The 57,671-nt window shown below is 67.4% G+C and carries 42 protein-coding genes (1 of these 42 running past the window's edge); 20 read left to right on the forward strand and 22 right to left on the reverse strand.

Translation table 11 applies throughout. The features are described 5' to 3' along the window. Positions 1 to 251 precede the first annotated feature (251 nt). Positions 252 to 3,710 carry a hypothetical protein gene (locus SM418_RS30980; RefSeq protein WP_371944841.1) on the forward strand — a complete coding sequence of 1,153 codons (3,459 nt, stop codon included), beginning with the start codon at positions 252 to 254 and terminating at the stop codon, positions 3,708 to 3,710. A gap of 306 nt (positions 3,711 to 4,016) precedes the next feature. On the opposite strand, the gene SM418_RS30985 is transcribed toward SM418_RS30980, so the two are convergent. Both SM418_RS30985 and SM418_RS30990 read right to left on the reverse strand, forming a co-directional pair. Continuing rightward, positions 4,017 to 4,799, reverse strand: a complete 783-nt coding sequence (locus SM418_RS30985; protein ID WP_371944842.1) for an oxidoreductase — start codon at positions 4,797 to 4,799, stop codon at positions 4,017 to 4,019. An 80-nt stretch (positions 4,800 to 4,879) separates the two neighbouring features. Further along, complete coding sequence (locus SM418_RS30990; protein WP_371944843.1) at positions 4,880 to 5,458, reverse strand: TetR/AcrR family transcriptional regulator; 579 nt, start codon at positions 5,456 to 5,458, stop codon at positions 4,880 to 4,882. A gap of 890 nt (positions 5,459 to 6,348) precedes the next feature. Here SM418_RS30990 and SM418_RS30995 point away from each other — a divergent pair. The 4 genes from SM418_RS30995 to SM418_RS31010 all read left to right on the forward strand — a co-directional run bounded on the left by SM418_RS30995 (position 6,349) and on the right by SM418_RS31010 (position 9,014). Continuing rightward, a complete protein-coding gene (locus SM418_RS30995; RefSeq protein WP_371944844.1) occupies positions 6,349 to 6,837 on the forward strand; it encodes an ATP-binding protein in 489 nt (162 codons plus the stop codon). Between the two features lie 269 nt (positions 6,838 to 7,106). Next, positions 7,107 to 7,442 (forward strand): hypothetical protein, encoded by a 336-nt coding sequence (locus SM418_RS31000; RefSeq protein WP_371944845.1) that lies wholly within the window; start codon positions 7,107 to 7,109, stop codon positions 7,440 to 7,442. Between the two features lie 82 nt (positions 7,443 to 7,524). After that, complete coding sequence (locus SM418_RS31005; RefSeq protein ID WP_371944846.1) at positions 7,525 to 8,520, forward strand: hypothetical protein; 996 nt, start codon at positions 7,525 to 7,527, stop codon at positions 8,518 to 8,520. Positions 8,521 to 8,624: 104 nt separating this feature from the next. Next, entirely contained in the window at positions 8,625 to 9,014 is a 390-nt protein-coding gene (locus tag SM418_RS31010) for a ParB N-terminal domain-containing protein (RefSeq protein WP_371944847.1), read from the forward strand. 210 nt (positions 9,015 to 9,224) lie between these two features. Here SM418_RS31010 and SM418_RS31015 read toward each other — a convergent pair whose 3' ends face one another. The 5 genes from SM418_RS31015 to SM418_RS31035 all read right to left on the reverse strand — a co-directional run bounded on the left by SM418_RS31015 (position 9,225) and on the right by SM418_RS31035 (position 13,320). After that, positions 9,225 to 10,253 (reverse strand): hypothetical protein, encoded by a 1,029-nt coding sequence (locus SM418_RS31015; RefSeq protein WP_371944848.1) that lies wholly within the window; start codon positions 10,251 to 10,253, stop codon positions 9,225 to 9,227. Between the two features lie 412 nt (positions 10,254 to 10,665). Further along, positions 10,666 to 11,664 (reverse strand): hydroxymethylbilane synthase, encoded by a 999-nt coding sequence (hemC, locus tag SM418_RS31020; RefSeq protein WP_371944850.1) that lies wholly within the window; start codon positions 11,662 to 11,664, stop codon positions 10,666 to 10,668. Positions 11,665 to 11,900: 236 nt separating this feature from the next. After that, the gene (locus SM418_RS31025; RefSeq protein WP_371944852.1) at positions 11,901 to 12,380 is read right to left on the reverse strand and encodes a hypothetical protein; all 480 of its coding nucleotides are present in this window, start codon (positions 12,378 to 12,380) and stop codon (positions 11,901 to 11,903) included. Further along, positions 12,380 to 13,018: a hypothetical protein gene (locus SM418_RS31030; RefSeq protein WP_371944853.1), complete on the reverse strand. Its 639-nt coding sequence runs from the start codon at positions 13,016 to 13,018 to the stop codon at positions 12,380 to 12,382. Before SM418_RS31030 ends, SM418_RS31025 begins: the two co-directional genes overlap by 1 nt. Further along, positions 13,015 to 13,320 carry a hypothetical protein gene (locus SM418_RS31035; protein ID WP_371944854.1) on the reverse strand — a complete coding sequence of 102 codons (306 nt, stop codon included), beginning with the start codon at positions 13,318 to 13,320 and terminating at the stop codon, positions 13,015 to 13,017. Before SM418_RS31035 ends, SM418_RS31030 begins: the two co-directional genes overlap by 4 nt. Positions 13,321 to 13,710: 390 nt before the next feature. Between SM418_RS31035 and SM418_RS31040 the strand changes: the two genes are divergently transcribed. Beyond that, positions 13,711 to 14,595 carry a helix-turn-helix domain-containing protein gene (locus tag SM418_RS31040; RefSeq protein WP_371944855.1) on the forward strand — a complete coding sequence of 295 codons (885 nt, stop codon included), beginning with the start codon at positions 13,711 to 13,713 and terminating at the stop codon, positions 14,593 to 14,595. Beyond that, the gene (locus SM418_RS31045; RefSeq protein WP_371944856.1) at positions 14,592 to 14,792 is read left to right on the forward strand and encodes a DUF397 domain-containing protein; all 201 of its coding nucleotides are present in this window, start codon (positions 14,592 to 14,594) and stop codon (positions 14,790 to 14,792) included. The genes SM418_RS31040 and SM418_RS31045 overlap by 4 nt, the downstream gene beginning before the upstream one ends. On the opposite strand, the gene SM418_RS31050 is transcribed toward SM418_RS31045, so the two are convergent. The 9 genes from SM418_RS31050 to SM418_RS31090 all read right to left on the reverse strand — a co-directional run bounded on the left by SM418_RS31050 (position 14,758) and on the right by SM418_RS31090 (position 25,531). After that, positions 14,758 to 15,813, reverse strand: a complete 1,056-nt coding sequence (locus SM418_RS31050; protein WP_371944857.1) for a C40 family peptidase — start codon at positions 15,811 to 15,813, stop codon at positions 14,758 to 14,760. The two genes, SM418_RS31045 and SM418_RS31050, sit on opposite strands and share 35 nt — an antisense overlap. After that, positions 15,804 to 16,724: a replication-relaxation family protein gene (locus SM418_RS31055; RefSeq protein WP_371944859.1), complete on the reverse strand. Its 921-nt coding sequence runs from the start codon at positions 16,722 to 16,724 to the stop codon at positions 15,804 to 15,806. The genes SM418_RS31050 and SM418_RS31055 overlap by 10 nt, the downstream gene beginning before the upstream one ends. Continuing rightward, a complete protein-coding gene (locus tag SM418_RS31060) occupies positions 16,721 to 19,180 on the reverse strand; it encodes a type IV secretory system conjugative DNA transfer family protein (protein ID WP_371944860.1) in 2,460 nt (819 codons plus the stop codon). Before SM418_RS31060 ends, SM418_RS31055 begins: the two co-directional genes overlap by 4 nt. Continuing rightward, positions 19,177 to 20,982, reverse strand: coding sequence for a VirB4 family type IV secretion system protein (locus SM418_RS31065; RefSeq protein ID WP_371944861.1), 1,806 nt, complete (start codon positions 20,980 to 20,982; stop codon positions 19,177 to 19,179). The genes SM418_RS31060 and SM418_RS31065 overlap by 4 nt, the downstream gene beginning before the upstream one ends. Continuing rightward, positions 20,979 to 21,401, reverse strand: a complete 423-nt coding sequence (locus SM418_RS31070; protein ID WP_371944862.1) for a hypothetical protein — start codon at positions 21,399 to 21,401, stop codon at positions 20,979 to 20,981. The genes SM418_RS31065 and SM418_RS31070 overlap by 4 nt, the downstream gene beginning before the upstream one ends. Further along, positions 21,398 to 22,363, reverse strand: a complete 966-nt coding sequence (locus tag SM418_RS31075) for a PrgI family protein (RefSeq protein WP_371944863.1) — start codon at positions 22,361 to 22,363, stop codon at positions 21,398 to 21,400. Before SM418_RS31075 ends, SM418_RS31070 begins: the two co-directional genes overlap by 4 nt. Beyond that, on the reverse strand, positions 22,360 to 23,991 hold the full coding sequence (locus SM418_RS31080) for a TrbL/VirB6 family protein (RefSeq protein ID WP_504230351.1): 1,632 nt from the start codon (positions 23,989 to 23,991) through the stop codon (positions 22,360 to 22,362). Before SM418_RS31080 ends, SM418_RS31075 begins: the two co-directional genes overlap by 4 nt. 77 nt (positions 23,992 to 24,068) lie before the next feature. Next, positions 24,069 to 24,599: a pilin gene (locus SM418_RS31085; protein WP_371966130.1), complete on the reverse strand. Its 531-nt coding sequence runs from the start codon at positions 24,597 to 24,599 to the stop codon at positions 24,069 to 24,071. A gap of 98 nt (positions 24,600 to 24,697) precedes the next feature. Beyond that, a complete protein-coding gene (locus SM418_RS31090; protein ID WP_371944867.1) occupies positions 24,698 to 25,531 on the reverse strand; it encodes an RNA polymerase sigma factor in 834 nt (277 codons plus the stop codon). A 746-nt stretch (positions 25,532 to 26,277) separates the two neighbouring features. Here SM418_RS31090 and SM418_RS31095 point away from each other — a divergent pair. Next, positions 26,278 to 26,604, forward strand: a complete 327-nt coding sequence (locus tag SM418_RS31095; RefSeq protein WP_371944869.1) for a histone-like nucleoid-structuring protein Lsr2 — start codon at positions 26,278 to 26,280, stop codon at positions 26,602 to 26,604. 188 nt (positions 26,605 to 26,792) lie between these two features. On the opposite strand, the gene SM418_RS31100 is transcribed toward SM418_RS31095, so the two are convergent. The 3 genes from SM418_RS31100 to SM418_RS31110 all read right to left on the reverse strand — a co-directional run bounded on the left by SM418_RS31100 (position 26,793) and on the right by SM418_RS31110 (position 28,535). Then, positions 26,793 to 27,038, reverse strand: coding sequence for a transposase (locus tag SM418_RS31100; protein ID WP_371944871.1), 246 nt, complete (start codon positions 27,036 to 27,038; stop codon positions 26,793 to 26,795). Between the two features lie 17 nt (positions 27,039 to 27,055). After that, positions 27,056 to 27,487 (reverse strand): transposase, encoded by a 432-nt coding sequence (locus SM418_RS31105; RefSeq protein WP_371944873.1) that lies wholly within the window; start codon positions 27,485 to 27,487, stop codon positions 27,056 to 27,058. 574 nt (positions 27,488 to 28,061) lie between these two features. Beyond that, positions 28,062 to 28,535, reverse strand: a complete 474-nt coding sequence (locus SM418_RS31110) for a hypothetical protein (protein WP_371944875.1) — start codon at positions 28,533 to 28,535, stop codon at positions 28,062 to 28,064. 107 nt (positions 28,536 to 28,642) lie between these two features. Between SM418_RS31110 and SM418_RS31115 the strand changes: the two genes are divergently transcribed. The 6 genes from SM418_RS31115 to SM418_RS31140 all read left to right on the forward strand — a co-directional run bounded on the left by SM418_RS31115 (position 28,643) and on the right by SM418_RS31140 (position 34,179). Continuing rightward, positions 28,643 to 29,263, forward strand: a complete 621-nt coding sequence (locus tag SM418_RS31115; protein ID WP_371944877.1) for a GNAT family N-acetyltransferase — start codon at positions 28,643 to 28,645, stop codon at positions 29,261 to 29,263. Positions 29,264 to 29,399: 136 nt separating this feature from the next. After that, positions 29,400 to 30,308 (forward strand): hypothetical protein, encoded by a 909-nt coding sequence (locus SM418_RS31120; protein WP_371944879.1) that lies wholly within the window; start codon positions 29,400 to 29,402, stop codon positions 30,306 to 30,308. After that, the gene (locus SM418_RS31125) at positions 30,305 to 31,192 is read left to right on the forward strand and encodes a TRM11 family SAM-dependent methyltransferase (RefSeq protein WP_371944881.1); all 888 of its coding nucleotides are present in this window, start codon (positions 30,305 to 30,307) and stop codon (positions 31,190 to 31,192) included. Before SM418_RS31120 ends, SM418_RS31125 begins: the two co-directional genes overlap by 4 nt. Positions 31,193 to 31,358: 166 nt before the next feature. Continuing rightward, the gene (locus SM418_RS31130; RefSeq protein WP_371944883.1) at positions 31,359 to 31,520 is read left to right on the forward strand and encodes a hypothetical protein; all 162 of its coding nucleotides are present in this window, start codon (positions 31,359 to 31,361) and stop codon (positions 31,518 to 31,520) included. Next, complete coding sequence (locus SM418_RS31135) at positions 31,517 to 33,214, forward strand: recombinase family protein (protein WP_371944884.1); 1,698 nt, start codon at positions 31,517 to 31,519, stop codon at positions 33,212 to 33,214. The genes SM418_RS31130 and SM418_RS31135 overlap by 4 nt, the downstream gene beginning before the upstream one ends. A 509-nt stretch (positions 33,215 to 33,723) precedes the next feature. Then, the gene (locus SM418_RS31140; RefSeq protein ID WP_371944886.1) at positions 33,724 to 34,179 is read left to right on the forward strand and encodes a transposase family protein; all 456 of its coding nucleotides are present in this window, start codon (positions 33,724 to 33,726) and stop codon (positions 34,177 to 34,179) included. A 25-nt stretch (positions 34,180 to 34,204) separates the two neighbouring features. On the opposite strand, the gene SM418_RS31145 is transcribed toward SM418_RS31140, so the two are convergent. Then, positions 34,205 to 37,201 carry a hypothetical protein gene (locus tag SM418_RS31145; RefSeq protein ID WP_371944888.1) on the reverse strand — a complete coding sequence of 999 codons (2,997 nt, stop codon included), beginning with the start codon at positions 37,199 to 37,201 and terminating at the stop codon, positions 34,205 to 34,207. Between the two features lie 416 nt (positions 37,202 to 37,617). Between SM418_RS31145 and SM418_RS31150 the strand changes: the two genes are divergently transcribed. The 6 genes from SM418_RS31150 (at position 37,618) to SM418_RS31175 (ending at position 54,286) form a co-directional block, all read left to right on the forward strand. Next, entirely contained in the window at positions 37,618 to 37,800 is a 183-nt protein-coding gene (locus SM418_RS31150; RefSeq protein WP_371944889.1) for a hypothetical protein, read from the forward strand. Between the two features lie 169 nt (positions 37,801 to 37,969). After that, positions 37,970 to 43,120: a DEAD/DEAH box helicase gene (locus SM418_RS31155; protein ID WP_371944890.1), complete on the forward strand. Its 5,151-nt coding sequence runs from the start codon at positions 37,970 to 37,972 to the stop codon at positions 43,118 to 43,120. Beyond that, entirely contained in the window at positions 43,120 to 46,044 is a 2,925-nt protein-coding gene (locus SM418_RS31160; RefSeq protein WP_371944891.1) for a DUF8741 domain-containing protein, read from the forward strand. Before SM418_RS31155 ends, SM418_RS31160 begins: the two co-directional genes overlap by 1 nt. Then, complete coding sequence (locus tag SM418_RS31165; RefSeq protein WP_371944893.1) at positions 46,041 to 50,177, forward strand: Eco57I restriction-modification methylase domain-containing protein; 4,137 nt, start codon at positions 46,041 to 46,043, stop codon at positions 50,175 to 50,177. The genes SM418_RS31160 and SM418_RS31165 overlap by 4 nt, the downstream gene beginning before the upstream one ends. A gap of 864 nt (positions 50,178 to 51,041) precedes the next feature. Next, complete coding sequence (locus SM418_RS31170) at positions 51,042 to 53,084, forward strand: McrB family protein (protein WP_371944894.1); 2,043 nt, start codon at positions 51,042 to 51,044, stop codon at positions 53,082 to 53,084. Beyond that, positions 53,081 to 54,286 (forward strand): McrC family protein, encoded by a 1,206-nt coding sequence (locus SM418_RS31175; protein WP_371944895.1) that lies wholly within the window; start codon positions 53,081 to 53,083, stop codon positions 54,284 to 54,286. The genes SM418_RS31170 and SM418_RS31175 overlap by 4 nt, the downstream gene beginning before the upstream one ends. A 313-nt stretch (positions 54,287 to 54,599) precedes the next feature. Here the strand turns inward: SM418_RS31175 and SM418_RS31180 are convergent, their stop codons facing one another. Together SM418_RS31180 and SM418_RS31185 are read right to left on the reverse strand one after the other, a co-directional pair. After that, entirely contained in the window at positions 54,600 to 57,332 is a 2,733-nt protein-coding gene (locus SM418_RS31180; RefSeq protein WP_371944896.1) for a BTAD domain-containing putative transcriptional regulator, read from the reverse strand. Between the two features lie 53 nt (positions 57,333 to 57,385). Continuing rightward, positions 57,386 to 57,671: the 3' portion of a pilus assembly protein TadG-related protein gene (locus tag SM418_RS31185; protein ID WP_371944897.1), read on the reverse strand. The gene runs 110 nt beyond the window's last position; only the last 286 of its 396 coding nucleotides appear in the window; the start codon falls outside the window, past its right edge — the gene reads right to left on this strand; it ends in the stop codon at positions 57,386 to 57,388.

The following is a 57,671-nucleotide window of genomic DNA, read 5'->3' on the forward strand; positions in this document are numbered from 1 at the left end:
CTCGACCACGGCCACCGGACCGCGCTTCTCGTCGGGCTCGGCCACCACGGCCTCCGTCTTCACTTCAGTCATCATCAGGTGTCACTCCTTGATCAGGAGTTACACCGAAAACCGTACAGTCCCCACCGACCAGACCCGGTCACCACCGAGACGCTCTACAGGTGTCCGAGGGAACTTCTGTGTGAGCGTCCGGTCGGGCCTGGGCAGGAAGGGACGTTGTCTCGGCGGAGGGGATGTGGTCGGCTATCGGCGTGGACGTCGACCAGTTCTTCAGCTACGGGCCGCGCGCTCCATTCGAAGTCCAACATGTCTTCACCGACCGGGAAGGGCCGATCCGAGCCTTTCGGGACCGGTTCGCGCAACTGGCCGAACGGTCGTGGACCGTCGAGGAACTCCTCGATTTCCAGCGGCCGGCGTCCAACCTCATCGCCGTGTCCGGCGAGGGCGGGATCGGTAAGTCCACGCTGGCCCGGCACGTCGCGGAACTGGCGGTGACCGGGAAGCTGGACGGCCTTCCGCCGCGCGGCGCGCATGCGGTACTGGACTTCGCCGACCCTGCCAGTTCCAGTTTCGAGGCCGTTCTGCTGCGGGTGCGTGCCGCCCTGGCGCCGCTGGCCAGGTCGTGGCCCGCGTTCGATGTGGCGCTGGCCGTCTACTGGCAGCGCAAGCACCCGGGGGAGTCACTGACGGCGTTCCTGCGGAAGGAGACCACGGCGGAGTCCCTCGGCGTCGCCGACCAGGTCGGGGCCGCCGTCGATCAGCTCCTGGGCGGTTTCGGTGCGCTATCGGTGGCCTACCGGGCGCTGAACCTGCTCGGCAGGACCGCGACGCAGAAGGCCCGACTGAAACGGCTGCGCGCGGACTTGCCCGCTCTCGATCCGATCCTCGGGGAGCAGGACCCGGACCGGATGCTGGGCTACATGCCGGTACTACTGGCCGCCGACCTGGAACGAGCACGGCGCAAACAGCCGTCCCTGGCGCTGTGCGTGCTGGACACGCTGGAGAACGTCCAGCGTCCACCCACCGAACGCGGCGGCCTGGAGGACCTGGTCTCGCGGTTGGTGTACCTGATGCCGAACGTGGTGTTCATCGCGGCCGGACGGCTCGCGCTGCGCTGGCACGACCCGGGCAAGGCCGTCGCGTTGACCTACGGCGGCGAGCGGCGCTGGCCGGGGCTCGCCGACGAGGACCAGCTCGGGCTCGGCGGGTTCGACCAGGCATCGGCCGAGGCGTATCTGACGGCACGGCTCACCGTGGACGGGACCCCGGCAATCGGGCCCGCAATCCGGGAGCGGATCATCGCGGGGTCGGGCGGGTCCCCGCTGTACCTGGATCTGTCGGCGGAGTTGTTCGGGCAGTACCTCGCGCGGGACGAACTGCCGCCCCTGGAGGTGTTCGGGCTGGGCTTTCCCGAGTTGGTGCTGCGGACGATGCGGGATTTGTCCGCGACCGACCGCGACCTGTTGCGGACCGCGTCGTTGCTGGAGGCGTTCGACGAGGACGTCCTGCACGCGGTGCTGCCGCATCTGCGGCTGCGGCAGATCGAAAGGTTCGTGCAGCGCCCGTTCGTCCGCCGCGACGAGACGGTGTGGCCGCCGTACCGGCTGCACGAGAACCTGCGCCGCAGCGTCATCGACTGCGACGCCGACACCGACGACGGCTGGACACAGACCGAACGCACCCGCAACGCCGAACGCGCCATCGAGCATCTAACGCATGCCGCGCTGGCGGTATGGGACGACGACGTCGACCATCCGCTGCCCTTGGGTGTGCGGAGCAGGCGATGCGTGGCCGCGTTCCTGCTGGTCCTCAATGCCGCGGACGAGCATCGGCTGGCACCGGAGTCTCTCGGTGATGTCGCCTACAGCCTCACGGTTCTCGGGCACTGGCAAGTCCTGTCGTCCCTGCCGCGGCTGGGCTCGCCGGAGCTGGACCGGTTGACCGCCGTGGCGCGGCTGACCGCACGCGGCGATATGAACGCCGAGGACCGTTACCGCGAACTGCGCGAGCTGATCGGTGAACCCGACGGGCCGTTCGCGGACTACTACCGGCACGAGCTGGCGAGCCGCGCGCACATCGTCGGCCAGGTCGAGGAGGCCGCCGACCATCTGTCCGGGATCGAGGCCACGTCATTGATCGGGGCGAGCGCGCGGTTCGGCCTTGCCGACAATGCCCTACGCCGCAGCGACTACCGGTCTGTGTCGCGGCTGATGGACGGCGCGTCCCAGGCCGGGCCGGACGAGGTGCGGGCCGCTGACCTTCTCGGCCACGCCCACCTGCAGAGCGCCCGGTTCGCCGAGGCTGCTCGCTTCTTCGAATCGACGTTGCAGGCGGCACGGGAGGCCAACGCGCCCCTGTGGGAAGCTCGCGCGCTGCGGCATCTGCTGCTGGCGCTGATGTGGTTCGACCCCGACCGCACGCTGTCGCTTCTTGGCCGCGCCCGTGAACTCAACAGCTCGGCCGGCGAAGCGATCGGGCTCGCCCAGTGCGACATGGCCGAGGCGATGGCGCGGGCGCTGCGAGGCGAGCGCCACACCGCCGCCGATCTGCTGGACGCGGCGGCGCGAAGGTTCGGTGAACTCGGGGCCTCCCGTGAACTGCTGCCCGTCGAGGCGTTGCAGGTCCTGCTGGACGCCTCGGGCGGACGCACCCAGCAGGCCGCACGGACCGCACGGAGGCTGGGTGAGGACTGCCTTCCGGTCTGGGGGCCGGTCACCCGGTCATGGGCCGGTCTGGACGCCGACTTCGCGGCCATCGAGTGGTTGGACGATCCCGAGTCGGCGCAACGCCGCTGGTCGGAGGCTTTGTCCCGGCTACAAGTACCGATCTGCGGGCCCCTGGACGTCGGCGACCGCCGCGCGCTGATCCCGACCGGCCGCGTGCCCGAGACCCTCGTGGAGGCCGCGATCCGCGGCGCACTGGCCAGCCCGGCATTCGATGGCCCACGCGACCTCGCCGCCGCGCTGGCGACGCTGGGTTCCGACGGCGTCGTGCCGGGCGCGCGGACGGTGGTGAAGGTGCGCCGACGGCTGCACGAACGACTGGAGACCGTCCGCGCATTTGAGGAACTACGCGCCACGGCAGGCGTCCTGGCGCCTCGTCTGCTGGACGCGGGCAGGGTCGGGGAGGCGTGGTGGGCCGTTCTGGAACGCCTCCCGGGCGTGCCTGCGGACCGTCCGACACCCGCACGCCAGCGAGACCTGGGACGCCAGCTCCGGCTCTGGCATTTCCGGCCGCCAGGCGAGAGCCTGCGGCTGGACGATCCCGGCGCGCTGGGCGTCCTGCTGGGCTGGGCGCGGACCTCCAGACCAGACGCCTACCCGACCCTCGCCGAACACTTCGACGCAGCATGCCGAGGGTTCCCCATCACCGCGATCCATGGCGACGTCGCCGTTTGCCATAACGCGCTGTTCGACGGCGACGTCCTGACCGGGTTGCTCGACCCGGGCGCGACCGAGGCCGGGCCGCCGATGCTCGACCTCGCCTGGTCACTGGCCGTCGACATGCCGCGCGGCGCGCAACCCGGGCCCCTCCTGGACGGCTACGGTCAGGACGCCGTCGACCAGGACGCACTGGCTGCGCTGCTGCCGCTGATGATGCTGCGTCGCCTCATCGACGCCCCGTCCCTCGGGCTCGCCGAAACCGACGGCGCATGGATCACCAGATGGCTACGTGATCAGCGACCTGACCTGCTCACCCTGGTTCAATGAGCCCGGCCCGGCAGGCGCACGCGGACGGGATGGAGTTGTCCAGCACCGTTCGCGGGCACGGCGAGCCGCTCACAGCCGCCAACCTACGGGCCGCAGCGGCGCCCAACCCGAGATCCTCAAGGCGTCCGCGGTTGTCGTCAACGCTTGTAGTTCGACAGTGACTGGTCAGCAGCCTGTGGATATGGGCTACCGACGAAACTCTTTGATCAGCGGGAACGTGAGCCCCCCGCTACCCTGGACTCCACGCTAAGTAAGATCATCTTCCACTCTTCGTCGTGGGAGCGGTATAGGGCGCCGGCATGCGTCTCACACCGCCTTGATGCCGCCACCCTCAACGAGGTAGTCGGCGCCGGTCATGCTCGCCGCGCGGTCTGAGGCAAGGAACGCGACGACGGCCGCGACCTCGTCGGGTTCGACCATGCGGCCGGTCGTCATGCCCATCGCTGCGGGTACCCCGGCCACGAAGTCGCGGTGCTCGACGCCGTTCGCCTCGGCGAGGCGGGCACCGAAGCCGTTGTCGTCCTCCCACATGCCGGTACGTGTCGGGCCGGGGGAGACGGTGTTCACGCGTACGCCTTGGGGGCCGAACTCCTCGGACAGCGCCTTGCCGAACGCGTTGAGGCCCGCCTTCGCGGCGGCGTACTCGATCGGGCCCGTGCCCGGCAGGCGCGCACTCATCGACGAGATGTTCACCACCGAGCCGCGGCGTTCCACAATGCTCGGCAGCAGTCGGCGGGAGACCCGGACCGTCCCGAACAGGTTGACTTCGAAGCTCTGTGCCCACAGGGCGTCGTCGGTCGCGAGGAATCCATCCAGGGCGAATGCGTCTCCGCCGCCTAGATTGTTGACCAGGATGTCCACGCCGCCGAGTTCGGCGAGTGCCTGCGCCGCCAACTGCTCGGCGCCTTCCGGTGTACTCAGGTCGGCCGCGACCGGGTGAGCCCCGGTCCCCTTCAGTTCGGCCGTGATCGTTCGGGCCGCGCCGACCACTCGGACCCCCTCGGCGATGAGCTGCCGCGTAATCGCAAGGCCGACACCTCGGCTGGCTCCGGTGACGACCGCTGTTTTCCCGACGAGATCGAGTTCCATGTCAGACTCCTCCTTGCAGATTTTTGAACTGAAAGTACAAAATTTGCCCACGAAAAATCCATCACCCCCGACAGGGCTGATTACAGTGCCTCCATCGCCGCGTCCACGACCCGCCTCAACTGCGTGGCGTCCTCGGCGGTCTTCGCCATTACTCGCATGCCGATGACCGTTGCGAGCAACCAGGCAGCCACCGCCTCCCCGTCGCGTCCGCCGTCGATCTCGCCGGCCCGCTGGCCTTCCTCCACGGTCGCCCGGAATGCGCTCTCCGTACGCGCGAACATGTTGCGCACGATGTCGGCCGTCCCGGCATCCGAGGAAGCCAACTCGGCAGCGGTGTTGACCGCCATGCAGCCGCGCCGATCCCGGTCGCTCAAGTCGAGATCGACCAGGGCGACCAGGGCGCCCCGCAGCCGGTCCTTCGCCGAACCGGGATGGTCGAGGAGCTCCGCCAGCCAAGCGGCCTGTGAGTCGCGGTAGCGTGCCAGCGCCCGTTCGAACAATGCGTGCTTACTGCCGAAGGTGTTGTACAGACTGCCCTTGCCGATGCCGATCTCGTCCACGAGGTCCTGAGGTGTCGTCGCCGCGTACCCCTTCCGCCAGAACACGTCCATCGCGCGCTCTACCGCCACGTCCGGATCGAACTGCTTCGGCCTCCCCATGGCGTTACGGTAGCAGGATTTTTGACCTATGGGTCAAGTAGTCGCCTCTCTGGGGTGCCTGGCCTGCGGGGCCGGCTTCCCTGCGGCGCGGTGTTCAGCAGCGGATTCTGGCCGCCACCGGCAGGTGGTCGCTGCTGATCGACCGGGGTCTGACGTCGCCGAGTCCGGAGGCGATCGAGTCGGCTGCCTTGGCCGAGGCCCGAGCGCGGATTGCTGGGCTGGGAACGAGGTGAAGATCCTGCGCAAGGCCACCGCGGCGGTCGAGCAGGTGGTGCCGCCAAAAGCCCGGTTCGCCCTCGTGGCCGAGTTGGCGGTTGAGGGCATCCCGGTCAAGCAGGCTTGTCTTGCGCTCGGAGTGTCCCGGTGGGGCTTCTACGACGCCCGCACGCGCCCGCCCTCCGCCGCTCTACCCGCCAGGCGTAACCACGAGCACAACACACCCACACACAGCAAAAGCCGGGCCGGGCGGCCACTGGAGTCCACCGGGTTCGATGAAGCCCTTCAAGCCAGTCATGATCTTGGCTGGCAGGGAGGAGAATCACCGCGATGGCAGCACCACGCAAGTACCCCCAAGAACTCCGGGACCGGGCCGTGCGGCTCGCGCTGAAGTCCGATCGGCCGATCGCGCGGATCGCCGCGGATCTGTTCCATCAACACACCAGCGCCGACCGGCGCCAGGTAAACCGGACTTCATCGAACCCGGTGGACTCCACTTCAGGATTATCTGGAAGTTTGCGCATGTTGTGCATCAAGTGCACTGCTTCGATGAAGGAGTATTCCCGGCTTGACTAATCGATGCGAGCTGTTCCTTGATGGTGACCGGTTCGCCACGTGAATTCGCCGCTAATAAGAATGCGGCGGCGGGGTGGCCGATCGGGAGGATTCAAGGAATGCCGAGATTCAACCTGGAACCCACGGCCTCGGTGATGGGCGCGTCGATGTCCTGGCGGCGCGTCTTCCCAGGGCGGGCGGATCAAATTCCACTGGCGCGGCAGTTCGCCATGTTCCTGTTCGCCGAGACCACGATCGCCTCGGACGTGGGCTTCGTGGTGACCGAACTCGCCTCGAACGCGGTACGCCACACTCGATCGGGCCAGCACGGCGGGCAGTTCGCCGTCGAGCTGGTCCACGGCGGCCTGGCCTACGTCGGCGTCAGTGACCTCGGTGGCGGCGGCTTCCCGACCGTGAGGCACGACCCGCTCAACGGACCGGTCGAGAGCGAGGGCGGGAGAGGGCTGCGGGCCGTCTCACAGCTCGCCGCGATGCTCGGCGTCCACGGAAACCCGAGTGAGGGGCACACCGTCTGGGCGGACCTGATCTGCGTCGACAAGCCGCACGACGACCCGCCGCAGGTCACGCCGGTCAACCCGGCCGCATAGGCGGGACCAGCCTGTCCAAACCAGGCTGGTCCCGCCCTCCAGGCTAGGGCCAAGCCCAGGTCCCGTCTGCACCTTGGTCAGGTGCGGGCGGGACCTTTGCTCGTCCGCGAGACCGAAGTAGCTGGGCAACCGGGGGTGCGATCGGGGGAGTGATCGGGGGGTTGTCTATGGGCACCCCGCCCTGTCATCGGTGTCGCCGCAGGTCAACGCGCGCCCCGGGTGGGGCGGCGGTGCGCCCGGATATCCCCCAAGGGGAACATGCATAGGGGGTGCTCGCTCACAAGAAAAAATTCTTCGTCGACTTCCTGTGGGCAAATACCTCCCGCCTTTCCCTGCCAGCCACTAAAGCCTTCATGGACACCAGCGGCACTGCCGCCGCATGGAAGGAGAACGAGAAACGCCCGCCTCACGGCACGAGTCGACTCCTCCCGACATGCCGAGCCAGAACGCGCGAGTCCGACGCAATGACGTTCGAGGATTGGTGCCGAGCTTCGGCCAAGGCCGCCAGGGCCGGTCCGATCATTAAATTATTGTTTACTGAGGTAAGCCTCTCCAGCCGTTCCGGCGACAAAATTCGTCGGCGCTCCGTGTTGCATTCGCCGTGACGTCGAGAAATGGTCGTCATGGCGGACGACGCCGGGCGGGAAAGCCCCGCCGAATCGTCCGCAATTCAGGAGGCAGAAAACAATGGCGAACACCAACACCACCGCGACCGCTGACACGGCCACCACCGCCCCGGCGAACGGCACGGCGGACGGACGCCCGACCGGGGCGGCCGGGGCCGTGTGGGACGCGCTGAACGCCGCGCCGGACGGCGCGACGGTGACCGCGCTGACCGAGGCGTCCGGCACCAGCCGCGCGACCGTGACCAAAGCCCTGACAGCGTTCGCCGACGCCGGGCGCGCGGTCCGGGCGGCCGGTGAGGGCACCGGTCGGGGCCGTACCCCTGACGTGTGGTCCCCGGTCGCCCCCACGGCCACCACCGGGACCGGTGACGCCGCCCCGTCCGCCCCGGCGGACGACACGGCCACCGACACCACGACCGCACCGGACGCCACCACCGGGACGGGCGTCATCTCACCGGACACCCTCGCTACCGCGATGCAAGTCCTGTCGGACGAGGCCGACCGGCGCGCGGCGGCGGCCGACGCGCTGCGCAAGGCACAAGACGAGGAGGCCGAACGGCGCGCACGGGTCGACGCCGAACTGCGCAAGGCCGAGCAGCGCGAAACCGCCCGCGTGATCCTGACCGACCTTCTGAGCACGGTCACCACCACCCTCGCCGCGATCGCGGCCGACGACGACGAGCGGATCGCGAACGGCATGGAAGACATCGCGCGCTACGCCGGTAGCGTCCGCCGCACCACGCGCGCCACCACCGGCACCCGCACGGGCACCGGGACGCGGACGCCACGCGCGACCGGCGACCGTGGCGCACCGTCGCCGCTGCGGCCCCTGGTCGCCGGGCACCTGAACGCGTTCCCCGACCTGGAATTCACGCCCGGTGAGATCGCCAAAGTCCTGGACCGGTCATCCGGGGCCGTCGCCAACGCCCTCGACACCCTCGTCGGACGGGGCGAGGCCGTCCTGACCTGTGAGCGGCCCCGCCGCTTCCGCGCGGCCAGCCCGGCCACCACCAGCACGGACACCGGAAGCGACGCGGACAGCACGAACGCCGCGTGACCCATAGGCGGGGCGGACGGGTAGCAGCCCGTCCGCCCCGTCATGACGCGGGGTCTCACGACCCCACCCACGCAATGAGGTTGTCATGACGAAGGAGACGCTACATGTCCGGTGACACGACCGGCACGACCTCGAACGACACGGAACACGACCCCTGCGACCAGGTGTTCGTCCTGCTCGGGTGGGCATGGGACGTCACGCTCGCCGCACGGGCGGCCACGCGCTACCCGGTCACGCTCGCGAACGTGTCGGAGATCGGCGCGCTCGGCGCACTCATCCGCATCGACCACGACTACGCGGAAACGGTGGACCTGTCCCGCCCGCTGCTGGCCGTGCCGCTCCCCGAGGTGCGGACACCGATCGTGATCGACGGATGGCACCGGATCCACAAGGCCCGGCAGACCGGCGTCACCGAGTTGCCGGTCATCTTCCTGGACGGCGACGACGAGCGCGCGTGCCGACTCATGGGCGGCGGCATCAAACGCCGCTGGTAGACCGGCAGGACATCAGCACGACGCGCGACAGGGCCCGGGTAGGCGGAACGCCACCCGGGCCCCGTGCGCGCGGTGGCGGGTGCGGCCCCGTGCGCGCGGTGGCGGGTGCGGCCCCGTGCGCGCGGTGGCGGGTGCGGCCCCGTGCGCGCGGTGGCGGGTGCGGCCCCGTGCGCGCGGTGGCGGGTGCGGCCCCGTGCGCGCGGTGGCGGGTTACGTGCCTGCTGGGAGCAGGAGCCCCGGTGCCGAAGGTGGTAGGCCAAGAGCGGTAACGTCGACGCCGGTCGCAGCGCGCAAGTTGACTTCGCAGCCCTCAAACCGTGCTTCTTCGAACGTGATTTCGCTGCCACAAATCTGCGCGTCCCCAAAGTATGCTTTTCCTGCGGAAAAGCGGACACGGTCAAACCATACTTCGGTTCCGGAGAATTGTGCTTTTGGAAACCAAACCTCTGCGCCGCAGAAGTGAGTCAAGCCAAATGATAGCTCGCCTCCCGAAAAGTCTGCTCCAACGAACCAGATGACGCCACCCTCGAAGATGGCGCCTTGAAACGAAAGTTCTCCACCGAGTAGTTCAATGTTGGCGAATACAACTTCGCCGCCTGAGAGCTTGGCATTGTGGAGCCATACGTTGCCGCGGATGATGCGAGCGCTGTTGAAAGTCATGACGCCACCTGAGATTTCGATGTCGAAGAACGGGACGTCGCAGTCGATCACAGCGCCCGTGAAGTCGAAATTATGCCCTGTCCAAGATGAACCCGCTCCGCCTCGCAGATGCGTGCCGATGATTGCCCAGATCGTTCGGCGTACCTCGCCCATCGAACGCAAGCGGATCGAGCGTTCGACTGTGGCATCGGCCGGAGGTTCCTCCTCATAGGGCATCCGCAAGTAAGCACAGAGAACATCAATACAGGTTTGGCGACCGGCAGGCCAGTCGTCGGCCAGCCCGGCAAGGGCATGGACCCCCGCCAGCCGGACCGCCGGGCTCTCGTCTCCTAGTTGACCGCATGCGGCGGCAAAACGCTCGTTGAATAGGCGGGTTGTTTCGCGGTCCTCTTTGGCGTGCTCCAGGCGAGCCGCTGCCTCAGTTACACGCTGCCGCCGATAGGCAACGACCAACGCGATTACTCCACCCACCCCAGCAATTGCAGCGAACGCAAGCTTAATCACATCAAAAAACTGTACGAGAGGCACCGTTTGGGAAGTTTGAAGCCCCGGCGTTCCCAGGATCAGCAGAATCGACACTACAAGGCCGGCTGCCCCTACTACGGCCATCACCAAGGCCCCGGCCAATGCTGCGCCAATAGGCACCAAACGCGGTCCGCCTACTTCCCCGGGGGGCGCTTGGCCATCGGACGCCGGTGGCCGAGAGGAACTGGGTTGCATCGTGGACTCCCGGGGCACGATTCGAGCGTGTCACCCTCTTGGACTCCGCAGGGGACGTTCTGGTTTCCCCCGACTGGGACGGTCGACTTCTGAGTGCGAACATCTCCCGGTCAGCTTTCAGGAGTCCTGCCCTGTTCGGTGAAGAGGGTTTGGCCTCGCCGTTAGGCTTGCAGGGTGAGCCGGACCCGTTCGGCGATGGTTGGGTGAAGCCACTCGTTGAGGGTGCGCTGGTCGCACCATTGGAACCCGACGATCTCGTAGCCACAGGGGTTCAGTGCAGGCGGGTGCCGGCGATGATGCTTCGGGCGTTCTTGCGGGTCAGGCTCGCGGCGACGAAGGCGCCCAGTTCGTAGGCGTGTTCGGGGGTGTCCCACTCGTGGGCGTAGGCGAAGGTCGCGCCGTCGCGGCTGAACACCATGCCGATGAGGCTGAGCTGGCCGTCGTCGGTGGTGTGGCAGTGCCCTGCTATGGGGCTGTTGCAGTGCCCTTGGAGCGCGTGCAGCATGGTCCGCTCGGCGAGGATGTGGGTGCGGGTCTGGGCGTCGTCGATGACCTGGAGGAGTTCGACTATGCCTTCGTCGGCCTTGCGGCATTGGACGCCGACGACTCCGGCACCGATGGCGGGGCACATCTCGTCCAGGCTGAGAAGCTGCGAGATGCGGTGCTGCATACCGACCTTGGCCAGGCCGCCGCCCGCCAGGACCAGCGCGTCCACCTCCCGCTCCTCATCGAGGCGGGTCAGCCGCGGGACGACGTTGCCGCGGAACCGCTGCACGTTGAGGTCGGGCCGCGTCCGCAGGAGCTGGGCCTTGCGGCGGACGGCGGAGGTCCCGATACGCGCTCCGGGCGGGAGGTCGCCGATGGTGGCGTGCTTGGAGCCGTCGGGGAAGACGACGGCGTCGCGGACGTCGTCTCGCTGGAGGTAGGCGGCGAAGACGAATTCCTTGGGCAGGGGGACGTCGCCGGGGACGTCTTTCATGCAGTGCACGGCGGCGTCGATCTGGCCCATCATCAGCGCTTTGTCGATCTCCTTCATGAACAGGCCCTTGCCGCCCAGCTCCGACAGGTCGCCCTTGTGCCGGTCCGCCGAGGTCTCGATGGGGACGTACTCGATGTCCAGGCCGGGCATGACGGCTGCGAGGGTGTCGATGACGCGCCGGGCGTAGGCGCGGGCGAGGTGGCTGGCGCGTCCACCGAGCCGCAGCGCTCGCTCGGGCAGCGCGTTCTCGAAGTACGCGGCGGCGGGCGCCAGAGGGCTGCTCGAACCCATGGGAACGATGGTCATGTCGGTGTCTTCCGGGATGTCGGGACGGTGGACGGCGCCTCACCGAGCGTAGCGGCGAGGGTGAGAGCTGCATGGCTGACCAGATGGAGGACCGGACAGGAACGGATGAGGGTGGCGGCTTTCGTCTGGGGCCTGGATGGGTCCTGGAACCGCGCGAGCGCCGGCGGTTCCAGGACCCGCGCCCCGGAGCGTGCCCCTCCCCGCGCTTCGGGGCGTGATCTCTACGGCGGTCCGGAGCGTTGCGGGATCGGGTCCGCACCCAAGGTGCGCATCTGGGCCTGCAACCGGTCGTGCCTGTCGATCTCGGCCCGTTCGGGCTCCACCCGGGAGTCCGGTCCGCGCTCTGCTGCCTGGGTTGCCTTTCTGACGAGCGTGATGTGCTCGTCCACGGTCTGTTCAAGTTCGAGACGGACCTGCCTTTGGCACTCGTCGATCGTCCGGCGGAGTAGCCCGTGCATGGTCATCGCCTCGTCCCACATCTTGGCGACGACGCCGAGGGCCGCTCCGATGGCCTCGTCGGCGGGGCGGCGCTTCATGCTCGCCAGATCCGCGGTTGCGCGGTCCTGCACGTAGACCGTCATCAGGCCGACGCGCAGGTAGGGGATGCCGTGCTCGAACAGCCGGTCGGCGAACAGGGTGGAGATCAGCGCACCCATGGCCTCGGGCCTGGCGGTGTACCCCATCGGCCCGCTTGCGGTCATCAGGGTGCTCCCAGCGTGCGCAGCGCCGCCTTCACCTGGACCACGGCCTCGGTGGGGTTGTCGGCCTCGCACAGCCAGACGCCGCCGCCCCAGGTGAACCACCAGCGGTCACCGTCACTGGCGCGGCGCCGGCACTCGATCGCCAGCCCGCGCGAGGCCGCATCCCGGGTGACGCGCATCCGCTGCTCGCTGAGCATCTCGGGAGAGAGTTTCTGCCCGCGCAGCAGGTTCGCCAGCGCGGCCAGGAACGCCGCGCTTTCCGAATTTTGCGAGCCGGGGGCGTTCCTCATCGGGGTGCCGGTGCCTGTGGGACTGTCCGGCGGGCCTTCGTCATGCTCGCTGTCGGTGCGGGACGTCAGGTAGTGGCGCAGGGCCCGCAGTGTCGGCGGACCGTTGGTGCCCAGCTTGGCGACGATCTCCAGTTCCGGTTTGAGGTACCGCCGCGGCGACCGCTCGCAGTCCTGGGCGACCGAGATGAGGCCCTCTTCCTCCCAGCGCATGAGTACACCGGACCTGAGACCGGTGATGGCGAACGCCTCGCGCACGGAGATCCACGGGCCGTCGGCGATGGTCATGCCGTTGGTCTCGGCGACCTTGCCGACGTGCTTGCGGGGGTAGTCCGATACCACCAAGGTCATGCCGCTGCCGCCTCTTCCATCTTGATTCTGATCAGGTGGGCCGTCACCTTCGTGTCGCTCGCCGGCCGGATGGGCTCGCCCGCGCGGGTGTCGTAGAACCACCACGCCCCGTCTGGGCAGTAGCGGCACCCCACCGTGACGACCCGCCCTGGCGTGCCCAGGGGGATCACGTTGAGGACCAGGTACCCCTGCACCTCGGTGAAGGCCGTGACGATGCCCTCCATAGGGGCGAACGCGTTCGAGAGGCGGGCCAGGAACGTGATGCGCTCGTGCTGGGGAATCAGGGTGGCGGGGCCGCGCACCTGACTCGGCTCCGGACGCGGGGGGATTCGACGCGCTCCGGGAGGCCGCACGTGTGCTCCCACGGGGTCAGGTTCCGAGGGTGCGGTCGTAGCCGTCCGTGCGTCGGTATCCGTCGATGATCTTCATGATCGGGCCTTTTCAGTGTGGGGTGTTGGTTCCTGCGGGGTGGCGGAGCGCGGAACGGGCGCCCTGACCGGCTCGCCGAGATCACGGATTGTTGTGAACTACCTCCGTGCTGACTCCGAGTAGAGCACCATGAAAACCGGCACTGCAAGGCTTCATGGTGATTCTCCGAGCCGAATTTCCGCAGGTCGGAGAGCCATTGCGAATCGTGCGGGGGGATGCTTTCATTTCGAGTGAAAGACCGCCCCGGGATGGAGGTGAAGCGGATGACGGAAGCCGCAACGGGGTCGACCGTCCCCCGGAGGCAACTCGGCCGGTACCTGCGCGAACTTCGGACAAACGCGCGTCTAACCGTGCAAGCCGCCGCGAAAGCGCTCGAATGGTCCGAGGCGAAGATGTGGCGGATCGAGACCGGACAAACGTCCCTACGATCTCACGACGTCGAGACCATGTGCCGCGTCTACGGCGCACCCGATCATCTGAAAGTGGCCCTCATGGGCCTCGCCAAGGAAACCAAGGGAAAGGGGTGGTGGCACGCCTACGGCGACGTCATCCCGGACGGCTTCGACCTATTCATCGGACTGGAGGAAGCAGCACGCAGCCTTGAAGAGTACTCGCCTGAACTGGTCCCAGGTCTGTTCCAGACCCCCAACTATGCCCGCACGGTGATCCGGAACAACACGCGCCTAAAGGACGAGGACATCGACCGTCGGGTGCAACTGCGAGTCCAACGCCAGACGCTGGTGACCCGCCCGACATCACCTCCCACGCTCAGGGTTACTCTGAACGAAGCCGTCATCCGCCGAGTCATCGGCGGACCGACGGTCATGGCAGCCCAGCTCGACCGACTCGCAGAAATCAACGAACTCCCAAACGTCTCCATCCGCGTCGTTCCTTACGAGGCGGGCGCGCATCGAGGGCTCGACACCGGACCATTCAAGATCATGCGATTCCCGACCACGGGAGACGGGCGCGATCATGAACCGCCCACGGTGTATGTGCAAGGCTTCACCGGGGCGCTTTACCTGGACAAACCCCGCGAGATCGACCGCTACGCCGAGGCGTTCGTGATCATCTGGGACAACGCCCTCCCCCCAGAGGACAGTTCGGCGCTGTTCCGCCAGACAGCAAGGGAGATGAACAGACCATGAGTGCCGACTTCACTGCGGCCAAGTGGCGCAAGAGCAGCCGCAGCAACTCCGAGCAGGACTGTGTGGAGGTCGCGCAGGCGTCGGCCGCGATCGGTATTCGAGACAGCAAGAGCCCTCAGAGCGGCCACCTCGCGATCGACCGATCCGCGTTCGAGGACCTGCTCACGCGCGTGAAGGCTGGCTGCTTGGGCTTCTGAGCACCCCCTGGACGCCCCGGCGAGCATGTGCCCGCCGGGGCTCCGTGTGTTCCGGTCTCACTCTGAGTAGTGGACGGGTGGTGCCCATCCAGTCGGGGCGGTGATAGGTCTCGATGCCGATGGCTGGGCGGCAAGTGGAGCAGCGGGCGGCGATCATTTGGCCGTGGCCGATGACCAGCCCGACGTGGCCGGGGTTGGTGGTGGAGGTGCCGGGGCCGGAATTGAAGAAGACGAGGTCGCCGGGTTGGGCTTGGTTGTTGGGTACGCGGACGCCGAAGGGCCATTGGGTGAAGGTGGTTCGTGGGATGGTGAGGCCGGCGGCTGCGTAGGCGGCTTGGACGAGGCTTGAGCAGTCCCAGGCGTTGGGGCCGGTGGCGCCGAAGACGTAGGGCTTGCCGCGTTGAGCCATCGCGAAGGCGATGATCTTTGCGATGGTTTCGTTGGGTGCGGTGATGGCGGCGGCTTCGGTGCACTCGACCGGTGGCGTGGCCTCGGTCGGGGTGCTTCCGGTGGTGGGCGTCGCCTTGTAGTTGCGGGCGCGGTTGAGGACGTCGTCGACGTAGGTGTTGCTGTGGTTGTAGGCGAAGAGAGCGGCGCGCATCTTGGGTGGTGCGCCGTTGTGGCGGAGGTAGTTGGCGGCGGCGGGGATGGCGTCGGCCGGGTCGTAGCGGTCTTTCTTGCCGTCGTGGTTGCCGTCGACGCCGAAGCTGGCCCAGGTGCCGGATAGGAACTGCATCGGGCCCCCGGCTCCGGCATGGTTCTCGCCGGACTGGACGCCTGGGGCTTTGGAGCGTCCGTGGTCGGACTCGATGGACCCGACGGCGGCGAGGATCTCCCAAGGGATGCCGTACTCGGCTGCTGCTTTGCGGTAGAGGCCGAGGTAGGTGGCGGGGATTCCGGCGACTGGTGGCCCACCCGCCTGCTGTCCGCATGCGTCGGATGTGGACGTCGAGCCGGCGACGGCACCGATGAGAACGACCGCCAGGACCACGAGGGCGACCAGGAGCGCGATTACCGGCAACCGGCGTCCTCCGTCCTGCTGTGGGTGCCGGTCGGTGGCGGGAATGCGTTGGGCAGGTCTGTCAACCGGCGGCGGGGGCCGTCCTGCCCTGCCGGTAGCCATACGGGTCCGGCGGGGCCGCTGGTGGCGGGGTCGGCGGGTGTGTGGACGGCCGTGGCGACCGGGACCGGTGGTGTCCCCAGCAGGGCCCGGAGATGGGCTTCGCGGCGGGCGTTGGGCAGCCAGAACAGGACTGGGGTGGCGATGCCGGTGGCCTCGGTGAGGGCCTCGTAGCCGTTGAGTTTGACGGCGACTTTGGCGAGGGTGACGCTCCCGGTGTCGTGTTCGAGGAAGAAGTCGACCGTTGCCGGCCCTGGGATTCCCGCGGTGGTTTCAGACCATCGGCCGTAGGCGTCTGGGCGGGCGAGGTCTCCCCATAGTTGGGTGCAGCGGCGCTCGGGCCACCATTTGTCGAGGTGGGCGCCGTGTGTGTGGCGGGCGTGGGCGTGGAGTTGGGCGAAGAACTCGTTGACGCCGACCTGGTGGGCCAGGTGTCGGGAATGGCTGATCTGGAGTGCGGTGGTGCGGCGGTAGCCGAGTCCGGACAGGGTGGTGTCTCGGTGGGCGGCCAGGCATTGGGCGCCCAGGGGACCGAGGACCCAGTGATAGGGCGCCGCTCCGACGGGAACCCAGGGCTGGAAGCGTTCGAGGGCCTTGAGGCGGAACAGTTGCAACAGCCGGTCGCGGGCCTTGCCGGGCGTGGTGAAGAAGATGGCGGCGAGCTGGTGCGTGGTGAGGACGCGGTGTTCCCAGACCAGCTCCAGGATCGCCTGGTCGCGGTCGGTGAGACGTCCGCGGAGTTCGAGGAACAGTTCGGGTGTTGCTCGTCGTGGCGTGCTGGCCGTCCGGCGCTGGCGGATCGTCGTCTTCAACGTGACCGGTTCTCCTCGGCGGACGCCTGCTCGATGCGCGGGTCCCCTGACAGGGGCTTGTTTGTGCTGCTGGAGGGCTTGGTCGTTGTCACGCGTGGCGCGAAGCGTTGGCGGGAGGCGGCGCGGATGTGGTCGGCGCGGCCGGGGATCGGTTCGCGGAGTAGGCGGGTGCGGAAGGTGAATGCCTGGGTTGGCTGGCCGCCGGTGACTAGGCGTCCGGTGGCTTGGTAGGCGCCCAGGTGGGCGAGGTCGTGGGCGGACAGGACGGGGCCGGCGTGCCCGGCGAGGTCGGTGGCGTCTTCGGGTGAGGCGGCGAAGTAGATCTTGTTGCGGGCGTCGGCGGAGACCGCGTCGCGCAGGTCCTTGGGCAGTTGGGACAGGTGCTGGTGGGCCAGGACGAGCGAGAGGCGGTAGCCGCGGGCCTCGGCCAGGATGTCGGACACCGAGCCGGGCAGGTTGAGGAAGTTGTGGCACTCGTCGATGTAGGCGGCCGAGTCTGGCCGCTCGTCCTCGGGTAGCGCGGCGCGGCGGGTGACGCCTTGCCAGGTGTGCGCGAGCAGCAGTGAGCCCATGAGGCGGGCGGCGTCTTCGCCGAGGATGCCTTTGGGGAGGCGGGCCAGGACGAGGCCGCCGTGGTCGAGGTGCTGGGCCAGGTCGACGGTCGAACGGGTCGCCGAGAGGGCTTGGTGGACGAACGGGCGGAGCAGGACGGCGCGGAGTTTGTTCATCACGGGACCGATCGCGGCTGCTCTTCCGGCCGGTGACAGCTCGTCGTATCCGGCCCAGAAGCCGCGTAGAAGGTCGTCCGACAGCCGTCCGACCACGCGGGCGCGGAAGGCCGAATCGGTGAGGAGCTGCGGGATTTGGGCGAGGGTGGCGCGGGAACCTTGGGCGCGTATGAGGCTCAGGCAGGCCGACCGCAACAGGTCCTCTAGGCGTGGCCCCCAGGACGAGCGGAAGCAGCGGTGGAAGGTCGACACGACCGAGTCCACCGCGAACGCCGGGTCAGGGCCGGACAGGATCCCGACCGAGGGCGGCGGTGCCAGGTCGGACGGGTCGAACACCACCGTCCGGCCCGCCATGCGGCTCGGGAGCCGGTCCAGGACGTCGGCGACCAGGTCGCCTTTGGGATCGATGACCAGGGCACCGCGGCCGTCGTCGGCGTCGCCCAGGATGAGCGAGGCGAGCAGCGTGGATTTACCGACGCCGGTCTGGCCGAGGACGTGGACGTGCTGGCGTGCCCCGACGACCGGCATCGCAACGGGACGGGCGTGGCCTGCGTCGGCGTCGCCTAGCACCCGCGCGGCCCCGTGCTCGGTGTCGGGGCCGGTGGGCACGTTGGGGGACGGGGCGACCGGTCGGGCTCCGGCACGCGTGATCGCGGGCGCGTCGGGATCGAGCGGCAGGTGGGCGAGGGCGGCCAGCTCGGCGGCGCCCAGCAGGTAGCCGCGTCCCAGGTGGCGCTTGGCCAAGGTGAGGGCCGGGTCCCGGAGCCTGCGGCGGCGTAGGTGCTGGTGGCCGGAGGCGTACAGCGCGGCGACCGATGCCAGGGCGTGGGCTCGTCCGCGCAGCCACTTGTCGGCGTTGGTGGTGCGGGGTGTGGCGACGGCGTAACGGATGTCGACCTCGAACCGTGGTTGCGTCGCCTTGGCCAGGATCGCGCGGATCTGCTCGGCCCGTTCCGGGTGCATGCTCGCGTGAGCGGTACCGGTTGGCTGGCCCGGGTGACCGGTGCGTGTCCCGGGTGTGATCAGGTCGAAGAAGAAGCCGCGCGACGTTGCCGGGTTTCCGCCTTTCAGCCTGGACGCGACGCGGTGGGCGCGTGCCAGACGGCGGCCCGTGACGGGGCGGGCGAGGATCTGGACGGCGGCGCATTGGCCCTTGTCGAGCCCGGAAACCGCGCCGAGGAGAGGGCGGATCGGGTCGGCGTGGTGATCGGTCTTCAGCGGATAGGAGTCCTCGCGCGACAGCACGAGACGCCCTCCGGCCGCTTGGACGGACGGCGGGATGGGAGGCGCGGCGGCACGGGTCGTGGTGGTGGCGCCCGGCCAGGCGGCCCGGATGGTCTCCTCGACCATGCCGGGCGGCACCGCCCCGGGAACCCAGATCTGTACTTGCACCCCGGCGGCGCTGGCGACGTACTCGAACACCAGGTACGGCTGGCCCAGGATCCAGCGCTTCCATGCCGGGACGAGCAGGCCGGTCTGGTGGGCCCACCATGCGGGCGCACTCGCCGGATCGACCTGGGGTGGCACGGACACGGTGATCAGCCGGGCGTCGCGCGCGACCCGCTGCGCCTGCCGGCGCTGCACCGCCGCGCGCGCGAGATTGAAGGCCAGGACGGCGGCTCCGGTTGCCAGAGCGGCTGTCGGCCCGTAATGGGCGACCAGAACGGGGATGCGTCCGGCCTGGTCGAAGATGTGCGTCCACTCGGGGACATCGCTGGTCGAGGTCATAGCGGGTCGGTCTCCTGTCCGTCGTTGCCGAGCAGTTCGGCGGGATCGGTGGTGATCACCTTGTGTTCGGCGGGGGAGGAGATGGCGGCGAAGGCCGCCCGGTCGCCGGCGTTGCCGCCGCACAAAAGGCCCTCGCCGCGTTCGGCCGACAGCAGGAACGCGCGCTCGCCCTCGGACAGGGCGAACGCGTCGCCGACCGCGGCGATGGCCTGGGGTGCCTGGCGGAGCAGGATCTGGGTCGCTGAATTGGCGACGACGGCGCGGCCGAGGTCGGAGGCCAGCAGGTCGGCGGCGTCCTGGGTGACGACGGTCAGCCCGGCCCAGTGCTTGCGGGCGGACTTGGCGAGCCGGTAGAGGAAGCGGGCTCCCTCGGCCTCCTTCATCAGCATCCACGCCTCGTCGACGATGACGAGGCGGGGGCGGCGGTCGGCGGGGTTGGCGACCTTGCGCCAGATCGCGTCCAGCGCGAGCAGCACCCCGACGGACTTGACCTCCTCGGGCAGGTCCCGCAGCGAGAACACCACCAGATGCCCGTCCGGACGGGTAGTCGTGGCCTGCGCGAACAGCTCCTTGTAGGACCCGGTGACGTACGGGGCGAGACGTTCGGCGATCGCCTCGCCCTCGGGATGGGAACTGGCGGCGAGCTGTTCGACCAGGTCGGCCAGCAGCGGCGCCGGACGCGTCCAGGTGGCGGGATCGGAGTTGATGCCCCTGGAGGCGTAGGCGGCCAGGACGGCACGATCCAGGACAGGACGCGCGGCGGACTTCAGAGCCTCACCGAGCATCGCGGCGACGAGCGTCTGAGTGAACAGGGCACGGCGGATCAGCGTGTCGTCGCCCTGATCGGCGGGCAGGTCGAACGGGTTGAACGCCACCCCCTTCGCGCCAAGGCCCAGGTGCGTGCCGCCGGTCGTCTCGGCCAGGGCCCGGTACTCGTCCTCCGGATCGATCACCGACACCTCGACGCCGTGATACAGCAGCCGCAGCGCTTCGAGCTTGGTGAAGTAGCTCTTGCCCGCACCCGACCGGGCCAGGACGACGGAGTTGTGGTTGTCCTGGGCGAACCGGTCCCACACGACGACGCCGGAGCTGGCGACGTTGACCCCGTACAGGACCTCGTTGGAGCCGGTCGGCGCGTTCAGGTCCGGGGACGCGAACGGGAACGACGCGGCCAGGGCGGAGGTGTCGAAGGTGCGGCGCTGCCGGATCGCGTCCGTTTCGAGCGGGAGCGTCGACACCCAGCCCTGCATGGCGCGGAAGGTGGTCGGCTGGGCGTCCAGCAGCAGGGACGCGGCCAGGGCCCGCACCTGCTGAACCTCGGCGTCCAGATCCGCGGTGCCCCAGGCGTGCACCGTGAGGTAGAGGCCGACACGGAACAGGCGGCCGTCTCCGCGCGCCAGCGACGAAGCCAGGTCGGCCGCATCGTCGGCGGCGGCCTCGACGCTGAAGTCGGCCAGCCTGCCCGCCTCGGCGCTGGCGCGGGCGCTGGACTCCAGGCGCGCGAGCTGCCGCCGGAGCCGCTGCGCGGCGACCATCGGCGGGATCGGCTCGACGTGCAGGGAGACGTCCAGGCGCCCGGGGTAGGTGAGCAGCGGCTCCAGCCAGCCCGCGCCGACCTCGCGCGGATACCCGGTGATCGCGAACGACGCGCAGCAGCCGTCCGGCATCTCCAGGGACGACGCGTTCACGCGGAGCGCGGCGGGCGCGAGGAGATCACCAAGCCCAACCCTCTGGTCCCGGTCATCTCCCTCGGCGGGCGTGGCCGAGGTGAGGGCAGCGCGGGCGAGGGCGGCCAGCTTCATCGGATCACGACCTGGACGGCCCGGTGACCGCTGGCCTGCACGGTCGCGGTCAGGACGCGGGCGAGGTTCTCCCGGTCGAGACTGCTCAACGCGGAGGCGGGGAACGCGCCGCCGGTGGCAAGCGCGGCGGCGACCTGGAGGACGGCGGCCTCCCCCGCCGAGCACACCAGACGCCCACAGGCCAGCGCGGCAACGGCCCGGTCCCACTTCACCCAGGCAAGCGCGCCATCGCGGCAATCCGGGGCGACGTCGCGCTCGATGAACTGTGAACGGAAGTCGGCCCGGGTCAGCCAGAACCGGTGAACGCTCAGCAGCTCGACCGCCGCGAGTTCGCCGCAGGCGCCTTGCGCGTAGCGGCGGAGCCCGCCGGCCAGCTCGTTGACGGCCGGTCGCTGCGAACGCCGATAGGTGTGCGTCATTGCGAGGCTCCTTCGCTGATGTGGGCGGTGACGGGCTGGTCCAGGTCGGCGGGCGGAGCAGGGCGCTGGTAACCGGGCGAGAACGCGTCCGACAGCACGCGGACACACGCATCGGCGTCCAGGACTTCGGCCGTGACACCCAACCCCGCCAGCGTCCGGACGGCCTCAACTGCACGGCGGACGACAACGACAGCGCCCGCCTGGCGTGCGCGTCCTCGACGTCCCGCCCCAGGGGCGGGCCGGTCGCGCACGACGATGAGCACCTCGCGCACCAGCAGCGTGCGCGAGTCGCCGAGTTCATCGAGGTAGGCGGCATGGTCTTCGGCCGCTCGCCGCAACGCCGGATGCGGCAGCTCGGGAGCGGCGTCCGCCACCCGCGCGGCGAGGTCGGACAGATCGACCGGACGGGCCCGGATCAGGATCTGCACCGGGGCCTCAAGCGAGTTCAGCCACCGTCCGAAGAACCCCACCAGCGCGGCCTGCTCGGCGGACGTGCGCAGCCCGAACGAGATCGTCCCCGCCCGCACCAGCGCGGCCGTCCCCTCACTACCCAGGTCCATGACGCCGTCTTCGCGGACGGCACGGACCGGGAACCGCAAGGCGCCCGGCAGTTGGCCACGCACCCTGCACCAGGCCGGGGCCTGCGGAATCGGCTCGGGCGCCGCGACGAGCGTGCGTCGCCGACGAAAATGATTTAGCGCGGCCAGGGCGAACCGATCCAGGCCCATCCCGTCCCGGCGGCCGAGCGCCATCGCGCACCCGGCCGTCACCAGCGGGAAGCACAACCCCGCCGCGACCGCGACCGGCAGCAACGGCGAGACGCCGACGAACACCGAAGCCGCGAGCATCGCGGTCGCGCCGAGGATGACGAGCTGACGCGTCGTGAGCCCGTACATGATCTTGTCTGGCTGCTCCACGTCGGCCGGGATTCGCGCCGACAGCGGCTCGTGATCGTCGTTCAACGGTTCCTCCTGCCATGGCGCCGGTAGCGGGGCGGGTCGAGCCGCACGAACCTGCGCGGTGCCGGACGACGTGGGGCCTCAGCGCGCCGGTAGGGCCGTGTCGGCGGCTGCGCCGGGATGCGCGGGTGCGGCCGGGCCGGGCCGCCCGCACCCGTCCGGCCGGGGACGGGCGGGACGGGCGGCCGGTGCGGTGCGCCCCTGGGTGCCGTGTTCCGCCGAGCACCGTGTCCGGCCCCGTGCGGGCCGCCACGGGCCCCGGACGGGGAACCGCTACGGGCCGCGTGCGGGGAACCGGTACGGGGCCGGTGCCGACGGTCCGGGCCGCGCCGTTCGTTGCAGCGGGGGCCGTGTCCGGGTCCGCGACCGGGACGCGGCGCTGGCCCACCGGACGGCCCACCGGACGGACCGCCCGACGGACCGCCCTGCGGGCCACCATGCGGACCGCCGGGCCTACGCGGCCCAGCACCAGGCCGGGGGAGGCGGCGACCGGCGGCCTTGGCGGCGGCACGGCCTCCTTGCCCGCCACGTATCGCCTTGCCGGCGACTCCCACTGCGGCCCCGACGCCCTTGTAGACCACGAACGACCTGACGAGTTGGCCCAGCATGCGCGGTTGAGCCGACTGCCAGACGGTCCGGGCGACCCATCGGGGAATGCACGTCAAGATGTACAGCAGAGCGATCACCAGCAGCATGTCGACGAGTTCCGCCTGATCGGTCGGTATGGCGAAGGCGGGTCGGTTGTCGCCGTGCTGAGTTAGCAGCAGCCGCAGGGCCGTGATGAACACGAACGACTGGCAGACCTGAATCGCCAATGCGCCGGTGATCCCGCGCCACCACAACCGGGCCAGGCCATCGGTGAGGGGAAGCGCGTGGAACATGAGTGCGATCGGTGCGATACCGATGAGAACCATGACGATCGCCAGCCGCATCACGTAAATGAAGGCCAGGATGCACGCCAAGACGACGACCACCAGCATGAGCACGGCGAAGAAGTGACCATGAGTGAAGATGGAGGCTTCGACGCCTTCGGCGAATATGCGTCCCGCCTGCTCCGGGTCGATCTGGTTGGCGCCGGTCATGAAGATCGACCGGGCCAATCCATTGGCGAACTGGATGCCGTAACCGATGATCAGGAGGCTGGTGTTCATCGCGATGAACGCGGCCAGCAGGCGAACGATCGCGGGTCCGGGCGCGCTCACCCCTGAGAAGGTCTGACCGGACATCAGCATGACCCCGGCGATCATCACCATCAGAATGAAGCAGGTGTTGGCTATCGTCCGCGATGTCGCCCATATCTGTTCGGCCTGCTTCATCGAGGACGAGCCGATCTCCGGAGTGGCGAGCTGGGTATCGGCCAGAAAGTCGAGCGTCGGTTTGAGAGCGCTGCGGGCCAGCGACTGGAACCACCCGGTGATCGCCTGCGTGGTCCGGCAGGGAAGATCGATCCAGGAACAGTCTTCGTCCTCGTCCCCTTTGTCGTCTCCGCTGCCCTGGCCGCCGTTGGAGGTGCCGTCGTTCCCCGGATCTACGGGGTCGGACGGCGCGGCGGCAGGTCCGACGGCCGAGACGGCGCTCGCGGGCACCGTGCCCGCGCCCGCCTCGGCGGGGGTGTGCGAGGTCAGGATCATCACGCAGGCTCCGGCCAGCAGCACCGTGGCGACGACGACCGGCCCTCGCCGGAACCTCGGCATCTGAACCCGCACGATCAGGACCCGACGATGTACTGGAGGATCTCCACCAGGACCGGGGCGAGCGCGGCGATGCCGTAACCGATGGCGGCGTTGCGCAGCGTGCGCTTCCCCGCCTCGGCCTCGCCGGGATCGCCGCCGCCCAGCAGGTACCGGACTCCGCCGATCGTGGCGAACAGCGTGGCCAGCGCGACCAGCAACGCGACGATGACGTTGCGCAGGTTGTTGATGACCCGCTCGAGGCGGTCGCCGCCCGGCGGTGCGGCGATGCCGTACGCCTGAGCCACCGAAACCAGCGTCGCGGCGATCACCACGCCGCACACCGAGACGCCCACACACCACAGCACAACCGCGGCGGCGAGACGTCCCCGGCTCACCCCTGGCCGGCGGGACGGAAGAAGGTCGGACAACGGACGGATGCTCAACGGGCAGCCCTCCAGGCATGCGACGAGGCAGCGAACAGAAACAGCGGCGACGGCGTTCGGACGGAAAGTGAGAAACCGCGGGGTGAAGACGGGCCGGGCCTTGCGGGTGTCCTCCTTCGGCAAGGGCACTCGGCGGACGGTCTGACCGATGGGGACCGGGTGACCATCCGGCCCGAACCCGTCCTCAACCCCGGGTTGCTTTCACCCAGTAACTGGACAGCTCACGCCCCGGGCTTGGACATCAGCGATTCGAAGTCGTCCCGCAGGCCCCCGTCGCGCATCGCGGCGACCAGGCGCTTCTCCGCACGGCTGCGGCGTTTCATCAACGCGGCATAGGAGATCCCGAGCCGTTCGGCGAGGCGAGCAGGGGCCATGCCCTCCAGCCGCGTCATGGTGATGATCTCGGCGTCAACCGCGCTGATGACGCCCTGCCGGACGGCCGAGCACATGAGCAGGTCCACGTGGTCGTCCGACGAGGCGGCTGCCGGGTTGACCTCCGCCAGCTTGCTGGGATTTACCGGGATCACCTGTACGTGCGCGCGGTAGGCCCGCTCGACGGCCTTGGCCGACCGCCACACCAGCCGCTGCGCGATCCGCGGCTGCTCCAGGTCGATCTGGTGCAGCGCTTCCAGGAACGCCGAGAGCAGGTCGCTGGCCACATGCGAGGTGCCGGCGCCCGGCTCGCTCGCCAGGCCGCGCAGCCTGTCTCGCACGATCGCCTTCAGGCCGGGCAGCGCGACCCCGACGCACCCCACGACCCATGACGGGCCCTGGCGGCGGGCGCGCCACACCAACACCCTCCATGCGGCGTCGCGCGCATCGTGCCCGGTGGAGGGGTGCAGCAGGATCGCCCGCAGCTCGTTGAGCGCGATCTGGCGGGCGGGCAGTCCGTGCCCGAGCGCCGCGCCGTCCACCGACAGCGGAGCCGGGCCGCGCGTCAGCAGATCGAACGTCGTCTCCGCGACGTCCAGCACGTGCCTGTTCTCGGCACCGGTGCGGCGGGTCGGCCGGTCGGAGCGGTCGGCCGGACGGACGGCGGTGATGGTGCTGGTCATGGGAACCCCCGAGAGGTGGTCGGTGAATCGGTCACCGACATCTCGGCAGAGCCCATGAGCAGATCATGGGCAGATGATCAGCAAGCGCTCGCGACCCGATCTGCTCATGATCTGCTCAAAATCGCTGCGACCTGCGGAAACGCGATCTGCTGATCGCTGTCAGCCGTCCGAGGTCAAGCGCGCACAAGTGTTGAGATCGCCGCTGACCAGCATGGACATGTGCGTCTGAGAGCACCGCATCAAGAAAGATCAAAACTACGAGCCGAGGCGCTGCAACCCTGCTGCCTGTGGAGGAAGCGGAAGGTCGCCCGCCGTAAACGGCTCATCGGTAGCGGGAGGCGCCGCGGTGAGGGCGGTGCGCAGCGGGCGGACTGTGCCGCCTTTGGGCATGCCTGCCGTAAGCCGTATCTCCTGTCAAAGGTCCAGGCGTGATCCGGGAAGCGTGGCGGAGGGTGGGTATGTAGACAAGCACGAAGAGGACCGGCCCAGACAGGAAGAAAATCGGGGGAAGTGTACGAATTTTGGAAGCAGCGAGCCGCTACAGGTAAATCTGAGCAACGGCGGAACATCCGAGTCGGGCCGGTCGGCGAAGTACCTATCAGGGACGATCGGCTACAACGTACCGACCGCCCAGACGCGACTGCTGCCGAAGACCAAGGCGGAATACTGCTCTTGCGGATCAACTACGTACCGGAGTCGGCTACGGTCAAGGTCAACTCAGCGGTACGAGGAGAAGGGGGACACGCATGGCTCAGAAGGTCATAGTTCAGATGACAGATGATCTCGACGGGGACGAGGCCAGCGAGACGGTGGCGTTCGCCATCGACGGCAAGGCGTACGAGATCGACCTCAGCGAGAAGAACGCTGACAAGCTTCGGACTGCTCTTCACCCGTTCATGGACGGGGGGCGTCGGCTCAAGGCCGTCAGGGCTGGCAAGGCCACAGCTCGCGGTACCGGCAACCGGGAGCGCAGCGCCGAGATTCGTGAGTGGGCGAAGTCCGCCGGCATCAAGGTGAACGATCGCGGGCGCATTCCCGCCAACGTCATCGAGCAGTACGAGGCGGCTTACTAGTTAGACGGCCAGAGAGGGGACCCATCTATGCCGGGTGGGTCCCGTGTCCGCACTCCTACCGCCGTGCCTGGGCCCGCGCCCGAGAACACGCAGTCGGCCAACCACCTGCTGACGGTTATCCAGGGCCGTTGGTCGGTGGTCGTGGTTTCTGCGCTCTGGCTCTGTTCATGGAAAGGCGCTACGGAGCATTAGATTAGTACTCCAGCTGCACGGGCCCGGCAGCGGGCGCGCAGGGCGGTGTTGTTGCCGTAGGCCTCGTCGCCGGTGACCCACCCGAACACCAGCAGCGGGTCCTCGGCGGCGCGTTCGATCATCCGCCATGCCAGTTCGGGCTTGGTGGAGAACACCGCGGCGTCCGGGACGCCGGCGTCGGCCAGCCGGTCCGGGTCGGTGAACCAGGAGCGAGGCACATACAGCTCACGGTTGATCGGCACCCTCGCACGGTCGGGGTTCACATAGGAGCAAAACACCCCGATCTGGCAGTTGGTGATCTTGTCGCGGTGCCGGTGTACTGGCGCTGCACCCCGCCGGGCAGCGGCCCTTCTTCTCGAACCCGGTGTCGTCGACTACCAACCCCCCCGGCGTCACCGAGCCGCTCGGCGACCTGGGCCCGCAACGCGTCACGCACCGCATCGACATCCCATTTCGAGTGGTTGAGCAGGCGCTGCATTCCGTCCAGGGTGGCGTCGCCGGCGAACTCGGCCAGCGGCCAGCCGTTCTTGCGCTCCACCAAGCCACTCAGCAATCCCAGCAGGAACGACCGGGCCCGCAACCTCGGCTCCCGCTGCCTGAAGAGCGGCGCCACCACCTGCGCGAACAGCTCACCGAACGCGTCCGCCCACACGGCCGGGTCGATCTCTTCTACGGTAGGCGGCACGGCCACCGCCGATCGTTTGGTTGCAACACATCCACACGATCACAGCGGTGGCCGTCTCATGTCCGGGCCTCGATCAGACCGAGATCGCGTAGTGCGGCTGGAGTACTAGGTCAAGCACTCTTCCACGCAGTACAGGTCCCGGGCAAGGAAGCCCCCCAGCACAGGCGGACGCGTGTGGTGCCGACATTATCCAAGTCGTTCGAGAAACATCCCTGACCAGGCCAGGGTGCTAGATACCTCTTGAGGGATCCGTTTCGATAGACCACTTCCCCCCACGACCGGTCGCCAGACTGACGGCAGGTGTCGAGCCGGTCGTGATTGCTGTGGAGCCGGATCCACTTACCGCCACTTTGTATGAGTACGTCGTGGGCACTCGCTGGCGATGCCATGGTGGTAAACAGCAGAGCGGTGCCGAGTCCAACCGTCACTGCTCCCGCCCGTCCAACTCGTCCTGAGATGCGACGCATGCTCGTCCCTTTCCTGTGAACGATATCTACATCGAGTGGCACGTCCCACTCGTGTTAGGTTGCCATGAGCCGCTTTCATTTTGGCTTCATGTCGGCTTCATGTCGGCCGGTTATTATCCATACCTGGGGCACCGCCGGGACGAGAGTTCGCCGTCGGACCTAATACTCCAGCCGCATTTAGTGATCGATAAGGTGTTGTTGTCGTTGGTAGTGGCAGCGGCGGGCGCGTGCTTGGTGGCGGCGTCGCCAGCGTGACCGGTGGATTCGGTGTCGGGGTGGGTGCTGGGGCTGGTGGAGTTGGGCGTGCAGGCGGCGGATCTCGTTGACGGTGAGCGGGAGCAGCTCGTCGGGTTCGTCCCGTCCGCGCTGTTGGAATGCGATCGTCCCTGGTGGGCGGGCCCCTGTGTGGCGAGGTCGGCGGTCTCGCCGTTGCCGTCGCCGTTGCCGTCAGGGCCGGGGTCTGGAGGTGGACCGGCGGCCAGGAAGGCCAGGTGGGCGTGGGCGACCATCGCGAGGGTGATGTGCCGGTACCAGGCGGTGTGCTTGCGGACCTGGTAGTGGTCCAGGCCGACCTCGTTCTTGGACACTTGGCACTTGGAAGCATTCTTCGACGCTCCAGCGGGAGCCGGCCACCCGCACCAGTTCGGGCAATCCGACCGGCCGGCTCGCTGCGCACCGGTAGAACGCCAGGTCGGTGGGGTCGCTGATCGACCGGCGGGCCCGCATCCACTCCTGTTCGCCCACCTGGATCCAGGCCCAGTCGTACCAGCGGCGGCCCTTGGCCCCGTCCCCGCACGAGACCCGCTGCCACGCCGTCTGGTCCAGGCCGGCGAAGGCGGGACGAGCCCTGGCCTTCGCCGTCCGGCTGGTCGAACAAGACCGGATCGCCGGCTGCACGCGCTTCCTCGACCTGGACTACTGGCAGGGCCCGCTGGCCTGGCCGCCGGGGGCCAACCGCGGCCCGGTCGGCGACGTCCCCGACGTCGCCGAGATCGGCAGCACCTGGCTGGCGCCGTCGGCACGCCGCACCGGGGCCAACCAGGAGGCCAAGCTGCTCATGCTCGGCCACGCCTTCGACACCTGGGGAGTGCATCGCGTCACGCTCAAGACCGATGCCCGCAACACCCGCTCCCGCACTGCCATCACTCGCCTGGGAGCCCATTTCGAAGGCGTCCGGCGCGCACACGTCCGCGCTGTCGACGGCACCATCCGCGACACCGCCTACTTCTCGATCATCCGCGCCGAATGGCCTGAGATCCGGCAACAACTTCACAACCGACTCAGTCCCACAGCCGCAGACCATCACAACCCCTGACAGAGATGATGGAGGTGAGCACCTCCCGCCGCCAACACTGAGCAGAAACCCGGTCCGGAGGTGTCCAAGATCTGGCGGGGCGTGGTCAGTTACTGGGTGAGACAGGGGACCGGGCGGCCATCACGGGTCACCCGATATGACCAGCACCAGCAACAAGTCGAACCCGACACCGGCCAGTGGCGCGCGGCAGCTTCTGCCGCTCAGTGTCTGGCTCTGCCCGGACGACACCACCGACCAGCCCACCCACCACGCCCAGCCCTGCGACGGACCAGCTCGCCGGGTGCCACGCACCCGGACCTGTGAACGGCACCTGGGCACCATCAGTTCCGGGCTCGCGCGTCACCTCATCACCACCGCCACTGGCGAGGGCGATGTGATCGCCGAGGCGTTCACCACCAACTCCGCCGTCCTGCGCGCGGCGGCCGAACTCGACCGCCGCGCCGTCGCGTGCGTCCCGCACTTCCCACTCGCCCAGCACATCGGCGCACAACTACGAGCCCACCTGCCGCACGAACACCTCGGCCGAGTGGCGATGCGGCCCTGCCGCGCCGACCAGATGCACCGCGGCATCGCCGACCACGCCGGACAAGTCGCGCTGGTGATCGCGGCCCCGCCCACGGCCGGGAGCCGCACGGCCGAACCGAGGCCGAGGCGGGCGCGGGGAGCGTGCCCGGCGTGCCTGTCGGACGTCCTGACCGACAGCGCCTTTCACGCCCAGTCGTTCCTGCCGGCCGCCTACCGGGTGCTGCGGCCCGGAGGTCACCTCGCCGTCGTGACCACCGCCCGGCACCACAACGGACACCTCATCGACCCCGCACCGGCGATCATCCGCGAGGCCCGCAAGGCCGGGTTCCGCTACAGCCAGCACATCATCGCCGTCCGCGTCCCGGTCGAGGGCGACACCCTGCTCATCCAGGCAGGCCCCGGCAGCCTCGGCCAGCTCCGCGACATCCGCTCCCGCGCCCTACCACCCGCGGCGCGAGTGCACGCCGACGTCTGCTTGCTCACGCGGCCGGGTCACAGCGGCCAGGGGGGTGACCGTTGAACACAAGCTCCCACACCGAAACCCGCCAGCTCGCCTCCGTGCTGCTCACCGGGCAGCAGCCCTCACGCGTCCAGCGCAGGGGCCGCTACACGCCCGAGTCGATGACGCACCCGGCCAAAATGCTTCCCGCGATCGCCGCCCAAGTCATCGCCGCCTACACCGAGCCCGGCGACCTGGTTGTCGACCCGATGTGCGGCATCGGAACCACCTTGGTCGAAGCCGTCCACCAGGGACGCGAGGCCACCGGCATGGAGTACGAGGCGCATTTCGCGCGCATGGCCGCCGGTAACCTCCGCCACGCCCGCGCCCAAGGAGCCACCGGCAGCAGCCGGGTCGTTCACGGCGACGCCCGCAATATCGCCACCGTGCTCGCCGACCTCGCCGGAACCGCCGCGCTCGTGCTGACCTCCCCTCCCTATGGGGCGGCTACCCACGGGCAGGTGGTCACCGGCCGGGACAACGGCGGCGGAAAGATCGATAAGTCCCACGGCCGCTACTCCAACGACCGCCGCAACCTCGCCCACCGCCCGACCGCCGAACTCGTCGCCGGATTCGGGCAGATCCTCGCCGGATGCGCGGCCCTGCTGCGCCCCGGCGGAGTCATCGCGGTCACCGCCCGCCCCTTCCGCGTCGCGGGCGAACTCGTGGACCTGCCGGGCCAGGTGATCAGCACCGCCCAGGACAACGGCCTGGTCCTGGTCGACCGGTTCGCCGCCCTGCTGTGCGGGCTCCGCGACGGGCAGATCGTCACCCGGGCTTCGTTCTTCCAGATGATCGAAGCCCGCCGCCTCCGCGAACACGGCATCCCAGCCATGGCGACCGCCCACGAAGACCTCTTGCTGTTCCGAACGCGCACGGAACTGCGTGCCTGGGGCGGCCAGTGAACACTCATCGCCGTTTCGCCGAGAAGGCCGGCTGCTGGCTGCGCGCCTGTTCGCTGTACATCCGCACGGGCTTGACGGGGCTTGACCTGGCCCAACGAGGTCGGGCTGGATCGACCGGCCGGTTCCGGTTCGGCAGCGCCACCGGGACGGGCGGGGCGGTCAATCCATGAGCGCCCCGAACAAGACCAGACGACACATCCGGGTCTCGGTGCCGGACGAGCCGCCACAGCTCACACCGGACGCGGCTCGCGTCCTGCTGCGGATCCTGCTTGCCGCACGCTCCAGGCCGGGCCCGGAACACCAGCATCGACAGGAGAACGACGAATGACACTGCCGAGTATGCCGCTGTCGCCGGCAGCCGCCCCCGAGGGGCTGCGGTTCGCCTTCTACGGGCGGGTCTCGACCGAGGACAACCAGGACCCGGCCGCGTCACGCGCCTGGCAACTCCGCCGCGCGTCGGGCCTCGTCGACCCCAAGGGCGGAACGATCGTCGCCGAGTTCTTCGACGTCGACAAGTCCCGCTCGATCCCGTGGGCTCGCCGCCCGCAAGCCTCAGCGTTGATCGAGGCGCTGAAGAACCCGGCCCGTGACTTCGATGCGGTCGTCGTGGGCGAGCCGCACCGGGCCTTCTACGGCAACCAGTACTCGCTGACGTTCCCGCTGTTCGAGCACTTCAGGGTGCCGCTATGGGTGCCGGAGGTCGGCGGCGCGATAGACCCGGCCAACGAAGCCCACGACATGATCATGGGAGTGTTCGGCGGACTGTCCAAGGGCGAACGCAACCGGATCAAGATCCGTGTCCGGTCGGCCATGGCCGCGATCACCGCGACCGAGGGCCGCTACCTCGGCGGACGCCCACCGTACGGGTACGAGCTGGTCGACGCCGGACCGCACCCCAACCCGGCCAAGGCCGCGGACGGCAAACGCCTGCGCCGCCTGGTCCCCCACCCGGCCTACTCGCTGGTGGTGAAGTGGATCTTCGCCCAGTTCATCGGCGGGCGCGGCTTCTTCGACATCGCCGAGGAACTCACCCGCGAGGGCGTCCCGTCCCCGTCGGCGGCCGACCCGGCCCGCAACAAGCACCGGATCCAGGTGGCCTGGTCGAAGTCGGCGGTGCGGGTCATCATCACCAACCCGCGCTACACCGGCCGCCAGGTCTGGAACAAGCAGCGCAAGGACGAGGTCCTGCTCGACGTCAACGACGTCGCGCTCGGCCACACCACCAAGCTGCGCTGGAACGACCGCGACCAGTGGGTCTGGTCAGAGCAGCAGGCCCACGAACCGCTTGTGTCGGTCGCCGACTTCGAACGAGCCCAATCCACCCTGGCCTCACGCGGGCATGGCCCCACCACGCACAAGCCGCACCGGACCCGGCGCCCTTACGCGTTCCGGGGGTGCCTGCATTGCGGGTACTGCGAGCGCAGGATGCAGGGCAACTGGATCAACGACCAGGCGTACTACCGGTGCCGGTTCCCGGCCGAGTACGCGCTCGCCAACAAGACCGTCCACCCCAAGCTCGTCTACCTGCGCGAGGCCGTGATCATCGAGGACATCGACGCCTGGCTCGTCACGGCGTTCTCACCGGCCCGCATCGAGACCACGATCGAGGCGGTGACCGCGCAGGCCAGCCGCACCGGCAACCCCGCCGCCACCGGGCTCCGCAAGCAGGTCGCCGCCTGTGAGCAGCGCCTCAACCAGTACCGCGCCGCCCTCAACGCGGGCGCCGACGCCGTCCAGGTCGCGGCATGGATCAACGAGACCGAACAGGAACGCGCACGGCTGAAGGGCGCGCTGGACGCGATCCCCGCAGACCAGGCGATCACCAACGACGGCCTCGCGGAACTCCTGCACCAGACCGGCGAACTCGCCCACGCCGTCGTCCACGCACACCCCGACGACAAGGCGGACCTGTACCGGAAGCTCGGACTCAAGATGACGTACTACCCGCAGAAAAAACTAGTGGAAGCCAGGGTGTCCCTGACTTCCACATATGCAGATGGTTTGTGTCCGAGGTCGGAGTGAGACCGAAAGCCCAAACATAATTCCCCTACACGCCACGTTGCCATTTGCTGCGGACACATCGCGGTGATCTACTAGCGCACGGCCCGCCCATGCACTGCTCGGCATGTCCCGGCTGCATTCCGGGTTGGCACGTAGTCTGCAGCCAACCTGTCGGACTGATGTGAGCCCATATGCAGATTCGAAATCTGCGTGCAGCCTCAACGGTACCGGTACGTGCGGGAACGTAGAACGAAGACAAGGCCAAGCTCGCCCCGGGAGCGAGGGCCGGTGCCTGCCCCCGGGTACCTACGCCGAACTGGGCGCTGGATTCGCCGTCTCCGCCACCACCGCGTGGCTCTCCGCCAACGAGGCCATCGACGTACTGGCCTCCCGCGCATCCAAACTCGGCGCGACGCTGGCCAAAGCGGTCAAGGACGGGCTGCCGTATCTGGCGTTGGACAGCACCTTGATCTCGATCGACCGGGTCGCCGCCGACCGGCCCTACTACTCGGGAAGACATCGCCGCTGGCATGAACCTCCAGGTCATCGCCGCACCGGACGTAGCCTTGCTGTGGGTGTCGGGATCGCTGCGCGGCTCAGTCCACGACCTGACCGCGGCCCGGATCTGGGGCGCCATCAGGGCACTGGCCACCACCGGGATGCTCGTGCTGGCCGATAAGGCCTACCAGGGCGCCGGCGCGCACATCCTCACGCCTTACCAAGAGACGCTACAAGCCCGAGCCGCAAAAGACGCCCACCACGCACACGCCAAGCTCCACGGACCTGGCGAACGCGCGAACGCCCAGCTCAAATCATGGAGAATCCTGCGAAAGCTGCGCTGCTGCCCCCACCACGCCGCCGCCTCGCCAAAGCCATCCATACCCTGCAACTCAACGAGATCACAGCACGGCAAAAAAGGCTCAATGAGTATTCGCAGATCGCGTAGCAGAATCGGATTCTGTAGTCCCATTTTCTCGAGTATGTAATGCGGATCTTGTCGTTCGGATCAACTTATAGATCCGTCCAGCCCCAGGGCGCTGCCGCAGCACCGTGAGAGTCGCGTCCATAACAAAACTCATGGGGGACGTAAAACGGAATGCCAAGGACTTCCTCGAATAGACCAGCGTCATATGCTCTGCGGGCCAACTGGTCGGCCGCCTGGTCTTCCCGGACATGTCGTAGGCTCTTGATTAGTTCGGCGAGTTCTACGGGGTCCTGTTGCGGTTCGCCGAGTAGGACGAAGCTATTTGCGGTGCGCTGGGCCAACGCAGTGAGTGCGCGCTGTTCCCCCAGCTTCGCAAGGGTTTCCAGCAGGAGAATGATCCCACCCGGTTCTTCGAGCATTATGCGATCGGCGGCTTGATCAGCTAGCGCTGTGACCAAATCGTGGTCACCTGACTCCGCTACCCATTCCAGTACGTCGGCAGCCGTTGAAGGACGGCTGAGGGCAGCGTCTAGGTCGGGGACCCATCCCTCTAACGCCACCAGGGCGTGGTTGACCCCGCCGCGATGAAGCGTGGCTTTGAGCTTCTTGAAATCTTCAGGATATTTCACCGGCGTGTTTACCGCGCGCTTCGCCAGCACGGCTAACGCTTGCGTGGCACCTATTTCATGCAGCACCTCCAGTAGCTTGGTTGTCTGGTACGGGCGACCGAGGGGGATCTCTTGCGCGACCCGTATAGCCAATGCCTTGGCCCCGTGTGTGCCGCCTGCGCGGTGCATCAAATCCAGTAGAGATTCTACCTCATCGGCATCGGTCAGAGTGACCGTAACCTCTGGGTGTCGCTCCCAAAGGATGGCCAGAGCACTGTTGAGTTTACATACGAACAACCCTGCGATGACATCGCTGACTACAGCGGGCGATGTCAATGCGATCTGCCTAACGGCTCTTTCGGAAATTCTTAAAGCCGTTTGTCTGGCATCCGCCTGGTACAGTGACTGGAGCAGTTCGCCGAGACCGGGTTTGTCTCGCGCGACGATGTTTTCGGCGCTGCGTTCGGCAAGTGCCACCGCGTCTTGGTGGTGCCCATTACGTAATAGCCTGTCGATGAGCCATTGTGTGGTCACAGGGTCCTCAACCGACGTTTGCCGGGCAGCTCGGTGTGCGAGTTCGGCTGACTGAGCCTTGTCCAGGCTGCGCAGCTCCGCCAGGAGGTGACTCACAAGTGAGGGGGCCTTCACGACGGCATGGGCTGCGGGGGCGCGCTGGAGCAATGTTTGTACAGCTTGCTGTAGGCCTTGCTTGCGCAGTTCCTCAAGTAGCTTGCTAAGCGCGGACGGGTCGTCCAGGGGGATGCCCTTGGCTGCGCGCAATGCCAAGAGTTCCTTCGCCGTGAACTCCCCGATCTGGTGGAGTGCCTCTAACAGTTGGGCCACCGCCCAAGGGTCGATCACCACGGCATGCCTTGCGGGTTCTAGAGCCAGTAATTCGGCCAGCGCATTGCCCATTTCGGCGTGGTTTAGCTGGCCTATTAGACTCGCTATACCGGAGGTATCGGCTGGGTCGGCGTGCTTAACGGCCCAATGGGCGGCTGCGCTGACCCCCCCGGCGCCCCAGTAGACAATCTTGTCGACCAGGAAGGCGGCGGCGTCGGTGTCGCCCTGGGCAGCGGCGAGCTTGTGAAGTTTTGCGGCATTGAAATATAGGCCCCGACTGGCCGCCGCGTGTGCTAGTTCCTGTAGTTCGGTGGTGGCATGGCGACCGGCGGCTTCCCAGAATTCGGCGGGAGGTAATTGATCACGGCGTTCCTGTCGGCCGGACTGCTCCAGGTAGTCGGCCAGTCGGTAGAGCGGCCCCACGTCTGCTTTGGGGGGATCAGTTATCGCGGTTAAGTCGTTGTTGGTATGGGGGCCGCGCGCGGGAGCGAGGGGCCGAGGCCTAACAGGGGCGAGGATGCCGCCGATCCCGTTGGCATCTTTACTGGTATAGGCCAGAGCCTTCTCCATCCAGTCGTTACCGAGCGCTTCCCATTGGCGGTCGGTCAGATAGGCGGGGGCGGCCTCAGCGAGTAGAGCACGCGGTAGATGGGGGCCAGCACCGAGACGGCGGGCGTCCATCGCGGTATGGATGATCGCTTTGGCTTCTGGTGGCGCATAGCGGTAACGGGCCAACAGCGCTGGTACTCCGGCCAGGTACTGAGTGATTTGCCCCTCACAGGCGCGTTCGGCTGCCTCGGCCAGCCGAGGATCGCTACCTCTCTGGCCGGTCAGCGTGTCTAAGGCCTTGCTGTCAAAGGCGTCAGGCACCGGGATGTCGTGGCCGTCCAGGAGTTGACGTGCCTGGGAATGCGTGTCAGGGAAAGTCTGCTGTCGTGCGGTCAGAGTAACCCAGTGTTCCGGCCACAGTGTGCCCAGCACCAATATCGGTGCGCGTGCTTGATCACGCAGCAGAGTCCGTAAGCCAGTGGCGAATTGCTCGCCCAATTCGGCAGGTGTCAGGTAGAGGTGAGCATCGTCTAGCCACACCACGGTTTGGGGGGCAAGGCGGGGCAACTCGGCCAGAGCCGCGCAAGGCGGCATCGGGTGGAGAGGTGGCCACACCCGCCACTGGTCTGCCCGCTCACGGAGCAGGCCAAGCGATTCCCACAGAGCGCGTGTCTTGCCAGTAGACGACTCGCCCACGAGTGTCGCCATAACGCTAGCTCCATCGGCCGCCTGCCGCACCACCGCAGCGAGTTGGACGTCGTGGTCCCGCCGCACGTATCTTGGCAGCGCGGGTAGTACCTGCTCGTGCCGACGGTTCAGTTTGATCGTGCGGTGTACCCCTAAGGCGAACGGATCGGTCAGCTTCTCCAGCCGCTGGCCAGGGTGTAACTGCGCTAATGCAGCCCGGCCCTGCTCTGCCTGCACCGTAGCGCGCGTGCTGTCCGCACGCCGCTTGGCCTCTGCTTGGTAGGCGTGCCGCCATTGCTGGGGGTCCAGCAGTACCGCCACCGTCTCGTCCAGAGGCAGGCCGACGCGGTCCGCCGGCTCCCTGATGGCCTCCACGAGTGCAAGCAGCTGATCCACCTGCTGCGGGAACTGTCCACCGGTTAACCATTTGCCGATTGTGGTTGGGGAGACCTGGACCGCCCTGGCCAAGGCACGGTCCGACGGTTGGCGTCCTAGGACCTCGTTTCGGAATACGGCCAGCTTGACGAGCAGTTCAGCCAGTTCCGGTTCTCGTGCTGATCCTGACACCGCGGCACCGCCTCTTGCTCTCAAAGTCAAGGTACATGCGGGTGTCCAGTCCTTTGCATGGACACCCAGTGAACGCAAAACCTGCCGTGTCTGACACCCTAATCGCCCACCAGCCCCTAAGCCTCGAGGCGTCCAACATGGGAACAGACTGCTGCTGGACGGCCACCTGGACAGTCAATCTTGCGCTCATCCTTCCCGGCCGGTACAAGCGATGGCCGGTCACTCCACCGAGGAGAGTCCAGGCGATGAACACGATCCAGATCCTGTCCCTGATGCTTGCCCTGTCGATCGCCTCGAACATCGCGATCACCGCTGCCCTGATCGTCCGCGCGGCTGGCGTCGGCACCGCCAACGCGATCCTCACCGGTGCGGGTGCGGCAGCCACTGGGCTGGGCCTGTACTTCGCCGCGATTGCCGCCTACGGGTGATGACTGCAGCGTTTCCACCGAGGTCATGTTCGGTGCCTGACGCGTCTGCCCGTGGCCACGGTGGGTCACCGTGCGCATGAACAGGGCAAGGTGGTCGGAGGCGCGTGATAGGACCTCTTGATGCGGGCTGGCGCGGGGGCGCCGGCGATCCAGGGGGAGGGCCTAGGGAATGGACGTCTTCGACGTACATGAGCGGCTGATCGACGACTATGCCGGGTTCACGTCTTCACTCGTCCAAGTTCGCGATCCCGTCATCGCCGAGCATCTGGCCGGGGAACGGTCCGACAAGGTTCGCTGGCCCGATCCCTGGGTCTCGCTCAACCCCAACTTCGAGGCCGGAGGGACGGTCGCGCAGCTGTGCGAGCAGCGCATCCTGCACCCCACCTGCGACCGATTCTTCCGTGACAAGCGGCACGCCGACGATCCCGGCACCCGCTCCCTCACCCTGCATCTACATCAAAAGGAGGCCATCGACGCCGCCCGCGCGGGTGACAGCTATGTCCTCACGACCGGTACGGGATCGGGCAAGAGCCTCACCTACATCATCCCGATCGTCCACTCGATCCTGACCGAACCCAACCCGGGGAGGATCAAGGCGATCGTCGTCTACCCGATGAACGCGCTGGCCAACAGTCAGACGCACGAGTTGGAGAAGTACCTGACCTACGGGCTCGCCGTTGAAGAGAGGGCCGTCACCTTCGCCCGCTACACCGGCCAGGAGAATGACGACGAGCGTGACCGCGTCCTCAACCGCGCCCCGGACATCCTGCTCACCAACTACGTCATGCTCGAGTACCTGCTCACCCGCCCGAACGAACGGTCGAGGCTGATCGGGAAGGCCCAGGGCCTGCGGTTCCTGGTGCTGGACGAGCTCCATACCTATCGTGGTCGACAGGGCGCGGATGTCGCGCTGCTGGTCAGGCGCCTGCGGGACGCGTGCCAGGCCCCAGCTCTGCAGTGCGTTGGCACGTCGGCCACGATGGCAACCAGGACAACTTTTGAGGAGACCCGAAGCGACGTCGCCGACGTAGCGACCCGTCTCTTCGGGACGCGGGTCGAACCCGAGAACGTCATCGGTGAGACCCTCCGCCGTGTCACGACCGACTCGTCCCCGACTTCTGCCCGGCTACGCGAGGCCATCCACCACCACAAGGACGGCGACCGCCCCTACGAAGAACTCAAGGACGACCCCATGGCGGGCTGGATCGAGTCCACCTTCGGCCTGAGAGAGCAGGACGGGCGCAAGGTCCGCCAGCCTCCCCGCACGCTTCCCGATGCCGCGCGGCAACTGGCCGAGGAGACTGGGGCCACCCACGAGCAGTGCCTGAAGGCCATCGAGTCCATCCTCCAGGAGGGCTCCAAGGCCAGACACTCCACGACCAGCTGGCCCCTGTTCGCGTTCCGCCTGCACCAGTTCCTGTCCAAGGGCGACACCGTTTACGTGAGCCTGGAACCGGAAACGCGGCGCCACATCACCAGCCAGTACCAGGTGAGCGTCCCGGGCGACCGTGACAAGATCCTCCTCCCGCTGGCCTTCTGCCGGGAGTGCGGCCAGGAATACCTCGTCGTCGCGCGGTCCAAACGCTCCGATGGCGTCGTCTATGCTCCCCGCCAAGAGCAGGACGCAGCGGGCGGTGACACCGCCAACGGCTACCTCTACATCTCCGAAGACCACCCCTGGCCCGTCGAGGGTCCCATCAAGTCGGGCAGGCTCCCCGACTCCTGGGTCGACACCGGCGACGACGGCGAGTCCCATGTCCTCCCGCGTCTGCGCGATCACCTGCCGACCGAGGTCTGGCTCAGCACGGACGGAAGGGAACGCGAAAGAGGAGAGGGCCTGCGAGCCGCGTACTTCTCCAGTCCGTTCCGCTTCTGTCTGCGCTGCCGTGTCTCCTACGCACAGACCCGCGGTCACGACTTCGCCAAGCTCGCCTCATACGCCTCCGAGGGCCGCAGCTCTGCGGTCTCAGTGATCAGCTCCAGCATTGTCCGCTCCCTGCGCACGCAGGAGGGACTCAAGGACGAGGCGAAGAAGCTCCTCACCTTCGTCGACAACCGGCAGGACGCCAGCCTCCAGGCGGGCTTCTTCAACGACTTCGTCCAGGTCGCCCAAGTCAGAGGGGCCCTCTACCACGCGGCCGCCCAAAGGGACCTCACCCATGAGACGGTGGCACAGTCGGTGGCGGACATCCTCAACCTGCCGCTCACCGCCTACGCGCAGAACCCGGCAGTGAAGTTCAGCCAGAAGGAGAACGTCAAGCGCGCCCTGCGGCAGGTCCTGTCCTACCGCCTGTACGCGGAACTGGAACGCGACTGGCGCGTCACCATGCCCAATTTGGAGCAGACTGGCCTGATCCGCTACGCCTACACCGACCTCGACGACATAGCGGCCGACGAGGAGTCGTGGGAGAAGTCGCACCCCGCCATCAAGACCGACGACACACACCGCCGTGCCCACCTGATGCACATCCTGCTGGACGAGATGCGCCGCCAACTCGCCATCGACGTCGAGTATCTAACCCAGGAGGGTCACGAACGCGTCCAGCACCTCTCCGACCAGCACCTCACCGGGCCCTGGGCGCTGCCGCCGGGCGAGCCGCGCGTTCCCGCACGCACGGTCTTCCCGGCACCCGCCCGTCCCGGCGGCAGCCGCGACAGCGTCCATTTCACCGGCCGCACCGCCCTGGGCCGCTACCTGCGTACCCAGTACACCCGTCTGACCGTGAACGACGCCACGGAGATCATCGAGGACCTGCTCAAGGTCCTGCACGAGCACGGCCTGGTGGAGGAAATCACCGAGACCCGGGAGGGTGTGCCCGGCTACCGTGTCAAGGCGTCCGCGTTGATCTGGCGTGCCGGCGACGGTACCGGCGGCGCCCCCGATCCGCTCCGCAAGGTGGTGGACGAGAGCGTCGGCCTTCGCGTCAACGAGTTCTTCCGCGACCTCTACCGCGAAACGGCGGACAAGCTCCTCGGCCTAGAGGCCAGGGAGCACACCGCGCAGGTCCGCAACGAAGACCGCATCGAACGCGAGAGACAGTTCCGCAAGGGCGAACTTCCTCTCCTGTACTGCTCACCGACGATGGAGCTGGGCGTCGACATCGCCACCCTCAACGCTGTCGCCATGCGCAACGTCCCGCCCACCCCCGCCAATTACGCTCAGCGCAGCGGACGCGCCGGGCGCAGCGGCCAGCCTGCGCTCGTCACCACTTATTGCAGCACCGGGCGTGCCCACGACCAATTCTATTTCCGCCGCTCCGACCTCATGGTCGCGGGCAGCGTGAACCCGCCGAGACTCGACCTGACCAACGAGGACCTCATTCGCTCGCATGTCCACGCGATCTGGCTGGCGGAAACGAGTGCGTCCCTCGGCTCCAGGATGGGTGACGTCCTGAGCCTGGAAGGCGAGAACCCCGTGCTCGATGTCAAGCCGCATGTGTGGCAGCAATTCGAGGACGACGGCGCCCGTAGACGCGCGACCCGCAACGCGGAGGCGGTGCTGCTCGACGTCTTCCCGGCCATCAAGGGCACCTCGTGGTGGCGCGAGGAATGGATCCACGACGTCGTCCGGGGTGCCGCTGAACGCTTCGATGCCGCGTGTGACCGCTGGCGAGAGCTGTACCGCGCGGCGCTCGCCGAGCAGTGCGAGCAGAACAAACGGGTCCTGAACCACTCCACGACGCCCAAGGCCCGCCAACAGGCACAGCGCCGTCGCATGGACGCCGAGAACCAGCTCAAGCTCCTCAAGAACGAGGACTCCGAGCACCAGTTCAGCGACTTCTACACCTACCGCTATTTCGCCTCCGAGGGCTTCTTGCCTGGCTACTCGTTCCCTCGGCTCCCGCTGGCCGCCTACGTTCCGGGCGAGCGCACCAGAAGGGGCGACTACATCCAGCGCCCGAGGTTCATCGCCATCGGCGAGTTCGGCCCCGGCGCCCTCATCTACCACGAGGGCATGCGCTATCAGGTAACCAGCGTTCAGGTCGAACATGGCGCTGAGCCCGGTGAGGTCGCTACCACCGAGGTCCGCATCTGCGGCTCCTGCGGTTACTGGCACCAGCGGTCTGCCGGTACCGACCGCTGTGAGGAATGCGACGCCGAACTGGGCGGCGTCCTGCCCAACATGATGAAGCTGCAGAGCGTCCACACCGTACGCAGAAGGCGGATCTCCTCCGACGAGGAGGAACGCCGCCGCGCCGGGTTCGACCTGCAGACGGTCTACCGGTTCAGCACCCACGGCACCCGACCCGGCCGCCTCCGCGCCGAGATCCGCAACGAGCACACCGAGATAGCCGAGCTCGTCTACGGAGATGCCGCCGCCATCCGCGTGATCAACCGGGGCCGCCGCCGCCGCAAGGACCCCAGGGACCTCGGCTTCTGGCTTGATCCGATCAAGGGGCGCTGGCTCAGCGAGACCGGTGCCGCCGACTACACCCCTGACGACGAGGGCTTGGCCGACCTAAAGGACGCCCCACGTGCTCTGAAGGTCATCCCCTTCGTCCAGGATCACAAAAACATCGCCGTCCTTCGTCTCTACCGGAAGGTCTCCAGTACCGAGGCCGTCACGCTCAGGTACGCCCTGGAACGCGGGATGGAGGCATATTTCCAGCTGGAGGATGATGAGCTGACCAGCGAGGAGCTCCCCGACGCCGACAACCAGGGTCGCATGCTGTTCGTGGAGAGCGCAGAGGGCGGTGCAGGCGCCCTCCGCCGCCTCCACGACGAACCGGCTGCCCTCGCCGAGGTCGTCAAGGCCGCCCTCCAAATCATCCACACCGACCCCGTCGACGGCAGTGACCAGGGCTCAGCCCCCGGTGCTCGCGAACGCTGCGAGCTGGGCTGCTACGACTGCCTGCTCTCCTACAACAACCAACTCTTCCACCAGCGCATCGACCGGCACGCCGCCGTCCCCATCCTGTTGGAGCTGGCCTCGGCAAAGACCTTCGCCCGCGCGGCGCAACCCGGCACCCGCGATGAGCACACCGCTGTTCTCGCGGATGTCGGCGGCAGCGAACTCGAGCACCGGCTTCTCACCTTCCTTAAGCGAAGCGACTATCGTCTGCCTGACGAGGCGCAGATCCTGATCCCCGACGCACGGGCCCGCCCCGACTTCGTGTACCGGCTGAGTGCCGGGCCGGTGGCGGTTTTCGTGGACGGCCCGCACCATGACGACGAGCATGTGGCGACCTGCGATGCGCAGGCGGAGGAGCGGCTGCTCGACCTCGGTTGGCTAGTGATTCGGTTCCGGTACGACAGGGAGTGGGACGAGGTTGTGAAGCAGTACCCCAGCGTCTTCGGCCCCGGAAGGGCTGGCCGCTGATGGCCGCCACTCGAACCCACACCTACGCCCCCGGTTCCCTTATCGCCGCCCGCGGTCGCGAGTGGGTCGTGCTCCCCGACATCACCAGCCCCGCCGACGACCTGATCATCGCCCGTCCCCTCAACGGCGACGCCGAGTTCACTACAGGCCTATTCACGGACGAGGTTGAGCCCGCCAGCTTCCCCCGCCCCACCGCCGACCCTGGCCAGATAGGTGATAGCGTCGCCGCGGGGCTGCTGCGCACTGCGATGCGGATCGGCTTCACCAGCGCTGCCGGCCCGTTCCGCTCCCTGGCCGCCATCGCCGTCGAGCCCCGCCAGTACCAGTTGCTCCCGCTCATGCTGGCCTTGCGCATGGACGTGGTGCGCCTCCTCATCGCCGACGACGTAGGCATAGGCAAGACCATCGAGTCCGCCCTCATCGCCAAGGAGCTCATCGAACAAGGCGAGGCCGAGCGCATGGCTGTCCTGTGCTCCCCTGCCCTGGCCGAGCAGTGGCAGGACGAGCTGCGGCAAAAATTCGCCATCGACGCCGAGCTCGTCCTGCCGTCCACAGTTGCCCGCCTCGAACGCGAAGCGGGCCGCCGCGTGGATGAGTCCCTGTTCCGGCATTACAAGTACACGGTCGTGTCGACCGACTACATCAAGTCGCCCCGGCGCCGCGCCCAATTCCTGCAGGATGCGCCCGAGCTGGTCATTGTGGACGAGGCGCACACCTGCGTCCCCGCGTCCGGCACCGGCGCCGGTACCCGCCAGCAACGTTACGACCTGCTGAAATCCCTCGCTACTGACGCGCGGCGGCACCTGATACTGGTCACCGCCACCCCGCACAGCGGCAAGGAGGATGCCTTCCGCGACCTGATCGGCCTGCTCGATCCGGAGCTCGCCACACTCGACCTGGAGACAGTCCAAGGCCGCGAGCGCCTCGCCCGCCACTACGTTCAGCGGCGGCGCCGCGACATCAGCCACTACCTGGACGAGGAGACCCGTCTCCCGAAGGTTCGCCAGTCTCGCGAGACCACGTTCGAGCAGTCCAAGGACTACGCCGACCTCATGCACGACGTGCTTAGGTTCGCGCGCGAGACGATCAGGGATGAGACCGGTGCCGTCCGCCGCCAGGTCCGCTGGTGGCCCGCGCTCGCCCTACTCCGCTCGGTGGCGTCGTCGCCCCGCGCCGCGGCGCAGACCCTGCGGAAGCGGTCCGCCACCTCCGTCGCCGAAACCGGCGCGGAGGCTGATGCTCTCGGCGCCGCCCACGTCCTGGATTGGAGCGACGACGATGTACTGGAGGGGATTGACGCGGTTCCCGGCGCCGACGATGAGCGGCTGCCCCGCGCTGCCCGCGACCGGCTGCGCACGATGGCCGAGGTCGCGTACACCCTTGAAGGCCCACAGAAAGACACCAAGCTCAGAACGCTGATCGACGCGGTGAAGCGCATGATCGTAGAGGGCTACGACCCGATCGTGTTCTGCAAGTACATTCCCACCGCCGAGTACGTGGCCGAGCATCTCACCGAGGCGCTCGGCCGCAAGGCCACCGTTGCCGCCGTCACCGGTACCCTCCCACCCGCAGAACGCATTGACCGCATCGAGAGCCTCACCTCGCAGCGGGGGCGGCACGTCCTGGTCGCCACCGACTGCCTATCCGAGGGCGTCAACCTTCAGCAGCACTTCCAGGCAGTCGTCCACTACGACCTGGCGTGGAACCCGACCCGGCACGAGCAACGGGAGGGACGCGTCGACCGGTTCGGCCAGCCGCGCAATGAGGTCCTCGCGGTCACTATGTACGGGCTCGATAACGGCATCGACGGCGTCGTCCTGGACGTGCTGATTCGCAAGCACGCCGCCATCGCGAAGCAGACGGGCGTGGCCGTCCCCGTCCCCGAACGCAACGACACGGTCGTCAAGGCGCTAGTCGAAGGGGTGCTGCTGCACGAAAAGGAACCGGACCAGCTCGCGCTGGATCTCGACTTCGGCGACCTCGGCAAGAGTCGCGACCGCCTGCACACCGAATGGGAGCGTGTGGCCGCCCGCGAGTCCAAGGTGCTCACCAAGTACGCCCACTCCGGGGTCAGGGAGTTGGACGAGGTCCGCCGCGAGGCCATCGAGGCGCGCACCGCCCTCGGCCGTCACACCGACGTTGCCGAGTTCGCCCGCGAATCCCTGTCCGCGCTCGGCGGTGCCGTCCAGGCCCGCGAGGACGGTTTCACCGTGCAGATACAGGGCCTGTCCGTTGGCGTCCGGCATGCCCTCGGCCTGGCCAGCCCGGACGACACCGGCACGAGGGGCAGCGACCTGGTCTTCCGCCACGACCTGCCCGTCAAGGTCGGGGAACGCGCCCTGCTGCGGACCGATCCGGTGGTGATCGCCCTTGCCCGGCATATGGTGGACGCGGCGCTCGACCCGCGCATCGGCGACCGCGAGCGCCCCGCCCGCCGCTGTGGCGCGATCCGCACCCACGCTATAGCCGTCCGGACCACGATGCTGCTGGTCCGCTACCGGTTCCGGCTGCACCTGCCGGGACGCGTGAAGGTCCGCGACCTGATAGCCGAGGACGCCCAGGTCGTCGCCTACCGCACCGCTCCCGGCGGCGGCCGGGAGTGGCTGAGCGACAAGGAGGTCACGGCCCTGGTCAGCGCTACTCCCGACGCCAACGTCCTGCCCGAACTTGTCCGCCGCGCCGTCGAGGACGCCATAGCCGACCTCGGCGACCAGCCCGCCCCAGGCGAAGCGGCCCCACCCTGCTCCGTCCAAGCCGATCTGGACGCCTTCGGCCTTGACCTAGGCAAACGCCTAGAGGACGCGCACCGCCGTGTCCGCCGCTCCGTCGGTGAACTCCGCCGCAACCTGAAGGTTGTCCCGCACGACCACGCGGACATCCTCGGCGTCTACGTCTACCTGCCTGTCGGAGGTGCGTCCCGATGACCGGCTCCCCGTACACGGCCGTCCGCATTGAGGGCGGCCTGCTGTCCGCGGATCTCATCGAGCGGATCCGCAACGCCGACACGAATCTGAAGGGCAACAGCCCGAAGACCTACCACCTCGCCGCCACCGAACGCCTCGGCGAGGCCGCCAGCCGCAAATGGGAATACCTGAGGGGCGCCTACCGGGCCTTTCGCGAGCGGCTCGCCGACCTGCCCGAATCCGACACGGCCACATCCAAGACCCGCGAATACTGGCTGCTCCGCCTCTTCGAGGAGCTGGGTTTTGGTCGCCTAACCTATATCCGCGGCGGAATTCCGGTAAGGGACGAGACATACCCCGTCTCGCACCACTGGGGTTCGCATGTGGCCATTCACCTGCTCGGCTGGAACACCGACCTCGACCGCCGCGCCACCGGGGCCCGCACCGGCCGTAAGGGGCAGGCTTCACGTGCCCCCCAGTCGATGCTCCAAGAATTCCTGAACAACAGCGACGCCCACCTGTGGGGCGTGCTGTCGAACGGACGGGTGCTGCGCATCCTGCGCGACTCCACGGCTCTGGTCGGCGCCGCGTACGTGGAGTTCGACCTGGAGGCGATCTTCGAGGGGGAGCTGTATCCAGAGTTCGTCCTGCTGTTCGCACTGCTCCACCAGTCCCGCTTCGAGCTGCTGCAACGTGACGACGGTGCGGAACCCACAGTCAGGGACTGCTGGCTGGAGCACTGGCAGACCCACGCCGCCGAGACGGGCCAGCGTGTCCGCGAACGCCTCCGCGAGCAGGTCGAGCTCGCCCTGGGAGAGCTCGGCACCGGTTTCCTGGAGGCGAACCCCCATATCTGCAAAGCCCTGGCCGCGGACGAGGGGCCGACCAAGTGGGACTTCCGCGACGAGCTCCTGAACCTGGTCTTTCAGATGATTTTCCTTTTCGTCATCGAGGACCGGCGCATTCTCCTCCTGCCGAACCCGCTGGATGCGACCGAGGAGGAGTGCGAGAGGCTCGAGGTGGCCCGGCACCGCTACCGCGAGTACTTCTCCGTAGACCGGCTTCGCCGCATCGCCTCCCGCCGTGTGGGCGACCGCCATATCGATCTGTGGCGGACGCTGGTCCTCGTCCTGGACGCGCTCGGCTCCGACAAGGGACGTCCTCAACTCGCCCTGCCTGGGCTTGGGGGCCCGTTCTTCCGCGCGGGAGACCCGCTCGCCGACCCTGAAACCACACCCGACCTACTCAGGGACGCCGTCCTGACCAACAAGCGGCTGCTCGCCGCGATCCGGCACCTCACTACCTTCCGAGACGGCCGGGGCGTTCATCACCGCATTGACTATGAGCGACTAGGTTCGGAGGAGCCCGGCAGCGTCTATGAATGGCTGCTGGAACGCGAACCCAAGGTCGACCTCAACGCTCCTCGGTTCGAGCTGGAAAAATTGACCGGCAATCAGCGCAAGACCACCGGTACGTACTACACGCCCACGCATCTCATCGACGAGCTATTCAAGACCACTCTCGATCCGGTTATTGAGGACTATGCCAGGTCCGGTCATCCGGAAGACCTGCTGAAGATGCGCGTCTGCGACCCAGCCTGCGGCTCCGGTCATTTCCTCGTTGCTGCCGCTCGCCGCATCGCCAGGAAATACGCGGCGATGACCCACGGGGATGATGAGCCACCACCGGCCGCGATCCGCGACGCGATGCACGAGGTCGTCCGCCACTGCATCTACGCCGTGGACATCAGCCGGCAAGCCATCAACATCGCCAAGTTCGAACTCTGGCTGGAGTCACAGCAGCCGACCCGCCCGCTTGCTTACCTCGATCCCCACATCAAGGTAGGCAATTCGCTGCTCGGGACGACACCCCACCTTCTGCGAGAGGGCATTCCGGACGAGGCGTACAAGCCCATCGCCAATGATGACAAGAAGGTCGCCGCGCAATACCGCAAGGAGAACGCTGAAGAGCGCGTCGGGCAGCGAATGATCCGCGACTCCCTGCTGGACCTGCTGGAAGTCCCCGACAACACCGAAGACCTGACCCGAGAATCGCTTGCCATAACCCGGATGCAGGACGAGTCCATGCCCGACATCCGCAAACAGGCCCGCCGGTATCGCACGTTTCTGGATTCGCCGGAGGTCACCCGACGCAAACGCGTCCACGATGCCTGGTGCGCCGCGTTCGTCTGCAGTCTGGAACAAGGCGCACCCCGCCCCATCACCTCCGGCACTCTGCGGATTCTGGGTGGGGACGAGGAGACCGCGAAGATCTATCCCCGCGCCGTGCCTTCGGCCAGGACCATCGCGCAACTTGAGGACTTCATCGACCGATTCCAGTTCCATCACTGGCACCTGGAGTTTCCCGACATCTTCCCGGTGACAGACGACGACACCAGGGACGAGAACCCGAACACCGGCTGGCGCGGCGGTTTCGACGTCGTCTTCGGCAACCCGCCCTGGGAACGTGTCAAGCTCCAGGAAAAAGAGTTCTTCAGCAAGCGAAACGAAGAGCGGATCGCCGGCGCCCGCAATGCCGCCGAGCGCAAAAAGCTCATCAACGCGCTGGCGACCAGCGAGGAGACGACCGACCGTCGGCTGTACACAGAGTTCCAGGCGGAGCTGAGAGAATCGGTCGGATGGAGCCATTTGCTCAGATCATCGGGCCGGTTCCCGCTGACCGGCAAGGGTGACGTCAACACTTACTCGGTCTTCGCGGAGACCGGCCGCACCATTATCGGCCCGAGGGGGCGTGCGGGAATGGTGCTCCCCACCGGCATCGCCACCGACGCGACCACTTCTACATTCTTTGGCGACCTGGTGACCAGGGGGCAGTTGGCCGCGCTCCTGGAGTTCGAGAACGAGGAGTTCGTACTCAGCAAGGACGTACACCACAGCTTCCGCTTCTGCTTGTTGAGCATTGTTGGACGTGACTTGAAGGTGGCGGAGGCAGACTTCGCGTTCGGGTCACGCCGCATGTCCGACATCGAGGCCCGCCGCTTCACTATGCCACCGGAGGACATCAAGCTCCTGAACCCCAACACTAAGACGGCCCCGTTGTTCCGCTCACGGCGGGACGCTGAGATCACGCTTGAGATTTATCGGAATCCAGATCTCACGGTGCTCATAAGGGAAGAAGGTGGCAGGTCGAATCCATGGGCCATTTCGTTCGCCACCATTTTTCATATGGCTGGTGATTCTGATCTGTTCCACACTCGTGAGGAGTTGGAGAATAAGGGCTGGCGTCTTCAAGGTAATTCCTTTGTTTGTAATGATGCCATGATGAGCCCCCTCTATGAGGCGAAGATGGTGCATCATTTCGATCACCGCTTCGGGACTTACGAAGGACAGACTCAAGCTCAGGCCAACATGGGTACGCTTCCTCGTTCCTCCGTCAGGCAAAAGCGCGAACCCAATTTCGCGGTCATGCCACGCTACTGGGTGGATAGGCTGGAGCTTCAGGATGAAATTCCCGGCGCCTGGGATGCGGGCTGGCTCCTGGGATGGCGAGATATAGCGCGTAGTACCGACGAACGTACCGCAATTTTCTCCATTCTTCCTCGGGTGGCGGCTGGGCACACTTTCCCGATTGCGTTTATTGGTAAAGAAAAGCCCGCCCACCTGTATGCAAACTTTACTGCATTCGCTCTTGATTATGTACTTCGTCAGAAGATGGCTGGAACTCATGTGACCTACGGCTATCTGAGGCAGTTGCCCGTTGTTAAACCGGAGTCCTTTCAAGCGATGACACCCTGGTCTCCAGGTGTGCTCCTTGGTGACTGGGTTGAACTGAGAGTCATAGAGTTGGCCTACAGTTCTTGGGAAATGAGCTCATTCGCTGAATATCATGGCGATAAGGGGGCGCCCTTCGTTTGGGACGAGGAGCGGCGCTTCAAGATGCGTGCCGAACTGGATGCGGCCTTCTTTCACCTTTACGGTGTGCAGGCAGACGATGTCACCTTCATCATGGACAGCTTTGGTGCCTTCCAGCGCAACGACCCGGAGCGGTTTGCTCGGACGAAGGCCCAGATCCTAGACGTCTACCACGCCATGGGGCGGGCGATCGAGACGGGTGGGCAGTACAAGACGGTCCTTGACCCACCGCCGGGGGAGGGATCTCGGCACCCGGATACACGTGAGCAGCCAGCTTCGTGAGATCGTCAGCCTTGAATGGCGACCTCCGCGCGTAGCGCGGGGACGGATCGCGAATGGCGCTATTTAGAAGGCGGGTCTTCCAAGACGCGGAGTCCGCTGCACTGATCAGAGGGCGGGGACGGGGTGCCATTCGAGTGGCGCACGCGGCGAGGAAGGTACCCCACTCGGCTCGCGTAAACCCCGGAGGGTCGCAGACTACGCCGCCAGCGGCACTATCTGCTTCAACGCATCCGGGCGAAAGTTTGCTGCGGCACGACTTCCGCCACCAGCCCATACATGGGTGGTGTCCCCGCCGATACTGCTTTCTCGTCAAGCCGCTCGGCCGTCCTATCGAGGAAGCTGAGGCTTTCCTTAGGAGACAGCGCAGCCTTGCGGAGGCGCTTGCGTATCGAGCCACTTCCCGACATCGCCGTGGTCTGGCCGGCGCCGGGCAGGTGTCCCACCGGGCCCGGCACGCTCGCACTGGGCGGGCGAGACGTCCAGGCCGGTCGCGGCGATGTCCCCGGGATGCGAGCAGCGAGACCACCGTCGAGCGGGGCAGTGCATCCGCGCGGCGAGGTCGGCCTGGGTCCAGCCGCGTGCGGTCCGAGCGGACCGCACGCGAGCCAAGGTGGAATAGCCAATTACGCCAGTTCTCTCCTCAGGGTTTCGCCATGCGCGTTCGACTCGAGATGTCGATCATCGATGCCAACAGCGGCAACGCTCGGGCCGCTTACGGAGTGATGGGATCCGGCCGCGCCGAAAAGGTGGATACCTCCGGGCCGCAAGCGGGACCTTCGAAAGATCAGCAGATGTCCGGAAGGGTGGTATAGATTTCTATACAGTCCGTGTCCAGGGAAGAAGCGGACAGGTGGGGTTACAGTTATGACCACGCGGCGGGAACTGGAAGCGCGGATGCAACATGCCGGGGCGAAGATCCTGGCCGATCATCCGAACGGGCTGCGGGCGCGGGAGGTGTGGCAACGCGTTCTTGCGAAAGATCCGACGTTGGAGAACGAATACAGATCCCTCGGGTTCGAGATGCCCTTGGAGAACGTATTCCGGCTCTCCAACTTGAAACTGGTCAGGGCGGGCTGGGTCCGCAGGAACTCCTCCCGATGGTTTCTGACCTCCGTCGGACGAAACGCGTTGGCGTCCTATCCCGACGTCGAGCGGTTCTACCAGCAGGCGGGGGAACGCGATCGTTACTGGCAGGGCAGGCGTGACGCCTTCGGTCGTGTGGAGCACCTCATCGAGGCTGTCACCAGCGGGTCCTGGCTGGCGGCGTCCGATCTCGCTGCAGAGACCGGGCTCGAGGTCACCGCGCTTGTCCACTGGCTGCAGGGCACCTGGCCAGAGGGGTGGTGGCGGGTACTGGAAGACGACGGACGCCTGCCCGCAGAGGCCCACTCCAATGACGTCGAGCGGGCGGGCTGGCTCGATCTTCTGGGCGACGATGGTGTAAACGTGGGGCAGGGCAGGGCGGATCCGCTTCAGCGGGTCGCCGTCGGGGATGTGGCGACGACGGTCGTCCCTGCCGCAACGCGGTCTGGCAGGGGGGCCTGGCTGGTCAGGGGCTCGGACGTGCGTGGCGCCGACCCGACGGGCGAGAATCTGATCAAGATGCTGTGGTTGCCCGGCGGCGTGGTTTCGCTGTCTGCCTCGCAGTTGCGTGATCTGCCAGAGGGCGCCTCGATCGAGCAGGTCAGGGCGGCGGTGAACGGCGACTATCCGAGCGTTGCTGAACGGGAGCGCAGGCGGTTGTCCACCGAGTTCCACGTGTTCCTGTCGATCATGAGACCCGGCGACATCGTCCTTACCCACGATGGCACCGAGGTCTACCTCGGCGTGATCACCGGGCCGCCGGCCTTCCGTGCCACCGTAGCGAGCCGTGCCAACCTGCAGAGGCAGGTGGAGTGGCTCGATCCCGACAAGCCACTGGACTTCTTCAGCGATCTTCCCGACGAGCTGGCCGCCCGGGTCTCCAACTCCGACACCGACCTCATCGACTTGGCCGACTTCCTCGCTGAGTTGGCGGCGCTGGCCGGAGGGGATGAGCCGCCCCAGCCCGAGGCGACGCTGATGGACGTTCCCGAGACCCTGGCCGACAAACTCTTCGTGGCGCACCAGTGGCTGCAGGAATGCGTCGAACTGCTCCGTGACCGAGCGCAGCTGATCTTCTATGGGCCGCCGGGCACGGGCAAGACGTATCTGGCCCGCCACCTGGCCGTGCATCTAGCCGGAGGAAAACCCGAGAACGTCAAGCTCGTCCAGTTCCACCCGGCCTATTCGTACGAGGACTTCTTCCAGGGTTACCGTCCGCAGCCGGGCGGCGGGTTCGACATCGCGGACGGGCCCTTCGCCAGGCTGGTCAAGGCAGCACGCGACCATCCCTCCGACCCGCACGTGCTCATCATCGACGAGATCAATCGCGGCAATCTGGCGAAGATCTTCGGTGAGCTCTACTTCCTGCTGGAGTACCGAGATAAGGGCGTTGTAGACCTGCTCTATGGGGGCGACGACGGCATCGGCTTCACACTTCCCCGCAACGTCGTCATTCTCGGAACCATGAACACTGCCGACCGGTCTATCGCCTTGGTCGATACGGCCATGCGGCGGCGTTTCTGGTTCGTCGAACTTCATCCGGAGGAGCCGCCCACCAGTGAGATGCTCGGCCGCTGGCTGACGGAGAACAAACATTCCGACGAGCCTGCCCGGCTGCTGGCCGCGCTCAACGCGTGCATCGAAGACCGGGAGTTTCGGATCGGACCGTCCTACCTCATGAACGAGACCGCGACCACGGAGAAGGGGCTGGATCGCATCTGGCGCACGCAGATCCTTCCGCTTCTGGAAGAGCACCATTACGGCGACGGCACCGATGTCCGGGCGACCTACGGTTTGAAGGCGCTACGGAACCGGATTTCGTGATCAGTGTCCGCCTGCGGGAGAGCGGCGGCTGGCAGGAGCGCGAGCTGACCGGCGCCCAGGCCGCCATGCTTGCCGCGTCCAAGCTGGTGCACATCCAGCTCAGCCCGCGCCCCGGTGTATGGCGGCTGCGTGCTGGCGACCGGGTCGGTGTGGCGCGGGTGGGGCTCGCCCGCGCCACACCGGACCGACCGGCGATCGAGCTGCGGATCGAACCGAAACTGTCGATCAACAGGCTGTTCTTCCTCCTCGGCTACGCCGCGAAGCCTCGCGGCTGGCGCCAGGAGGAGGTGGACGCCGGGGAGCACAAGGAGCTTCTGCCCGCGCTCGCGCACGCCTTCGCGCGGGCCGCCGACAGGGCGTTGCGGCGCGGTGTCCTGCTCGGCTACCGCGAGACCGAGGAGGCGCTGCCCGTCGTGCGTGGCCGTATCCGAATTTCCGAACAGGTCCGGCGGCGTTACGGGATGCCCCTGCCGGTGGAGGTGCGCTACGACGACTACACCAGCGACATTGCCGAGAACCGGCTGCTGCTCGCCGCCACCAGGAAATTGCTGCGACTGCCCGGCGTCGGTACGCCGACCCGCCGCCTGTTGCGCCACTCGCTCATCCGCCTGGACGGGGTGGCCCCCCTCGTCGCGGGTCTGCCCCTGCCGGAGTGGACTCCCGGCCGCCTCAATACCCGCTACCACACTGCTCTGGGACTGGCCGACCTCGTCCTGAGGGACGCCTCTTATGAGCTGGACGGCGGCTCCGAAGTGCGTGTGGACGGCCTGATGCTTGAAATGTGGCGCGTCTTCGAAGATTTTCTAACCACCGCGCTTGCCGAGGAACTACGCCGCTACGGAGGGATGACCCGCTTGCAGGACAAGCGCCACCATCTCGACCGCCTGCGTCGCGTCCAGATCAAACCCGACCTCGTCCACTATGCCCAACCCGAAATCCCGACTGCGGTGGTCGACGCCAAGTACAAGGCCAAGGGGACGCACGAGGCAGATCTCTACCAGATGCTGGCCTACTGTACTGTCCTCGGCCTCCGCACGGGGCACCTGGTGTACGCCGATGGCGCCGGCGGACCCGTCGTCCATGAGATCACCGGGACCGGCGGAAGCCGGATTGTTGAAACCGCCTTGGACCTGTCGCTGTCCCCTGACCGCCTGCTGGCACAGTTGGGGCGTCTGGCCGCCGAGATTCATGGCTCCTCGTGACTGCCGCACGACAGCTTTAAGACGCTGGGGTGGGACCACGAGGGTGCGATTGGGCGGCGGGGCGGCTGTCCGGCTGCCGAGGCCAACGCATTCCGCGGCACCTTGCGCATCAAGGTGCCGAGGTCGGCCAGTCGGGCGACATACCGGAAGCTGGTGAACAGTTGGCAGCCGTTGTCGCTGTGGTGAATTAGGTCGCCAGCGTGTGGCGGTTCCTCGCGCCGTCGTTGCTACAGAAGGTATCTCTCCAGGCGTGGAAAGTGATCTTGCTGGAGAAATACCTCTGAGAGCACGACAGTGAACGTGGAATGCGACATCAATCTGTGGAACCTCCAATATCCTGGACGCAAGGCTTTGGGCGGCTAAGGGTGGCCATGAGTTGGTGGGTGTCCTCATTGGGGTCCGCCTCGATCTCGTCGAGGCGGCTTGCCAGGAGTTGGTAGGTGCGCCGGACGGCGTCTGGTCGGCTGAGCCGGGCCTGTAGGTGCATGACGTCTCGGTAGAGAGGCTCGGAGTACGGGTCGTGAGTGATGGCTCGTTCGAGGGTGGCGAGCGCTCGGTCCGGCTGCTCTTCTTGAGTGAGTTGGACGAGGTGGCCCAGGGCGTCGACGACGACGCGGCGGAGGTATTCGCGGTGGGCGTCGGCCCATTCGTACTCCAAGCCGCTGGCAAACCCGCCGATGTAGAGGTCGCTGACGGGGGTGAGGGCGTTGATGCGCTCGGTGTCGTCGGTGGCCCGTTCGGCGTCCATGAGGGTGGTGGTCAGTTGCCAGAGGTCGACGTCGATGAGGTCGGGGTCGATGCGGTAATGGCCAGCGGTGTGGAGGATGTATTTGGGTTCGGTGAGGCCGGTGGCGGCGCGCAGGACTTTGCGGATGTTGGTGGTGGCGGTGTTGAACTGCATGACCGCGGACTCGGGTGTGAGATCGGGCCACAGGGCGCCGACGGTTTGGTCGCGGGTGACGCCCTTGGGATGCAAGGCGAGGTAGGCGAGCAACTGTTTGGCGCACGTGCGCAGGCCGGAGGTGATGGGACGGTCCGCGGCGTGCAGTAGGACTGGTCCGAGTACCTGAAGGCGGGCGGGAGCTTGATGGTCCTCGGTGAAGGGCCGGGGCGGTGGGATGAGGCTGATAGCGCTTTCGGGGGCGGGGGTGCCGGTGCTCACCGTAGGTGCAGGAACATGAGCCTCGATACCGGCGGCGGCTTGAATGGTTTGCAGCATGTCGGCGGCGTCGTCGGCGGTCAGGTGGAACAGGCGTGCTCTGGTGAACTGACCAGCGTCGGGGCCGTTGGCGTCCGTGACGGTTCCATCGCTGGCCAGGTCCAGGCTGGTGCCGGCGGCCCAGGCGCCGAGGAGTAGCGCGCCGATGCTGTAACGGCGGCCGAGCGTTGTGAGGGCATGCACGGTGGCGGAGTTGTACATGGTCGCGGCATCGTGCGCGGGGGCCGTCGCCACCAGAAGCACTGTCGGCAGCGGTTCGGCGGGGTCGTCGATGCGCAGGGCGGGCACGTCGGGCAGTTCGGCCATCTGGCGCAGCCGGTTGCGGTGGAGGAGTTCGGCTTCCAGGTGTTCGATGCCCTCGTTCAGGGACGGCGTCAGGACCAGACCCTCGAGCGCTGCGGCCAGGCCGGTGATGTCGGCGCCGGGGAAGAGTGCCTGGGCATCGGTCCGCGGGATCACGATCTCGGCGCGGTAGCGGCGGGACTTGGATAGGAGTTCGGTGGTGATGGCGCGTGCGGCGGCGTGGGCGCCGTCTCCGGATAGGCCGAGGGCGAGGCCGGGCAGTGAAATGGTGACGGCCTGACCGTCGCGGGTGCCCGTGACGAGATGGTCGGGCTCTGCGGCCAGCAGGTTTTCGCGGACGAGTTCGGGGTCGGACGGAGTGAGAGCGCCTTGGTCGGCGTAGGTGCTCATGTGGGCTTGGCGGGACTTGAGGACCGGGGCAGGCAACGGAGGCTCTGTGGTGCTTCCGTAGGAGCCCGGGTCGGTGTTGAGCGGGCGTCGGCGGCGTCGGTGCAGGCGGGTGGCGGCCACGGCCACGCTGAGCGCGCCGGCGAGGCCGAGACCGATTCGGGAGCCGGACGGTAGGGAGATCGCCAGCGGCGAGTGGGGATCGTCCCGGTCATGTGGTGTCGGGCGTGGCGGGGTGGCTGAGTGGTCGGCGGGCGGTGCTACGACCGGGCTCGGCACCTGGGCTGCCGTCGACTCATCGGAAGTTGAGCGAGGCAAAGTTGGCGCTGGGGAGCCATTTGGTTTGTCCTGTCCAGGAGGTGCCGAGGGCGCGGCCGTATTGGGCGGGGTCGTTCGCGACGGTGTAGCCGCGTCATGTGGCGCGCTGGGTCGCGGGAGCCGTATGCGCTGGCCTGGGTGGAGGATGTCGGGGTCGGTGAGGGCGGGGAGCCCGTCAGGCTGGTCGATGGCCCGGCTGTTCTTGAAGATCTCGGGGTACTGGTCGCCGGAGCCGTAGGTGCGGCGGGCGAGGTCCCAGAGGGTGTCACCTCGTTTGACGACGTGGGTCTGCCAAGCGGCCTGGTCGGGCTTGGGCTGGGCTGGGGGCTCGTCGGCGAGCAGCGGTGTCCATTCGGGTTCGGTCGGGTCCTTTGGCGGTGTGTCTTGCCTGGGCGACGACTGATGGTGAGAACCCAGCTCGGGAACACTGGCGTTGTGGATTTCGGTCGCGGCGTGCGTGTGCGCTGCGGCGGAGGCCGAGGTGGAGGTTGCGAGGGAGGCGGCGGCGCTGAAGGTGAGGGTGGCCGTGGCGACCAGGTCTCGGACCAGGTGTTGCAGGGGCAGGACCGTGCGCGGCACGGTTGGTCTGGATCGTCCGGCCAGGTAGTTGATCGCCTCGGCGCAGACGGTGACGATGAACAGGCACCACGCGCCCCAGCAGATGAGGAACATCGTGGCCAGGAAGACGCTCTGGTCGGTGTCCTGACGCATCAGGGTCGTGTGGACCTCCTCCCAGGACGGGATCCGGTCCGGGATGGGTGAGCCGCCCATGGCGTACAACGCGACCGGGCATCCGACCAGGAGGAACAGGAAGACCACGAGAGCGCCGAGGCCGCGCGCGAAGTCGGCCAGGCGGCTGCGTCCGGTGTAGGTCACGGCTGGTGAGGTCCTTTCACTCCGGTGGTCAGGTTCGCGGTCGCGGTGCCGTCGGCGCGCAGGTGGCTGATGCCGATGACGGGCAGGAACAGCGCGGTCCGGGTGACGGTGACGTGGACGTGGATGGCCCGCGTTTCGGATGCGGTCACCGTGCCGGTGTAGCCGCCCGCCCGCAGGTAGTCGCGTGCGGCGCGGACCGCGGCACGGCGGTCGACGGTGAACTTGCCGTCGGCATAGGCGTGGTTGGGGTCGACGCGTCCGGCGCCGGCGCGGGCGGCTTCC

Origin of the sequence: Actinomadura chokoriensis (assembly GCF_041463665.1) — a bacterium.
GTDB classification, from domain to species: domain Bacteria; phylum Actinomycetota; class Actinomycetes; order Streptosporangiales; family Streptosporangiaceae; genus Spirillospora; species Spirillospora chokoriensis_A.

Coding starts and splice junctions, on each gene's coding strand:
- SM418_RS31030 (WP_371944853.1), bottom strand. CDS start 13,018: ATGACCTTGGTGGTATCGGACTACCCCCGCAAGCACGTCGGCAAGGTC.
- SM418_RS31040 (WP_371944855.1), top strand. CDS start 13,711: ATGACGGAAGCCGCAACGGGGTCGACCGTCCCCCGGAGGCAACTCGGC.
- SM418_RS31155 (WP_371944890.1), top strand. CDS start 37,970: ATGGACGTCTTCGACGTACATGAGCGGCTGATCGACGACTATGCCGGG.
- SM418_RS31170 (WP_371944894.1), top strand. CDS start 51,042: ATGACCACGCGGCGGGAACTGGAAGCGCGGATGCAACATGCCGGGGCG.
- SM418_RS30995 (WP_371944844.1), top strand. CDS start 6,349: ATGCCGAGATTCAACCTGGAACCCACGGCCTCGGTGATGGGCGCGTCG.
- SM418_RS31140 (WP_371944886.1), top strand. CDS start 33,724: ATGAACCTCCAGGTCATCGCCGCACCGGACGTAGCCTTGCTGTGGGTG.
- SM418_RS31160 (WP_371944891.1), top strand. CDS start 43,120: ATGGCCGCCACTCGAACCCACACCTACGCCCCCGGTTCCCTTATCGCC.
- SM418_RS30985 (WP_371944842.1), bottom strand. CDS start 4,799: ATGGAACTCGATCTCGTCGGGAAAACAGCGGTCGTCACCGGAGCCAGC.
- SM418_RS31080 (WP_504230351.1), bottom strand. CDS start 23,991: ATGATCCTGACCTCGCACACCCCCGCCGAGGCGGGCGCGGGCACGGTG.
- SM418_RS31135 (WP_371944884.1), top strand. CDS start 31,517: ATGACACTGCCGAGTATGCCGCTGTCGCCGGCAGCCGCCCCCGAGGGG.
- SM418_RS31065 (WP_371944861.1), bottom strand. CDS start 20,982: ATGAAGCTGGCCGCCCTCGCCCGCGCTGCCCTCACCTCGGCCACGCCC.
- SM418_RS31005 (WP_371944846.1), top strand. CDS start 7,525: ATGGCGAACACCAACACCACCGCGACCGCTGACACGGCCACCACCGCC.
- SM418_RS31045 (WP_371944856.1), top strand. CDS start 14,592: ATGAGTGCCGACTTCACTGCGGCCAAGTGGCGCAAGAGCAGCCGCAGC.
- SM418_RS31090 (WP_371944867.1), bottom strand. CDS start 25,531: ATGACCAGCACCATCACCGCCGTCCGTCCGGCCGACCGCTCCGACCGG.
- SM418_RS31010 (WP_371944847.1), top strand. CDS start 8,625: ATGTCCGGTGACACGACCGGCACGACCTCGAACGACACGGAACACGAC.
- SM418_RS31060 (WP_371944860.1), bottom strand. CDS start 19,180: ATGACCTCGACCAGCGATGTCCCCGAGTGGACGCACATCTTCGACCAG.
- SM418_RS31130 (WP_371944883.1), top strand. CDS start 31,359: ATGAGCGCCCCGAACAAGACCAGACGACACATCCGGGTCTCGGTGCCG.
- hemC (WP_371944850.1), bottom strand. CDS start 11,664: ATGGGTTCGAGCAGCCCTCTGGCGCCCGCCGCCGCGTACTTCGAGAAC.
- SM418_RS31025 (WP_371944852.1), bottom strand. CDS start 12,380: ATGACCGCAAGCGGGCCGATGGGGTACACCGCCAGGCCCGAGGCCATG.
- SM418_RS31070 (WP_371944862.1), bottom strand. CDS start 21,401: ATGACGCACACCTATCGGCGTTCGCAGCGACCGGCCGTCAACGAGCTG.
- SM418_RS31165 (WP_371944893.1), top strand. CDS start 46,041: ATGACCGGCTCCCCGTACACGGCCGTCCGCATTGAGGGCGGCCTGCTG.
- SM418_RS30990 (WP_371944843.1), bottom strand. CDS start 5,458: ATGGGGAGGCCGAAGCAGTTCGATCCGGACGTGGCGGTAGAGCGCGCG.
- SM418_RS31150 (WP_371944889.1), top strand. CDS start 37,618: ATGAACACGATCCAGATCCTGTCCCTGATGCTTGCCCTGTCGATCGCC.
- SM418_RS31120 (WP_371944879.1), top strand. CDS start 29,400: ATGACCAGCACCAGCAACAAGTCGAACCCGACACCGGCCAGTGGCGCG.
- SM418_RS31095 (WP_371944869.1), top strand. CDS start 26,278: ATGGCTCAGAAGGTCATAGTTCAGATGACAGATGATCTCGACGGGGAC.